General features: G+C 56.0%; 54 protein-coding genes, 1 tRNA gene and 1 pseudogene (1 of these 56 running past the window's edge). 21 read left to right on the top strand and 35 right to left on the bottom strand.

The window, feature by feature from the left end; translation table 11 throughout:
• The 12 genes and pseudogenes from H4684_RS13210 to H4684_RS13155 form a co-directional block, all read left to right on the top strand.
• A pseudogene (locus tag H4684_RS13210) lies at positions 1–699 on the top strand (ABC transporter substrate-binding protein); it begins 466 nt to the left of the window's first position.
• A 118-nt stretch (positions 700–817) separates the two neighbouring features.
• A complete protein-coding gene (locus H4684_RS13205) occupies positions 818–1,732 on the top strand; it encodes a branched-chain amino acid ABC transporter permease (protein ID WP_092193942.1) in 915 nt (304 codons plus the stop codon).
• Positions 1,733–1,793: 61 nt separating this feature from the next.
• Entirely contained in the window at positions 1,794–2,870 is a 1,077-nt protein-coding gene (locus H4684_RS13200; protein WP_192624095.1) for a branched-chain amino acid ABC transporter permease, read from the top strand.
• Between the two features lie 48 nt (positions 2,871–2,918).
• Positions 2,919–3,686: an ABC transporter ATP-binding protein gene (locus H4684_RS13195; protein WP_192624094.1), complete on the top strand. Its 768-nt coding sequence runs from the start codon at positions 2,919–2,921 to the stop codon at positions 3,684–3,686.
• Positions 3,686–4,411 (top strand): ABC transporter ATP-binding protein, encoded by a 726-nt coding sequence (locus tag H4684_RS13190; RefSeq protein ID WP_092193939.1) that lies wholly within the window; start codon positions 3,686–3,688, stop codon positions 4,409–4,411. The genes H4684_RS13195 and H4684_RS13190 overlap by 1 nt, the downstream gene beginning before the upstream one ends.
• 76 nt (positions 4,412–4,487) lie before the next feature.
• Positions 4,488–5,009, top strand: coding sequence for a homoserine kinase (gene thrB, locus H4684_RS13185; RefSeq protein ID WP_192624093.1), 522 nt, complete (start codon positions 4,488–4,490; stop codon positions 5,007–5,009).
• A complete protein-coding gene (locus tag H4684_RS13180) occupies positions 5,006–5,602 on the top strand; it encodes a hypothetical protein (RefSeq protein ID WP_192624092.1) in 597 nt (198 codons plus the stop codon). Before thrB ends, H4684_RS13180 begins: the two co-directional genes overlap by 4 nt.
• Positions 5,603–5,631: 29 nt before the next feature.
• A complete protein-coding gene (locus H4684_RS13175) occupies positions 5,632–6,129 on the top strand; it encodes a hypothetical protein (protein WP_092193936.1) in 498 nt (165 codons plus the stop codon).
• Positions 6,130–6,368: 239 nt separating this feature from the next.
• On the top strand, positions 6,369–8,399 hold the full coding sequence (locus H4684_RS13170; protein ID WP_192624091.1) for a type VI secretion system Vgr family protein: 2,031 nt from the start codon (positions 6,369–6,371) through the stop codon (positions 8,397–8,399).
• The gene (locus H4684_RS13165) at positions 8,396–9,295 is read left to right on the top strand and encodes a DUF4123 domain-containing protein (RefSeq protein ID WP_192624090.1); all 900 of its coding nucleotides are present in this window, start codon (positions 8,396–8,398) and stop codon (positions 9,293–9,295) included. Before H4684_RS13170 ends, H4684_RS13165 begins: the two co-directional genes overlap by 4 nt.
• On the top strand, positions 9,286–12,792 hold the full coding sequence (locus tag H4684_RS13160; protein WP_192624089.1) for a hypothetical protein: 3,507 nt from the start codon (positions 9,286–9,288) through the stop codon (positions 12,790–12,792). The genes H4684_RS13165 and H4684_RS13160 overlap by 10 nt, the downstream gene beginning before the upstream one ends.
• On the top strand, positions 12,789–14,009 hold the full coding sequence (locus H4684_RS13155) for a sel1 repeat family protein (RefSeq protein ID WP_192624088.1): 1,221 nt from the start codon (positions 12,789–12,791) through the stop codon (positions 14,007–14,009). Before H4684_RS13160 ends, H4684_RS13155 begins: the two co-directional genes overlap by 4 nt.
• A gap of 66 nt (positions 14,010–14,075) precedes the next feature.
• Here the strand turns inward: H4684_RS13155 and H4684_RS13150 are convergent, their stop codons facing one another.
• Entirely contained in the window at positions 14,076–14,558 is a 483-nt protein-coding gene (locus H4684_RS13150) for a hypothetical protein (RefSeq protein WP_192624087.1), read from the bottom strand.
• A 163-nt stretch (positions 14,559–14,721) separates the two neighbouring features.
• Here H4684_RS13150 and H4684_RS13145 point away from each other — a divergent pair, with 163 nt between their 5' ends.
• Positions 14,722–15,114, top strand: coding sequence for a MucR family transcriptional regulator (locus tag H4684_RS13145; protein ID WP_092193926.1), 393 nt, complete (start codon positions 14,722–14,724; stop codon positions 15,112–15,114).
• A 60-nt stretch (positions 15,115–15,174) separates the two neighbouring features.
• Here H4684_RS13145 and H4684_RS13140 read toward each other — a convergent pair whose 3' ends face one another.
• Together H4684_RS13140 and H4684_RS13135 are read right to left on the bottom strand one after the other, a co-directional pair.
• Positions 15,175–17,721: a TIGR03960 family B12-binding radical SAM protein gene (locus H4684_RS13140; protein WP_192624086.1), complete on the bottom strand. Its 2,547-nt coding sequence runs from the start codon at positions 17,719–17,721 to the stop codon at positions 15,175–15,177.
• 77 nt (positions 17,722–17,798) lie between these two features.
• Positions 17,799–18,146 carry a hypothetical protein gene (locus tag H4684_RS13135; protein ID WP_092193924.1) on the bottom strand — a complete coding sequence of 116 codons (348 nt, stop codon included), beginning with the start codon at positions 18,144–18,146 and terminating at the stop codon, positions 17,799–17,801.
• A gap of 169 nt (positions 18,147–18,315) precedes the next feature.
• On the opposite strand from H4684_RS13135, the gene H4684_RS13130 reads away from it, so the two are divergent.
• Positions 18,316–18,888, top strand: a complete 573-nt coding sequence (locus H4684_RS13130; protein ID WP_192624085.1) for a CvpA family protein — start codon at positions 18,316–18,318, stop codon at positions 18,886–18,888.
• Positions 18,875–19,657 carry a nucleoside triphosphate pyrophosphohydrolase gene (gene mazG, locus H4684_RS13125; RefSeq protein ID WP_192624084.1) on the top strand — a complete coding sequence of 261 codons (783 nt, stop codon included), beginning with the start codon at positions 18,875–18,877 and terminating at the stop codon, positions 19,655–19,657. The genes H4684_RS13130 and mazG overlap by 14 nt, the downstream gene beginning before the upstream one ends.
• A 363-nt stretch (positions 19,658–20,020) precedes the next feature.
• On the opposite strand, the gene cmk is transcribed toward mazG, so the two are convergent.
• From cmk to H4684_RS13105, 4 genes are all read right to left on the bottom strand, one after another.
• Positions 20,021–20,686 (bottom strand): (d)CMP kinase, encoded by a 666-nt coding sequence (gene cmk, locus H4684_RS13120; RefSeq protein WP_192624083.1) that lies wholly within the window; start codon positions 20,684–20,686, stop codon positions 20,021–20,023.
• The gene (gene hisC / locus H4684_RS13115) at positions 20,664–21,779 is read right to left on the bottom strand and encodes a histidinol-phosphate transaminase (protein ID WP_407644771.1); all 1,116 of its coding nucleotides are present in this window, start codon (positions 21,777–21,779) and stop codon (positions 20,664–20,666) included. The genes cmk and hisC overlap by 23 nt, the downstream gene beginning before the upstream one ends.
• Before the next feature lie 123 nt (positions 21,780–21,902).
• On the bottom strand, positions 21,903–23,300 hold the full coding sequence (selA, locus tag H4684_RS13110) for an L-seryl-tRNA(Sec) selenium transferase (protein ID WP_192624081.1): 1,398 nt from the start codon (positions 23,298–23,300) through the stop codon (positions 21,903–21,905).
• Positions 23,301–23,309: 9 nt separating this feature from the next.
• Positions 23,310–24,533: a bifunctional folylpolyglutamate synthase/dihydrofolate synthase gene (locus H4684_RS13105; RefSeq protein WP_192624080.1), complete on the bottom strand. Its 1,224-nt coding sequence runs from the start codon at positions 24,531–24,533 to the stop codon at positions 23,310–23,312.
• Between the two features lie 202 nt (positions 24,534–24,735).
• Between H4684_RS13105 and H4684_RS13100 the strand changes: the two genes are divergently transcribed.
• A tRNA-Arg gene (locus H4684_RS13100) sits at positions 24,736–24,812 on the top strand.
• 46 nt (positions 24,813–24,858) lie between these two features.
• Here H4684_RS13100 and H4684_RS13095 read toward each other — a convergent pair.
• The 15 genes from H4684_RS13095 to H4684_RS13020 all read right to left on the bottom strand — a co-directional run bounded on the left by H4684_RS13095 (position 24,859) and on the right by H4684_RS13020 (position 39,230).
• Positions 24,859–25,161 (bottom strand): helix-turn-helix domain-containing protein, encoded by a 303-nt coding sequence (locus tag H4684_RS13095; protein ID WP_192624079.1) that lies wholly within the window; start codon positions 25,159–25,161, stop codon positions 24,859–24,861.
• Positions 25,158–25,484: a type II toxin-antitoxin system RelE/ParE family toxin gene (locus H4684_RS13090; protein ID WP_092378018.1), complete on the bottom strand. Its 327-nt coding sequence runs from the start codon at positions 25,482–25,484 to the stop codon at positions 25,158–25,160. Before H4684_RS13090 ends, H4684_RS13095 begins: the two co-directional genes overlap by 4 nt.
• 322 nt (positions 25,485–25,806) lie before the next feature.
• Positions 25,807–26,199 carry a type II toxin-antitoxin system VapC family toxin gene (locus H4684_RS13085; RefSeq protein ID WP_192624078.1) on the bottom strand — a complete coding sequence of 131 codons (393 nt, stop codon included), beginning with the start codon at positions 26,197–26,199 and terminating at the stop codon, positions 25,807–25,809.
• Positions 26,196–26,438, bottom strand: coding sequence for a type II toxin-antitoxin system Phd/YefM family antitoxin (locus H4684_RS13080; protein ID WP_092194568.1), 243 nt, complete (start codon positions 26,436–26,438; stop codon positions 26,196–26,198). Before H4684_RS13080 ends, H4684_RS13085 begins: the two co-directional genes overlap by 4 nt.
• A gap of 251 nt (positions 26,439–26,689) precedes the next feature.
• Positions 26,690–27,013, bottom strand: coding sequence for a PilZ domain-containing protein (locus H4684_RS13075; RefSeq protein WP_318779644.1), 324 nt, complete (start codon positions 27,011–27,013; stop codon positions 26,690–26,692).
• Positions 27,014–27,535: 522 nt separating this feature from the next.
• A complete protein-coding gene (locus H4684_RS13070; RefSeq protein ID WP_192624076.1) occupies positions 27,536–28,090 on the bottom strand; it encodes a hypothetical protein in 555 nt (184 codons plus the stop codon).
• A 375-nt stretch (positions 28,091–28,465) separates the two neighbouring features.
• Positions 28,466–30,826, bottom strand: a complete 2,361-nt coding sequence (locus tag H4684_RS13065) for a tetratricopeptide repeat protein (protein ID WP_192624075.1) — start codon at positions 30,824–30,826, stop codon at positions 28,466–28,468.
• A gap of 401 nt (positions 30,827–31,227) precedes the next feature.
• Entirely contained in the window at positions 31,228–32,895 is a 1,668-nt protein-coding gene (locus H4684_RS13060; RefSeq protein WP_192624074.1) for a glycosyltransferase family 4 protein, read from the bottom strand.
• Positions 32,892–34,442: a VPLPA-CTERM-specific exosortase XrtD gene (xrtD, locus tag H4684_RS13055; RefSeq protein ID WP_192624073.1), complete on the bottom strand. Its 1,551-nt coding sequence runs from the start codon at positions 34,440–34,442 to the stop codon at positions 32,892–32,894. The genes H4684_RS13060 and xrtD overlap by 4 nt, the downstream gene beginning before the upstream one ends.
• A gap of 377 nt (positions 34,443–34,819) precedes the next feature.
• Complete coding sequence (locus H4684_RS13050) at positions 34,820–35,536, bottom strand: PEP-CTERM sorting domain-containing protein (protein ID WP_225940423.1); 717 nt, start codon at positions 35,534–35,536, stop codon at positions 34,820–34,822.
• A 762-nt stretch (positions 35,537–36,298) separates the two neighbouring features.
• The gene (locus H4684_RS13045; RefSeq protein ID WP_192624072.1) at positions 36,299–36,844 is read right to left on the bottom strand and encodes a VPLPA-CTERM sorting domain-containing protein; all 546 of its coding nucleotides are present in this window, start codon (positions 36,842–36,844) and stop codon (positions 36,299–36,301) included.
• Between the two features lie 423 nt (positions 36,845–37,267).
• A complete protein-coding gene (locus H4684_RS13040; protein WP_192624071.1) occupies positions 37,268–37,912 on the bottom strand; it encodes a hypothetical protein in 645 nt (214 codons plus the stop codon).
• Between the two features lie 370 nt (positions 37,913–38,282).
• Positions 38,283–38,522: an AbrB/MazE/SpoVT family DNA-binding domain-containing protein gene (locus H4684_RS13030; protein ID WP_192624070.1), complete on the bottom strand. Its 240-nt coding sequence runs from the start codon at positions 38,520–38,522 to the stop codon at positions 38,283–38,285.
• 124 nt (positions 38,523–38,646) lie between these two features.
• A complete protein-coding gene (gene vapC, locus H4684_RS13025) occupies positions 38,647–39,039 on the bottom strand; it encodes a type II toxin-antitoxin system VapC family toxin (RefSeq protein ID WP_192624069.1) in 393 nt (130 codons plus the stop codon).
• Positions 39,036–39,230 carry a type II toxin-antitoxin system VapB family antitoxin gene (locus tag H4684_RS13020; protein WP_192624068.1) on the bottom strand — a complete coding sequence of 65 codons (195 nt, stop codon included), beginning with the start codon at positions 39,228–39,230 and terminating at the stop codon, positions 39,036–39,038. Before H4684_RS13020 ends, vapC begins: the two co-directional genes overlap by 4 nt.
• A 510-nt stretch (positions 39,231–39,740) precedes the next feature.
• Between H4684_RS13020 and H4684_RS13015 the strand changes: the two genes are divergently transcribed.
• Together H4684_RS13015 and H4684_RS13010 are read left to right on the top strand one after the other, a co-directional pair.
• Positions 39,741–40,424: a Cys-Gln thioester bond-forming surface protein gene (locus H4684_RS13015; protein ID WP_192624067.1), complete on the top strand. Its 684-nt coding sequence runs from the start codon at positions 39,741–39,743 to the stop codon at positions 40,422–40,424.
• 177 nt (positions 40,425–40,601) lie between these two features.
• On the top strand, positions 40,602–41,144 hold the full coding sequence (locus H4684_RS13010) for a hypothetical protein (RefSeq protein WP_192624066.1): 543 nt from the start codon (positions 40,602–40,604) through the stop codon (positions 41,142–41,144).
• Positions 41,145–41,556: 412 nt separating this feature from the next.
• Here H4684_RS13010 and H4684_RS13005 read toward each other — a convergent pair whose 3' ends face one another.
• Both H4684_RS13005 and H4684_RS13000 read right to left on the bottom strand, forming a co-directional pair.
• Entirely contained in the window at positions 41,557–42,201 is a 645-nt protein-coding gene (locus H4684_RS13005; protein ID WP_192624065.1) for a DUF4124 domain-containing protein, read from the bottom strand.
• 133 nt (positions 42,202–42,334) lie between these two features.
• Positions 42,335–43,006, bottom strand: coding sequence for a hypothetical protein (locus H4684_RS13000; RefSeq protein WP_192624064.1), 672 nt, complete (start codon positions 43,004–43,006; stop codon positions 42,335–42,337).
• Positions 43,007–43,375: 369 nt separating this feature from the next.
• Here H4684_RS13000 and H4684_RS12995 point away from each other — a divergent pair, with 369 nt between their 5' ends.
• The 3 genes from H4684_RS12995 to H4684_RS12985 all read left to right on the top strand — a co-directional run bounded on the left by H4684_RS12995 (position 43,376) and on the right by H4684_RS12985 (position 45,326).
• A complete protein-coding gene (locus H4684_RS12995; RefSeq protein ID WP_192624063.1) occupies positions 43,376–43,819 on the top strand; it encodes a hypothetical protein in 444 nt (147 codons plus the stop codon).
• A 446-nt stretch (positions 43,820–44,265) separates the two neighbouring features.
• Entirely contained in the window at positions 44,266–44,661 is a 396-nt protein-coding gene (locus H4684_RS12990; RefSeq protein WP_192624062.1) for a T6SS effector amidase Tae4 family protein, read from the top strand.
• Positions 44,658–45,326: a hypothetical protein gene (locus tag H4684_RS12985; protein WP_192624061.1), complete on the top strand. Its 669-nt coding sequence runs from the start codon at positions 44,658–44,660 to the stop codon at positions 45,324–45,326. The genes H4684_RS12990 and H4684_RS12985 overlap by 4 nt, the downstream gene beginning before the upstream one ends.
• A gap of 116 nt (positions 45,327–45,442) precedes the next feature.
• Here the strand turns inward: H4684_RS12985 and wecB are convergent, their stop codons facing one another.
• The 11 genes from wecB to H4684_RS12930 form a co-directional block, all read right to left on the bottom strand.
• On the bottom strand, positions 45,443–46,597 hold the full coding sequence (wecB, locus tag H4684_RS12980) for a non-hydrolyzing UDP-N-acetylglucosamine 2-epimerase (protein WP_192624060.1): 1,155 nt from the start codon (positions 46,595–46,597) through the stop codon (positions 45,443–45,445).
• A 101-nt stretch (positions 46,598–46,698) separates the two neighbouring features.
• Complete coding sequence (locus H4684_RS12975; protein ID WP_192624059.1) at positions 46,699–47,958, bottom strand: glycosyltransferase family 4 protein; 1,260 nt, start codon at positions 47,956–47,958, stop codon at positions 46,699–46,701.
• A gap of 3 nt (positions 47,959–47,961) precedes the next feature.
• Positions 47,962–49,632 carry a heparinase II/III family protein gene (locus tag H4684_RS12970; protein ID WP_225940422.1) on the bottom strand — a complete coding sequence of 557 codons (1,671 nt, stop codon included), beginning with the start codon at positions 49,630–49,632 and terminating at the stop codon, positions 47,962–47,964.
• Positions 49,633–49,634: 2 nt separating this feature from the next.
• The gene (mazF, locus tag H4684_RS12965) at positions 49,635–49,970 is read right to left on the bottom strand and encodes an endoribonuclease MazF (RefSeq protein WP_192624058.1); all 336 of its coding nucleotides are present in this window, start codon (positions 49,968–49,970) and stop codon (positions 49,635–49,637) included.
• A complete protein-coding gene (locus H4684_RS12960) occupies positions 49,970–50,209 on the bottom strand; it encodes an AbrB/MazE/SpoVT family DNA-binding domain-containing protein (RefSeq protein WP_192624057.1) in 240 nt (79 codons plus the stop codon). The genes mazF and H4684_RS12960 overlap by 1 nt, the downstream gene beginning before the upstream one ends.
• Before the next feature lie 39 nt (positions 50,210–50,248).
• Positions 50,249–52,378: a bi-domain-containing oxidoreductase gene (locus H4684_RS12955; protein WP_192624056.1), complete on the bottom strand. Its 2,130-nt coding sequence runs from the start codon at positions 52,376–52,378 to the stop codon at positions 50,249–50,251.
• Between the two features lie 81 nt (positions 52,379–52,459).
• The gene (locus H4684_RS12950) at positions 52,460–53,500 is read right to left on the bottom strand and encodes a Gfo/Idh/MocA family protein (protein ID WP_192624055.1); all 1,041 of its coding nucleotides are present in this window, start codon (positions 53,498–53,500) and stop codon (positions 52,460–52,462) included.
• Positions 53,501–53,661: 161 nt separating this feature from the next.
• The gene (locus H4684_RS12945; RefSeq protein ID WP_225940421.1) at positions 53,662–54,813 is read right to left on the bottom strand and encodes a glycosyltransferase family 4 protein; all 1,152 of its coding nucleotides are present in this window, start codon (positions 54,811–54,813) and stop codon (positions 53,662–53,664) included.
• Positions 54,814–54,993: 180 nt separating this feature from the next.
• Positions 54,994–56,085, bottom strand: a complete 1,092-nt coding sequence (locus tag H4684_RS12940) for a glycosyltransferase (RefSeq protein WP_225940420.1) — start codon at positions 56,083–56,085, stop codon at positions 54,994–54,996.
• Positions 56,082–56,606, bottom strand: coding sequence for an acyltransferase (locus tag H4684_RS12935; protein ID WP_192624052.1), 525 nt, complete (start codon positions 56,604–56,606; stop codon positions 56,082–56,084). Before H4684_RS12935 ends, H4684_RS12940 begins: the two co-directional genes overlap by 4 nt.
• Positions 56,603–57,553: an oligosaccharide flippase family protein gene (locus H4684_RS12930; protein WP_318779643.1), complete on the bottom strand. Its 951-nt coding sequence runs from the start codon at positions 57,551–57,553 to the stop codon at positions 56,603–56,605. Before H4684_RS12930 ends, H4684_RS12935 begins: the two co-directional genes overlap by 4 nt.
• Between the last annotated feature and the right edge of the window lie 118 nt (positions 57,554–57,671).

Below are 57,671 nucleotides of genomic sequence, written 5' to 3'. Positions count from 1 at the left end.
GTCGACTTCGCCATGGAGCAATTCGGCGCCAAGAAGGCCGCCGTCCTCTATGCCCTCGACAACGACTACTCCAAGGGCCTGGCCGAAATTTTCCGTGATGACTTCAACGCCAAGAACGGCGCCGGCGCCGTTGTTGGCTTCGAATCCTACTCCTCCAAGGATCAGGACTTCAGCGCCCAGCTGACCACCATCCTGGCCGCCAAGCCCGATTTCATCTTCCTGCCCAACAACTACAACGAAGTTGCGCTGATCATCAAACAGGCTCACGACCTCGGCTGGAAGAACCCCTTCATGGGCGCCGACGCATGGGGCAACTCTGAGCTGATGGCGCTTTGCGGCGACAACTGCAAGGGCCAGTACTTCTCGACCCACTACGCGGCCGCCGGCGCCACCGGCGAAACCAAGGTCTTCATCGACCGCTACAAGGAAAAGTACGGCTATGAGCCCGCCGACGTGGCCGCGCTGACCTGGGATGCGACCAACATCGTGCTCAAGGCCGTCCAGAACACCGGCGGACTGTCCGGCAAGACCCGCGCCGACCGCAAGGCCATCCGCGACGCCATGGCCGCCATCCCCGAATTCCCGGGCATCACCGGCAACATGAAGTTCGACGCCGAAGGCGATCCCATCAAATGCGCGGTGGTCGTCAAGATCAGCGAGCAGGGCGAATTCGTGTTCACCAAATCCGTTTGCCCGTAACAGATTGATCAAGGTGCGCGGGGTTTGAACTCCGCGCACTTTTTTTGTTTCAAAGCCCGGCGGGGCCTTTCATTGTCAACAGAAGTCAACGGGACACTGGACTCATAGGGGAAAACTCGTGCTCGCAAGTATTATCCAGAACCTCTTCAACGCGTTTCAGTGGGGAAGTTTCTACTCCCTGATCGCGCTTGGCTATACGCTGGTGTACGGCGTGTTGCGTTTGATCAATTTCGCGCACGGCGACATTTTCATGGTTGGCGCTTACATCGCGTTCTTCATCGCCACGGCCATCCTGGGCATGGCCGTCTCGCTCCCGGGCTGGGTGGTTTTGGCCATGGTCATACCCTTGACCATGATCCTCACCGCTCTGGTGGGCGTATCGCTGGAACGCATCGCGTACCGGCCGCTGCGCCGCAAGGGCGCACATCGCCTATACGTCGTCATCACCGCGCTCATGTGCGGGCTGGTTCTTGAAAACGGCAACCTCGCGCTGCTCGGAGCCAGCCGCAAGAGCTTTCCCGAACTCGTGGACAAGGTCGTCTACACCGTCGGTGATCTGAGCATGACCAACCTGAAAATCGGAGTCGTGTTTTCAGCAATCCTGGTCTTCATCTTTCTGCATTTCATCGTCACCAAGACCAAGATCGGAATGGCCATGCGCGCCATCTCCTACGACAAGTTCGCGGTACCGCTCATGGGCATCCCCATCGATACGGTCATCGTCTTCACGTTCATTCTCGGTTCCTCTTTCGCCGGACTGGCGGGACTGCTTTTCGCCCTCTCCTATCCCATCCTGGACCCTTACATGGGCGCAATGATCGGCTGGAAGGCGTTCATCGCCGCCGTGGTCGGAGGGATCGGCGACATTCGCGGGGCTTTCCTGGGCGGCTTTCTCCTCGGTTTCGTGGAAATTCTCGTCGTCGCGGTTTTCCCGTCGACCTACAGGGACCTGATCGCTTTCGCCATCCTGATGACCATCCTGTGCATCAAGCCCACGGGCATGTTCGGCGTGGCAGGCACGACCAAGATCTGAAGACGGATACAGAATCGGATCGAGCGTTCTCTTCTTTTTCATTTGGTACTCGAGGAATTCAATGCGAAAACTAACCGTCCCCACGCTCCTGCTGGCGATTACCGGTGTGATAGTGTTCATGTCCCATCAGGAATACATCGACCTGTACATTCAGTCCGTCATCATGTTCATGGGCGTGAACATCATCCTGTCCAGCAGTTTCAACATCGTGAACGGCTACATGGGCGAGTTCGCCTGCGGGCATGCCGGATTCATGGCCGTTGGCGCCTACGTGACCTCCGTCATCAACGTGATGCTCTTCACCGACGACAAGGTCTTCGGCGCGGCGCTGCTGCCCCCGGAAACGGCCGTCTATCTCTTCCCCTTCACCCTGCTGATCGGCGGAGCCGCCGCAGCGGTGGCCGGCGTGCTGGTGGCCATTCCCTCGTTCAAGACCCGCGACGACTACCTGGCGATCATCACCATCGCGGCCAACTTCATCATCATCAGCACCATCATCAACATAGACAAGATCGGCGGCGCCAGAGGCTTCATGGGCATGAAGAAAGTGCTCTTCGCCATGAGCGACAGCTACGACATCCCCTGGATTCTGCTCTGGGTCATCGTCTTCACCTTCGGCACGGTGTTCATCATCCGCCGCTACGTGACCTCGACCTACGGCAAGGGCATCATCGCCATCAAGCAGGACGAGGTGGCCGCGGAGATTATGAGCGTCAACACCAACAGGATGAAGCTGGTGGCCTTCATGCTTTCAAGCGGCCTGGCCGGCATCGCGGGCGGCCTCTTTGCGCACATTCTGGGCTACATCAACCCGAATTCCTTCGGAATCCTGAAGTCGACGGAATGCCTGGTCATGGTCTATCTTGGCGGAATGGGCTCGCTCAGCGGCTCGGTCATCTCCGCGATCCTGTTCACCCTGCTTCTGGAATCGCTGCGCTTCATTATTCCCTGGATGGACACCGCCATGCACTACGTGCACCTGCTCCCCGACAGCTATGAGCTGAGTCAGGTCTGGAAATGGGTCATCATTCCCCTCATCCTCATCCTGCTCATGCAGTTCAGGCCCGAAGGCATCATGGGCAATCGGGAGCTGTCCGACATCTTCCCGAAACTGAAAAAATTCTACTCGTTCAAGTAACGCGCTCACAACAGCGAAAAGCGATAGTATTCATCATCCGGAGCTTCTATGTCCCTTTTGCAGATTCAAAACATGACAAAAACCTTCGGCGGCCTGTGCGCGGTGTCGGACTTCTCCATTGCCATCGAAGGCAACGAGCTCATGGCCCTCATCGGTCCCAACGGAGCGGGCAAGACCACGGTGTTCAATCTGGTGTCCGGATTCTATTCGCCGTCGGAAGGGTCCCTGGTCTTCAAGGGCAAGTCCCTGGCCGGTCTCAAGCCGCATCAGGTCACGGCCATGGGAATAGCGCGGACCTTCCAGAACATCCGCCTCTGGCACGACATGACCGTGCTTGAAAACATCCAGATCTCCCAGCACTACAACCTCGGCTACAACCTTGTGGACGCCTTCCTGCGCACCCGTCGCTACATGGGCAACGAGAAGCGCATCGCCGACCGGGGCTATGAGATCCTCGAAGCCCTCGATCTGCGGCAGTTCGCCGAGGAAAAGCCCAAGAACCTCCCCTACGGCCTGCAAAGACGCGTCGAAATAGCGCGCGCCCTGTCCATCAACCCGTCGCTGCTGCTGCTCGACGAACCTGCGGCCGGGCTCAACTCGTCCGACGTCAACGATCTGATCAAGCTCATCGGATGGATTCACGACGAGTTCAAGATCGCCATCTGGATGATCGAACACCAGATGGACGTGGTCATGTCGCTGTGCTCCTGGATCAAGGTCGTCGATTTCGGCGTGACCATCGCGGAAGGAACTCCGGAACAGATCCAGAACAATCCGGATGTCATCAAAGCTTATCTTGGAGACGAGAATATATAATGCTGCTCGAAGTCAAAAACCTCTATGTGAAGTACGGCAACATCGAAGCCTTGCACGGCATCTCCTTCACCGTGGCCAAGGGTGAAATCGTCACCCTGATCGGCGCCAACGGCGCGGGAAAAACGACCACCCTGCACACCATCACCCGCGTCCCGCCGCCGGAAGGGCCGAAGATCACCCAGGGCGACATCCTCTACGAGGGCAAGAGCATGATCGGCACGGAAGCGCACAAGGTCGTGCAGGACCTCAAGATCGCCCTGTCCCCCGAGGGAAGGCACATCTTCGGCAACCTGACCGTCGAGGAGAACCTGCAGCTCGCCACCTATGCGCGCAAGGACAACGACCAGATCCAGGTGGATTTCAAGCGGGTCTACGACCTCTTCCCCCGGCTCTTCGAGCGCCGCAAACAGCGCAGCGAATCCCTGTCCGGCGGCGAGCAGCAGATGCTCTCCGTGGGCCGCTCGCTGATGACCGGAGCCAACTTCATCATGCTCGACGAACCCTCCATGGGGCTTGCGCCGCTCCTGATGTACGACATGTTCCGGGCCTTGAAGGAACTCAATTCCCAGGGCATGACCCTGCTTTTGATCGAGCAGAACGCGCGTATCGCCCTGCAGTTCGCGCACCGGGGCTATGTGCTCGATACCGGGGCCATCGTCGCCTCGGGCAATGCCCGGGAACTGATGAACAACCCCGACGTGAAAAAAGCGTACCTCGGAGGCTGACGGCCTCGGCGCCTCCCGTGTTCCAACAAGCCCGGGCGTCATGCTTGGGCTTCATTTTTTTTGACGGATCGAAAGCATGAATCACCAGAACATCATCCTCATCGGCATGGCCGCCACAGGCAAATCGACCCTTGGCAGGCGTCTGGCCAGGCGGCTGGACTGGGCCTTCGTGGACACGGACCTGCTCATGGAAGCCTGGTGGGGCGCGCCCCTGCAGCAGATCAGGGATCACCTGGGCCTTGAGGCCTTCGTGCAGGCCGAAGCGCAGCAGATTCAGCGCGTGCACTTGAGCCAATGCGTCATCGCCACTGGCGGCAGCGTGGTCTATTCCGAGGCGGCCATGGCCCATCTGCGTGGCCAGGGGCACATCGTCTACATACAGTCGTCCTTTGAGACCATCTCTCACAGATTGACCAATCCGACCTCCAGAGGACTGGCCATCGGCCCCGGCCAGACCCTCAAAGACCTTTACGACGAACGCGCCCCCCTGTATGCACGCTACGCCCAGCTGACGGTGGACACTGACGGAGCAACTCCCGATCAATCCTGCTCCGCCATCATCCTTGGACTATCCCGAACCACACAGGACGAGCCGTGATCAAGAAAATACTTCCCGCCCAGGCCTTCCGGAAACTGGCCGCTCTCTACGCCGACATGCAGACCAGCTACTCCGCCCACGCGCAGACCCTGGGCCTGAGCTGCGACGGTTGCCCGCAAAACTGCTGCACCAGTTTCTTCCAGCACCACACCCGAATCGAGTGGGCCTATCTGCTGCAAGGCCTTCAGGAGCTGCCTGCCGACCGCCGGGCCGTCTACGAGGAGCGGGCGCGCGCCTATGTGCGCGAGGCCACGGACGCCCTGTCCCGGGGCGAACGCCCGTCGATCATGTGTCCGCTGAACGACGACGGGCGCTGCGGCGTCTACGCCCACCGGCTGATGATCTGCAGGCTGCACGGCGTGCCCAACAGGCTGCGCTACCCCGATGGCCGCGCCATCGATTTCCCAGGCTGTTTCCGCAGCCAAGAGCTGTGCGCCGGGGCGGACTCCTTTCCTGTCCTGGACCGCACTGCGCTCTATACCAGGCTCATGGAGCTCGAAGTGCAGTTCGTCGGCCCCAGGCAAATCCGCGCCCTGCCCCGGGTTGATCTGACCCTGGCCGAGATGATAGTGCAGGGCAGTCCCAAATTGTGATGATCACGATGAAATGCAAGGAGACGAGCATGCGTCCACGTCTGATATTTTCGCTTGTGATTGCGGTTTTGCTGCTTACGGGGTGCGCGCATCTGAGCGTCGTGCATCTGGACAAGAACCCCTGGACCCTCGGTCAGCAGGAGACCCTTGTCATGCGCTACTGGGAATTCAACTACACGAGCCGCCTGGAGGATAACAGGCTGATCGTCTCCGGCACGGCCATTCCCGTGGCCGGCGCCATCCCCGAATGGGCGACCTGGATTCAGGACCTGTGGATGCAGATCTACCTCAGCGACGACCAGAGCCGCGTCCTGGCCAAGGACCTGCGCCTCTACCTGCCCACGAGCCTGGACCACGAAAAGGGCGTACCCTTCGAATTCCACCTCACGCCCGAATCACTGGGCTCGTCCGGCCCGCTGTACATCTCTTTTGGCTACCGCATGGAACTGACGGCGGAAAAAAACACGCTGGGCGCGGCCGGAACCTCGCAGGTGTTCTTCGCCAGCCAGGGGGCGCTCTTCCAGTAAGCCCCCGTCGTTTTTAAGACGCATGAAAGAACCGCGGGCGCGAGCCTGCGGTTCTTTTTTGCACCCTGCGATCTCGGGTTTCATCTCCCGTCTGCGTCTTCGCAAACCCATCGCATACCCCCTCCTGATCCCCAGACAATTACCCTGAAATTACACATCCTCCCCAATGCGCGGTCTGGAACTAGCTGGCAACATGGATAGAAAACGTCCGCCAGCCAAACTGCGGACAGGGAGGTTCCATGCCGCATCCGCCGCCAGCCGACACCCAGTGGTTCACGTTCAGCACACCATCCGAAACAGGCCTTGGAGTCTACGCCTTTTCCGGGGCCGAAGAAGTCCACAAACCCTTCGAATATGAAATCGAGCTCGTTCACGACTCTGCGCGCGTCGATTTCGCAGAGCTTCTGCGCAAGCCGGCCTGTCTGAGTATAGCCGACAAAAGCGGCGGAGTCCGTCATGTGCATGGCATCATCCGCGGACTGTCACAGCTGCATTCAACCAAGTACCACACCCATTACCGCTGCCTGCTTGTCCCGCGCCTTTGGTTCCTGGGCCTGACCACGGACCACCGCATCTTCCAGAACATGAGCGTGCCGCAGATCATCGAGCAGATCCTCAAAGAACAGAACTTCACCGGGGATTCGTACGCCTTCAAATGCTTCTTCGACTACGCACCCCGCGAATACTGCGTACAGTACGGCGAAACCGCGCTGCATTTCATCTCCCGGCTGTGCGAGGAGGAAGGCATCTACTTCTATTTCGAGCACTCCGAGGACCGGCATGTGCTCTGCTTTTCGGATCGCGAGGGCGGGCCTTTGATAGAGGGCGAAAGCACGCTGCGCTTCCATCCCGGCGCGGGCACGGAAACGGACGATGCCACCATAAAATCCATCGAACTCAGCCAGACCATAGGCAGCGACTCCGCCACTTTCAGGGAATGGAACTTCGAGAAGACGCGCCTCGGCCTCACGGCCGCCCAGACCGAGACGGACGCGCGCAAGGCACCGGTTCCGCCGGGCATGATGCTTGAGCAGTACCGTTATCCGCACCTCTACCGGCAGCAGAAGGAAGGCAAACGCTACGCCGACATCGAGATGCTCAGGCACATGAGCCAAAGCCGCCGCATCGACGCCAGAACCGACGTGTCGCGGATGATCCCCGGGTTCACCTTTGAACTCCACGGTCATGCACGCCCGGACATGAATTCACGCTGGTGGCTCGTGCGCGTCGAACACCGGGGCGAGCAGCCGCAGGTGCTGGAGCACGAGGCCCCCGACCGGGGCATGACGTACGCGGCCCATGTTCAGGCGATCCTGAACACGACGCGCTTCGTACCCGCGTCGGAGCATCGCAAGAGGCGCATCGTGAGCAGGCAGACGGCCATCGTGACCGGCCCGGCGGGCGAGGAGATCTTCCCGGACAAATACGGCCGCGTGAAGGTGCAGTTCCACTGGGACAGGAAGGGCGCCCACAACGAAAAAACGACCTGCTGGATCAGGGTTGCCCAAGGCTGGGCCGGAAGTCAGTACGGGACCCTGACCATCCCCAGGATCGGGCACGAAGTGGTCGTCTCCTTCCTGGAGGCGGACCCGGATCGGCCGCTGATCACCGGCCGGGTCTACAACGCCGCAAACCCGGTCCCCTACCAGCTGCCCGAAAACAAGACGCGCACGGTCCTTAAAACCCTGTCCTCGCCGGGCGGCGGAGGCTTCAACGAGCTGCGGGTCGAAGATAAAAAGGGCCAGGAAGAAATCTACGCCCACGCCGAAAAGGACGTGAACGTCCACGTCAAGAATGATTGGAAGGAACACATCCTGCGCGACCAGCACCGCACCATCGACAATTTTTCCTACTCACTGGTGAAAGGCGAGGACCAGCAGACAGTGGAAAAAGACCGCAAAGTCGAGCTGCTTTCGGACGACCACCTGACGGTCAGGGGCAGCAGCCACGGCAGCATCGGCCGGAAATGGCTGCTGCGCACAGGAGGCGAGGTCCACGCCAGAGCTGGCGTCAAGACCGTGCTGGAGGCCGGGAGCGAGCTGACCCTCAAGGTCGGCGGCAACTTCGTCAAACTCAACGCCTCCGGGATCACCATCGTCGGCAAGAACGTGAAGATGAACGCCGGAGGCGGACCGGGTTCGGGGTCTGGAGCGAGGCCGCTTTTGCCGATTGTTTCGGAAATTCCGGATGTCCCGCCGGGTCCGAAGGCCGAATGTCTGTGCAAGGCATGCGAAGACCGCGAGGGTTTCATCCATACGGAGGACTCATGATCAAGGCGACTACGTTGGTCGATGAGTGGTTCCGGCTCCAAGTCGAATCCGGACGCCGCACCTGGCTGCTCCTGGAAGGCGCGGCAAAGAACGACTGCCTGCAAGACATTTTCAGCCTTGAGCAGAATCCTCAATACGCATTCCTGTTTGCGTCGAACCCGTCACTTGGAGCATTGCTCTCCCTGAGCCCCATGCTGGTGAGCGTAACCGCGCAAAGCCCTCTGGTGGAGTGGTTTCTCACGGAAGATCGATGTTCCTGTCTCGGCGTCTTTCTTTCGGGACCGGGCGATCTCGAAACGACCGCCGCCACGCTGACCCAGGCTATTTTTCCGTCCAGGGAAGCAGGGGGCCACACCTTGTGCCGATGGCAGGACCCGCAGGTGCTGTGCGACTGCATGCAGATTCCGGCAGTGTTTCCGCTTGTGGTGCGAGGCCTGTTCTCCATTCTTTTGCGCGCCGACATTGCCGAGAGCATCGGAGCCTGGATCCATTGCGAAATTCCGGAAGACCGAACGCAGGTGCGTGAAGCGTTGCGCATCCCGCTTTCCTTTCTGGACGACTTCCATGAACTCCGGGAAACGCGGCTTCTCGATCGTCATATCGCGACGTTGAAGGGCGACCTCACAGAGCGCGAAAAAACCTTTTCGAGGCGTTTTCACGGCTGCGATGTCCGTATTCTGTCCAGCCGCTCCCACGGACCCGTCAACGAGGCCGAACGGGAAGGGGTCAGGGCCGAATGCCACGAATTGCAGAAGAAATACGGCATCACAGACTTCTCACAACTTTTGGATATCCGAACGCTGCTGCACGGCAACCCGGAGTCGACCGGAGACTTCGATGCGCATCTGCTGAAGACGACCATACCCGCTCACCGGAGGATCGCCTTATGCCGCTAATCAATGAGGTAAAAATCATCCCTTGCAGTTTCAGACACATCATCCCCGTACGCTTCGCTCTCTGCACGCACACGGACTGCACCATTCCGGACAACGTATTGAAGGCCTTCAAGCCGGGCGCGAACCTGCCCGAGGTCAATCACGCCTACACCCTGCGCACCCTGGACAGCGGATATGTCTTAGCCACGTGGAACTCCAACCCCACCGAAGAAAACATTGCCGTCTTCGCTGCCAAGGGCGGCAGACTGACCATGCTTGACGGACCCCGCAGCACGGGGTTTGCGAGCAGGCCGGACACCATTGCGGTGCCACGGGAGGTGAGCCAGCTCTACATGCTCTTCATCCGCATCCCCAAGTCCGAGGAGGAGTTCCCAAGCGAGCGCGACAAGGAAGTCTGGAAAGAGATGCGCAGGAACCTCGCGGCCGATCCCTACGAGCAGATGCAACTCGTGACCCTCGGCAAGGCGGTGAACCCCGGACTGCGCCAGTACTCCTATGAAGCATCCCCAACCTGCTTTCATGCCGACGACCTGCCCAACCATGTGGAGGAATACGCCGAAGAGCCCGGCTGCCTGCTGCGGCTGCGCCAAGAGGGCGCGGGGGTCAACCTTTTCGAGGAACGCAAACCGGCGGAAAGCAAGGAATGGTCGCCGCAGGAACTGTGCGGCAGACTCTCCCCCTGGAAACGCTGGGATGCCTCGGCCTCGCCCTTTAGCGCCAAACCGTTGCCGGAGTCGACACACCACGACACCCACGTGGCCTGTCTGGCCGACCCCGTGGGCATGATCTACGACATGGTCGCGGCGTATAGCGCGGGGCTGGAAGATCTGTCCCTGTATGCGCGTTGGCACGAACCCATGATCGTTTCGGGGGAGCTGACCAGGCTGTATGCGGAGTCGAAGGGGAGAAAGGACAATCGCGTCATCAAGCCGCCCGTCAGGCCCGGCGACTGCCATTACGAACCTGAGCAGCCACGGGCAGCGTTCCTGCCGGACCTCGCTCCCTACAACAATTTCAAACGAAGCCACTCCGAAGCGCTGGAATATCTGGAGGATCGCCTGAATTTCATCACCGGGAGCTGGCAGGCCCTCGTGCAGGACACGAGGCCCATCTACTCCTTCCAGTTCCAGCTCGGGAATTTCTTCCTGAGCGACGACCAGAAAAAGCCTTACCCGGTGGACCCCGCCACGGCCTTCAACAGCGATGAAATCCCGGCCGATCCCCTGACCGTGGCCCGCCTGGCCATCCTGGCCGGAGCGTTTCACAATATCGCCGCCCGGCTCCCGTCCTTCGTCGTTCTGGACGGTCTCTTTTCCCAAGGATCACCCTTTCTCGGGCTTTTCGAGCGGATCGTGGGCGAAGGGTCAGTGCCCGGCAATGAATACGGTCTTCTTCTGACACAGCTGACCTCGTACATGGCGGATCGCTCCAAGAAAGCGGGGACGGCCGCAAGAGTCCAGCCGATCATCACCGCCTTCAACAGGCGTCTGGGTTTCCCACCCGCCGAGCCTTCGAGAACCCTGGCCGACGGGTCCTTCGCGGCTCAGGTCTGGGTCAATTCCGAATTCTACCCCATCCCCGGAGAGGCCGAAACCGCCGATGACTCCGCAGTGAAGAAGACCTTCGACACCCTCCATTCGGTAGTCGGCGCCTTCACCATGCCCTTGGAGATATTCCTCAAAAAGGAATTCGATAAACTCAAGACGGCAAAAAACCAGTGCGAAATTGCGGAGCGGGAATACAGAAGCGCCAGCCTGGGAATTGGGAAACTTCGCAAGGAAGAGGCTTTCTGGGCGGCGAAAGTCAAACGCGCCCAAGCCAATCTTAAAGAAGCTGAGAAAGGGAGCCAGAGGGCGTGGTCCGATTATCTCATCTCAAAGACCAGATACGCTCCGGCTCTCGACGCGGAAAAACTCAGACTCAAACAAGCCGAGCAATCCTTTGCCTCAGCGAAAGCTGGATGGAACAATGCCAAGGACGCCCTGACTCGGGCAACGCTCGATCCGCTGGGGTCAGGCAAGCAAATGCGCCAGATCGAGAGAGAAATCCAGCAAGCCAAAACAGCCCTGATCTCGGCGCGCACGGAACTTATCCACAGCTACGAACGACACACGGGCGCCATGGGCATGCCTCTGCGCTCGTCCGACCTGCGCGTGTCCACCCATGCCAAAATCCAACAAAAGCGGGACAGGATCAAAAGTCTGCGCGAGGAGCAGGCGCAAGCATGGCAAGCTCTGGCCCTCAGCGATAGCATGGAGCAGAAGGCCCTGTCCGATCTGCAAGAGAATATTCTGACGTGGAGGCAGAGCTATGAGTTGCGCACCAGCACAAAAATCGAACGAGCTATTGCCAGGACAGGTTTCGATCAAACCCAGATAAATCACATCCAGACAGAAGCCCGTTTCCATTTCGTGACTTCCCTTGGCCGGGCCGTCAACGCGCTGGATGGATGCATGAGCGGGATCAACCTGATCATGACGGCCTTTCAACTCACGGACGAATTGAAGTCCGCTCGCAAGGACCTTGCGCCCTTCCTGCGCGATGTCGCCTCCGTGACGGCCGACGGCCTTGTAGTGCTGGAAATGGCCTTGGCGAAACGCGTACGCATACACTCGTTCCGCCTGCTCACTGTCCTGTTTCACCAGATCACCGGCCTTGCCCTCGGCCTGGTCATGGACACTCTGGATGTCTTCAAACTGATGCGAAACAAGGACTTTGACGCGGCTGCCGTGACCTTCATGGGTGGCCTGGCCACCTTTGCGCTCGGAGCCGTCGCAGTGACCACATCCTCGCTGCTGTGCGGCGCGGGGGCCTTCATCGCGGGCATGGGGACGCCCCTTGCTGCCGATCTCTTCAAGGACGATACTTTGGAGACCGCCGCCAAGAACAATTACTGGGCGGACGCCTCCACCCGAAAAATTCTGGACAGCAGCCCCATTTTTGATCCGTTCGGAAAAACAATAGTCTTCTCTTCGCCGCAAGAGCAGGAAGCGAAAGCGGCCTGGAAGGATTTCTTCGCACACGTACATAAAGACGTGGGAGCCCTCTACAGCCCCCGCATCGAGATGGGCCTCGCTGCCGGAAACAGGCTGCAGGTGGTCACGAGCTGCATTTCCGGGGCAATCCTCGGCCCTGTCGCAGCCGGTGTCGGCGTCATCGTGCGCAATGCGTCCGGGACTGGCGGCGTGACCGTCGATCTGGACGGCGGGCAACTGGCCCGAGAGCCTCAGGACTACACAGTGGATGGAATCCAGAAGACCGTGCTCGAGTTCGATGTGGCCAAGATCCTGCTTCTCGTGAAGGATCGCCTCGAAAAAACACCAGGACCGGGCGACTACTCCATTGCCCTGCCCTCTGCCGTATTCCACATGTTCAATGATGATATGGAACTCTTCTCTTCAGCACGGAGCTTCCTCGATGTGTCGCTGCAGCGCGACGTCACGGCCGAGGACTTTTCGGAGAACGACATCGCCCAGACCCAGGGGAATTTCTCATGACGGAAACTCTAGCAATGAAGAAAGCGGCGATGAAATATTTCATCATCTCCTTCGCAATGCTTGCCTGCCATCTCTCTCTTATGCTCACGGCGCACGCCACCCCGGCCGAGCAGGCAAAGTTCTTTTACGAGGAAGCTTCGGGACCTGCCGATGAGGAACTGTCCACTGATGTAGAGTTCATTCGGTATGCTTATAAAACAACGCTATCGGCCACCGGAAATGGTTTAAACGCATTCGAAAAACAGAGAGAACTTCGTAACCTCATCGAAAAAGGGCTCGCAGGCGACATCCACGCCCTGGCCATGGCCGCTGTCCTTCCGCACGTGGACCCGGAGTTCTCTGAAGGTATCGATGTTTCATCCATAGAAGCGTGGCTCATCCGACATCTTGGCGAGGGCGAGGGCCACTGGCTTTTAGGCATGTTCTACCTGCACTGGCTCTCCGGCTTTCCTCCCCTGAGTCATGCACCGGTGTACGTGAACGGCCCGAAGCATTTCCGCAAAAGCGCTCTGGCGGGAAACCGCAAGAGCATGATGTTCATCAGCGACTACTCTTTCAAGGGAGACGACTTCACACCCCTGCCAGGGCAAGAAATCAAAAACCCCATGCCTGATTACATCGCCAAGGGTGAAAGGGAGAAATGGTACTGGGTGGTCCGTGCAGCGGAACTCGGAGATGCGTGGGCGAATTATTTCGCAGGGGCTGCGTATGCAAGAGACCGCGCTGAGCGCCCTTTGGATGAATCATGTCAAATGACTGTGCATTATTGGGATCAATCCATAAGGAATGGCGACGCTGATACTGGAGCAATGTTGGTATTCCTTTATGAGGACGGCCAAGAGCGTAGAGATGATATGTACTTAGCCATCAAACAAGACTGTAAAAAAGCTTTTTTTTATTCTGCGTTGATGGCCAGACTTGAAAATAATGGCGAGTTTTCAACAAACCGAAATATTTCTTCGACAGGAGCAAATGCCGAAATCTATGCCCAAAAATTCCTCAAAGGCATCCCCAAAATCAACTTCGTCCCCTGCATGACCCAGTCCGAATACGAAGCCGCCCTCAAGGAAAGCAAGATCGCCTACGACGAGTTCAAGGCCCGGCAGGCCGAGGAAAAAGCGGCCCAGCAGGCCCTCTACGACAAGGCCCGGGAAGCCCTGCCTGAGCTTAGGGCTGAACTTCCGGCCGTGGGCGTGAAAATGGGTGACGGGCAGTAGCCATACTGCTGCCCGTCACCCATTTTGTCCGAGAATTATGTCCGAAACCCGACGCTCAAGCGTTTTTCAGTTCATGGCTCCGTGCTCGCCCTGCATCTGCAGCTTGAGGGACTGAAGCAATTGCTGCGCCTTCTCCGTCGTCTTCCATTCACCGTAAATCTGCATCCAGTAGTCGAACCCGAAGATCTTCTGCATGAGCTGATCTTCATGCAGATCCACCCAGGTGTCGAACAGATACATCTCAACTGAAAAATCCTTGCTGTCCAGAACCTTCAAAACGGTGTTGGCCGGGTATTTCTTGCCTTCGAAGTTGACCTGGAGAAACTCGACCACGGCCTGCTGGGACAGCTCGGGGGACAGGGGACGGCCTTGCACGCTCTCCGCCAACTCCCAGTATTCGGGGAATTTGGCCTGCATCTGTTTTTCCTGCTCTTCAGTCAATTTAATAAAAAGGCTGCCATCCTGCTCTTCGATAAAATAATAGCGAAGCCAAAATTCAAAATGAAAAACCTGGGCCATGTCGTTCATCGCATTGTGCGGAATTGCCATTTTTTTCTCCCTGTAGCGTTATTATCGATTAGTTTTCCTGAATGAAAAAATATCGTGCACTCAATTTTGGATGTATCACCGTAAACATTTATAGCGTGTTGACAAATTTACAGAACGAAACTAACCCTACTAATTACAAATACGCGATAGTTGGAGGTTACACATGGAAGATTATGTAAAACAAGCGCTCGAAATCGTCAAAGCACAAGCCAGTGTGCGCAACATGACCGAGGAAGAGCTGACGTCCATGATTCGTTCGTTGACCGAAGGAATCAAGAACGTCGCCGAAGGAAACCAGCCCGAACCCGAAGCAACCCTGTCTCTTGATGATGCCAAAAAAGCCATCCGCGAAAAAAGCATCATCTGCATGGAATGCTCGAAGTCGTTCAAGGTGCTGACCAAACGCCACCTGGCAACCCACGGCCTCACCCCCGAAGAATACCGGGAAAAATGGGGCTACAAGAAGGGCACGTCCCTGGTGGCCAAATCCCTGGCTCGTGACCGCCGCAAGAAGATGCAGGACATGAAGCTCTGGGAAAAACGGGTCAAGAAGTAATCTTGCCTCTGTACCAACCGGAAAGGCGAAGCACTTGCTTCGCCTTTTTCATTTTGCGCCTCAGAAAAACTGGGCCGTCTTGATCAGCCGTCCCTGCAGCATCGTGAACTCCGGATCCACGGCCTGCAGCACGAAGATGGGGCTGACATAGAGGGTCTGCCAGTCGAAATCGATGACAAAGCCCTTTTCGTCTTCCGTGATGGACTTGACCATGGGCCGTACGTCCACTTCTCCGGGTTCACCCTTCTTGGTCCGCTTGAACACCTTCCACTCCGCCGCCTCCAGAAAGGCCGGAAGCCGGGCCGCGAAGCGCTGGCTGTCTTCCGCGCTCACGAACCCAAGGGAAAAACGCTCATGGTTCGAGATGGGCGCCTTGCCCTGACAGGGCAGCTCGTCCACCTTGACCACGCGCATGCCCTGGGGCAGCTCGGCTTCAAGCAGGACGGGCAGATCCTTGACGACCATGTGCTCGCGCACGAAGAAATCCATCCACTCGCAGATGCTGCCGACGCCGACCGGCAGTGCCCGGGCAAAGGACAGGAGCGGCGCGGGGTGGAAGCCGCTGCTGAAAGCCAGGGGCATGCGCGCGCGGCGGAACGCACGCTCGAAAATCCGTTGCAGTTCAAGCTGGCTGAGGTACATGGCTGGGCCGGTCTTGGAGTACCACAGGCGAAAGCGCTGCTCCTTGTTGTGCAGGTCGATGAAGGGAGCCGCGTTTTGAGTTGGCGGCTCGTCCACCAACCCGGCGTCTTCCTGATCTCGGGTGGCGCGGTTGATGACCGGGACGATGTCATGGCCTGCCGCCTGGCGCGTCAGTTCGGATTCGCGACCGTCCAGGTTGCAGACCCCGCAGGACCGGCAGGCCTCGTAGCGGCAGTCGGGAGTGGCGGCCTCTTCCAAGGCGCGGCGGCGCTCGGTGAGCAGATATTTGCGGCTCACCCCGGAGGCGAGGTGATCCCAGGGCAGTGGCTGCTCTGGATCGCGTTCGCGCAGATAGGACTCCGCATCGATGCCGGTTTCGGCAAAGGCCTCAAGCCACGGCTCTAGGCGCAGATGATCGGACCAGCTGGTGAAGAGCGCGCCCTTGGCGTAGGCGGCCTCCAGGGCGGGAGCCAGGTGCCGGTCGCCGCGCGAGAAGACCCCTTCGAGCCAGGTCATGTGCGAATGGTGCCACTTGAGCTTGAGCTTCTTGTAGGGACGGAAGATGTTGCGCAGATAGGCCAGCCGTTCCTCGATCTCGGCCATGGAGATCTGCCGCTCCCACTGAAACGGGGTGTGCGGCTTGGGCACGAACGGCGAGACCGCCGCCGTGACCTGAAGGCGCCTGACGTTCTTTCCGGCGCTGGCCGCGACCTTCAGGCACAGATCGAGAATGCCGTGCAGATCCTCGCGGGTCTCCGTGGGCAAGCCCATCATGAAATACAGTTTGACCTGCTGCCAACCCAGGCGAAAGGCCTTCTCCGTGTGATCGAGCAGCTCGTCCTCGGTCACGCCCTTGTTGATGACGTTGCGCAGCCGCTGGGTGCCTGCCTCGGGGGCCAGGGTCATGCCCGTGTGCCGGATCTTGCCCATGAGCCGCATGAGATCCTCGGAAACGGAGCCCACGCGCAGGGACGGCAGGGAGATGGAGACCTGCTCCTGCCTGCAATGGCTGTAGGATGACAGGAAAAGAGCTTCCAGCGCGCTGAAGTCGCCGGTGCTGAGCGACAGGAAGGACAATTCCTCGCTGCCCGTCTCGGCCAGGCCGCGATCGATGATGGAGCCGAGCACGTCCACCTCGCGCTCGCGCACGGGGCGGTAGATCATGCCCGCCTGACAGAAGCGGCAGCCACGGGTGCAGCCGCGCGCGATCTCGACCGAATAGCGGTCATGCACGGGCTTGCCGAAGGGCACTATCTGTCGCGTCGGAAAGGAGACCGCATTCATGTCCATGACGATGCGCTTCTCGACCCGGGGCATCTCGCCGTCCAGCGGGCGCATGGCCCCATGGCCGTCGTCCTCGAAAAACGAAGGCACGTACACGCCGGGCACCTCGGCCAGGCGCCTGATAAGTTCGCCTCGGGCCCAGCCTTCGTCCTTGCCGCGCGCGATGAGTCCGAGCATCTCGGGCAGGATTTCCTCCCCGTCGCCAAGCACCATGACATCGACAAAAGCGGCCAGCGGCTCGGCGTTGAAGGTGCAGCCTCCTCCGGCGATGACCAGCGGATGCCCGTCGCCACGCTGCGCCGCACGCAGGGGAATCCCCCCCAGATCGAGCATGTAGAGCACGTTGGTGTAGCACAGCTCATGGGTGATGCTGAAGAGCACGCCGTCCAGATCCCTGAGCGGCGTGTCACTCTCCAGGGTGGCCAGGGGCGTGTCGTGGGCCCGGAGCACCTCGGCCACGTCCTCGGTGGGCGCGAAGACCCGCTCGGCGTAGAAATGTTCCGTGCCGTTGACGATGTCGTACAGAATCTTCTGTCCAAGATAGGACATGGCCACTTCGTAGAGATCCGGAAAGGCCAGGGCCACGTGGGCGCGGACCGTTTTCAGGTCCTTGTGGACGCTGTTGATCTCGGTGCCGAGGTAATGACTGGGGCGGGAAAAGAGGGGGAGCAGAGCCTTCATGGGTCCTTGCCGTGCGCGGGGCCGGGCAGAAAAAAAAAGGGTGGAAAGCCACCCTTTTCCCGGCAGCGCCTGCTGCGTTATTTTTTCAAGAATTTGCTGAAATCGGCCACACCGCCGCCCATGCCGCCCAAATTGCCGAGGCCGCCGGGGGCGGACAGGGTCAGGTTGGTGGTCGCCTCAAGATACTTGGTCTTGAGTTCCTCGGGTACGGTCTTGTACTGGTAGATGACGTGCTTGAGCTCGATCTCTCCGGTCATTTCCTGATCAAAGGGATAGCCGAAAGGAAGCAGCAGCATCTGCATGCCGCCCTGCTGCGTGGGTATGGTCTGCAGGATGGCCGGATCAGCGATGATCCCCTTCTCCTCGTTCCATTTGCCGAGCACCATGTCGCCGTTCACCAACTTCACCAATCTGATATCGTACATTGTCACCTCATCGTGTTTCTTGACTCGTGCGCCCGTCAGAAAAGTCCGGACGAGCCGAGGTTTCGTGTCTACGAGGTGCGCCCTGCACTGTCAAGGTCGTGCCCGGTGCGCCCTTTCCGATCAGCATCCTTTGTGATAGCCGACCCTCACAACGACCGGGAGGTTAAGCATGAACACTCTGGATATCGTCTTCTGCGTGATTCTGGGATTTTTGGGCCTGCGCGGCATTTTTCGCGGACTCGTCAAGGAGATCGCCTCCATTCTGGGGCTGATCCTGGGCTTCGTGCTGGCCAACACCTATCACGCGCAGCTCGCGGCAATGTTCGAAAACTTCCCGGGCGGCCCCGGCATGGCCAAGCTCGCAGCCTATCTGGCCATTTTTCTTGGTGTCGTGGCAGTGGTTTTCCTGCTCGCATCCCTGATCAGAAAGCTTCTACAGATGATCATGCTCGGCTGGGTGGACAGCATCGGCGGCGGAGCGCTCGGCCTCTTCAAGGGCGCACTCCTGTGCAGCATCATCGTCATGGCCCTGACCGCCTTTCTGCCGTCAAAGTCACCGATGCTGACCGAGTCGAAGATCATGCCCTACGTCAACACCTTCAACACCATGCTCTCGAACGCCCTGCCCAAGGAAATGCGCGACCAGTTCCTGATCCGCAGCCAGGAGCTGCAGCAGGAGTGGGAAAAGAGGGTCGTGGAAAAACTCAAGGAAATGAAAGGAACCCCTGGTGGAAAAGAATAATTTCGAACGCATCATTGAAGTCATCGACACCCTGACCGGACCGGACGGCTGCCCCTGGGACAAGGAGCAGACCCCGCAGTCCATGTGCGATTATCTGGTGGAGGAATGTTTCGAACTGGTGGAGGCCATCCGTCAGGACGACAAGTCCGAGATCGCCGAAGAACTGGGCGACGTGCTTTTCCTGCTGCTCTTCATCGGCCGCTGCCACGACCGGGAGATCCCGGATTTCCTGCAGACCGCGCTGGCCGGCAACGTGGCCAAGATGATCCGCCGCCATCCTCACGTCTACGGCGAAAAAGCCGCCGACGTGGCCGAAGTGGTCAAAAACTGGGAACAGATCAAGAAGCAGGAGAAGGCCGAAAAGGACAAGGATCCCGGCGTGTTCGCCTCCCTGCCCGCAAGCCTGCCGCCGCTGCTGCGCGCCTACCGCATCAACTCCAAGGCGGCCCGCACGGGCTTCACCTGGGCCACGGACGCGGACCAGGAGAAAAAGCTGGCCGAGGAATGGAACGAACTGCAGGCCGCCCTGGCCACGGACGACGCGGCGGCACGGGAAGAGGAATTCGGGGACTATCTGTTTTCGCTGGTGGAATACGGCAGACGGCGTGGAATCAAGGCCAACTCGGCCCTGGCCGTGGCCAACTCCAAGTTCCTGGGACGCTTCGAGGCCATGGAGAAATTGGCCAGGGAGCGCGGCCTGGAACTGGACAGGCTCTCCCTGGAAGAAATGGACACCCTCTGGGACGAAATCAAGGCCACCCGCCGATAATCCGTACGGGCGGCCCCACGTGAACGATATCCCATCCCAACAAAACCGTACGGGCGGCCCAACGTGACCGCCCTCCCATCCCGAAAAAAACCGTAGGGGCGGCCCTGCGTGAACGATATCCCATCCCGAAAAAAACCGTAGGGGCGGCCCTGCGTGAACGATATCCCATCCCGAAAAAACCGTAGGGGCGGCCCTGCGTGGCCGCCCTCCTCTGCGTGGCCGCCCTCCCCCAATAAATCGGCAAGACCGCTGAAAATCGATTCTGGCAAGGCGCAAACCGTTTTTGGAGGGTGACGTGTAGCCGACTACATGAACCCTTCAAAAACGGTGAGCAACGCAGTCCAGAATTGATTTTCAGCGGTCTTAGAGGCCTTTTTCCCGGATGTGGTCGACAATCTTCTCCAGAACCCGATCCGCATCCAGGGCGCTGGTGTCGATGATCACCGCATCCAGGGCGGGTTTCAGGGGAGCCACCACGCGATTGCGGTCCTGATCGTCGCGGATGCGGATCTGGCCGCGGATGCGCTCCAGGTCCTCGTCCATGCCCATGGCCTTGAGCTGCGCATGACGGCGCTTGGCGCGCACGTCGATGGATGCGTCCATGAAGAACTTGTGCCGGGCGCCCGGAAACACCACGCTGCCCATGTCCCGGCCCTCGGCCACAAGCGAGGTGCTCCGGCCGATGGCCTGCTGGTTGCGGCGCAGAAAATCGCGCACCACCGGGATGCGGGCCAGATGCGAGGCCCACAGGCCGACCTCCTCCTTGCGGATCTCCGGGGCCAGGGGCAGCCCGTTCAGGAGCAGCTCGGAATATTTTCCCGTACCTTCCAAGTCGAAGTCGAGACGATTGAGTTCGGGCACCAGCTGATCAACGGGCCGTTCCCAGCCACCGTCCCCGAAAAAAAGCGCCACGGAGCGGAACATGGCTCCAGTGTCCAGATAGGCGATGCCCAGACGGTCCGCCAGCTCGCGGGCGATGGTCGTCTTGCCTACCCCGGCCGGTCCATCAAGAGTAACGATCGTGATCACGCAACACCTCCGCTGTTTTGGCCAGAAATTCCAGATTCTCTTCCTCGTTGCCGATGCTGACACGCAGTTTCTCAGGCATGCCATAGCTGCCAAGGGGCCGAATGATAACCCCTTTGGCAAGTAATGCCTCAAAAAGGGTGCGCGCGTCCATGGGTGGCTCGAACATCAGAAAATTCGCCTGCGAGGGCCAGACCTTGCAGCCCATGGCCGAAAGCTCGCGCTCCAGCAGGCGACGGCCTTCGCTCACGACAAGCAGGGTCTGGGACACGAAGATGTCGTCGTCCAGGGCGGCCAGCCCGGCCTGCTCGGCCAGAATGTTCACGCTGAAGGGCAGTTTGACCCGCAGCAGCAGGTCCGCCAGCCACTCGGGCATGACCCCGTAGCCCAGACGCAGGCCCGCCAGTCCGTACATCTTGGAAAAGGTGCGCAGGACGACCAGATTGGGGATCTCGCCCAAGTGCGGGAGCATGCTGTACGCCTCCAGCGGCTCGGCGAAATCGACATAGGCCTCGTCCACCACCAGGAGCGCGCGCTTCGGCAACAGGGCCGCAAGCGCGACCAGATCCGAGGCCGGACAGGCATGGCCCGAGGGGTTGTCCGGATTGGTAACGAAGACAAGGGCGGTGTTCTCGTCGGTCAGGGACAGAAGTTTGTCGAAAGGAAAGGAGAAGTCGGCGTTCAGCCTGGCCTGCCGAAACTCCACCCCGCACAGCCGGGACTGCACGTCGTAGATGCTGAAGCACGGATTGAAGGCCACCACGTTGTCCACGCCGGGCCGGGCCACCACGCGCAGCAAAAGATCGATGATCTCGTCGGAACCATTGCCCGCCACCACGCAGGACGCGGGCACGCCCAGATGCACGGCCAGGGCCTCGGTCAGGGCCGGAGAGCCTGCCTGGGCATAGCGGAAAGCCAGGGAACTGACATTTCTGAGCCGCTCCTGAACCACGGGGGACGTGCCCAGCGGGTTCTCGTTGCTGGCCATCTTGACGACCCGGGGCAGGCCGTAACGTTTCTTTATCTCATCGATGGACAGGCCGGGCGAATAGGGTTTGAAACCCTCCATCTCCGGCCGCACCAGAACCTTGGTCATTGACATTCTCCTTTGCCGCGCTCCCTGTGCCGGGACGCGCGTCCTTTCGATTGTCCGCATGCGCGGCGTACAAAAATCGTTCGGCAGGCATGCGACGGGCGCACTGCCGGGCCACTCAAAAAATCACTGCGTGAGGACCGCCCTTATGGCACCGGCCACCAGTGCGAACTCCGCATCCATGAGCGTGCGTGGATCGAGGCAGAACGCGCCGTCCTCCACCCGCCCGACGACCGGGATGTCCTCGGCCAACAGGCCCTGACGCAGGGAGTCAACGTCCATGCCCGTGGGCGCGACGCTGACCAGCGTGGTCGGCAGGTCCTGTTCCGGGAAGGAGCCGCCGCCCACGCGCGAAAATCCGGGCTTGACCGTCACCAAGGCCAACCCGGCGAGATCCCGGGACAGCCTGCGCCGCAGACGCCCGGCCCGGGCATGCAGCTCCTTCGGCGCGGCCGTGATCATGGCCAGGGTCGGCACGCTGCGCCGGGCCTGTTCCGGATCGAGATACAGGCGCAGGGTCGCCTCCAGGGCGGCCAGGGTCATCTTGTCGATGCGCAGGGCGCGGTTGAGCTGGTTTTTCTTGATGCGCTCGATGAATTCCCGGCGCCCGACGATCACTCCGGCCTGAGGGCCGCCCAGCAGCTTGTCGCCGCTGAAGGTGACCACATCCACTCCGCTCCTCAGCACTTGCTGCACCGTGGGTTCGGGCATGAACCCATAAGGTGAAAAATCGAAAAGATTGCCACTGCCCAGATCCTCGAAGGTGGACAGGCCGCGCTCACGGCCCAGCGTCACCAGATCGGACAGGTCCACTTCCTTGTGAAACCCTATGATGCGGTAGTTGGAAGTGTGCACCTTCATGAGCATGGCGGTGTCCGGGCCGATAGCCTCCGCGTAGTCGCGCAGGTGAGTGCGGTTGGTGGCCCCGACCTCGCGCAGCACGGCCCCGCTCTTCTTCATGACCTCGGGGATGCGGAACGACCCGCCGATCTCGACCAACTGCCCGCGCGAGACCACGACCTCGCGGCCCTTGGCCAGGGTGTCGAGGACCAGCAGCACGGCGGCGGCGTTGTTGTTGACCACCAGGCCCGCCTCGGCCCCGGTCAGGCGGCAGAGCAGCTTTTCGACGTGGGAATAACGGCTCCCGCGCTGGCCCGTGTCCAGGTCCATCTCCAGGTTGGAATAATGGCGGCAGCCCTCGGCCACGGCCAGGACGGCCTCTTCAGCCAGGATGGAACGGCCGAGGTTGGTGTGGATGACCACGCCCGTGGCGTTGACGACCCGCCTGAAATGAGGCCGGGAACGCGTCCGCACGTAGGCCCCGGCTCGTGCGGCCAGGGTAGTGAAGGCCAGGGCGCTCTCGTCCGTGACCACTCCGGCGCGGATCTCCTCGCGGCAGAGATCCAGGAACTCACCCACCAGATCCTTGAGCATCTGGCGCGGAAGATCTGCCAGAGAGCGCTCCTGTTCCAGGTCCTGCAGAAAACGGTCGACGGACGGAATATGTCTGAAAAGAGAAGACACCGGACCTCCCTACAAAAGCTGTTCCGGAAAAAGTTCGTAATAGGCCCCCACCAGATACAGGGAGCCGCAAAGCAGCACCGATCCTTCCTGACGCAGGGCCTCTTGCAAATCCTGCGTCGCCAGGGTCCCGGAGCCAAAAAGCGCCGCCAGTTCACGGGCGGCGAAGGCGCGCTCCACCTGCAGGCCCGGAATCACGACGGTATCCGCCAGAGCCCGCAGGCGTTCCAGCACGGCAGGTTCCAGCGTCTTGTCGCGCATGGCCTGAAAGACGAGCACGTCGAAATGCTCCCCGGCCGCCTCCAGCGCCTCGCACAGGGCGGTCAGCCCCATGGGATTGTGGGCGCCGTCCACCAGAATCCGCCCATGACTGCAAAAACGCCCGAAAAATCGCGTTGTGCCAAGGACTTGTGTACACAGTGCCGCGTCAAATTGCCAGCCCCGGGCCTGGGCCAGACGGCTCCAGGCCAGAGCGGCCAAGGCGGCGTTGCGCAGCTGATACGGAGGATGGCCGGGCAGGGACGCGGGGGGCAGCAGCAGGGATGCCGGGCCCGCCGGGATGAGAAATCCGGAGGAGGTGCGGCAGTCCTCAAGGCTGACGAGCGGATGCCCTGCCCCGGCCTGCCGGAAAATTTCCATCACGGCTTCTTCCTGCGCGCCCGTCACGGCCGGACAACGACCCAGGGCCCCGCTCTTGTCGCGGGCTATGTCCGCCAGGTTCGGGCCCAGGATCTGCTCATGGTCCAGGCCCACCGGGGTCATGACCGCAAGATCGGCCGGGATGGCGCAGGTGGCGTCATGCGTTCCGCCGAGCCCCGCCTCAAGGATGATCAGATCAAGGCCCTCCCGCTCAAAAATGTAGAGCGCCATGACCGTCAGCAGCTCGAAATAGGTCAGCCCCACGCCCGCGCACCTGTCCATGACCGCATTGGCGCCGGCCAGCCAGCCTTCTTCGGGAACCATGACCCCGCGCACGCGGATGCGCTCGCGCACGCTGGCCAGATGCGGCGAGTTGTACACACCCGTGGCCAGGCCATGAGCCCGCGCCAGCGCCTCCAAAAATCCGGACGTGGAGCCCTTGCCGTTGGTCCCGACCACATGCACGACCGAGGCGGAGGGGCGCTCAAGGCCCATGAGGCCAAGGGCCTCGTGCATGCGCGACAGGCCGAGCTGCATGGAAAAAAGTCCCAGACTGTCCAGATACGATTCGAATTCGGCAAAGGAGGCAAAGGTCATGTGCATTTGGGGGAAAAGATTGAAAAAAAGCCGCCCCGAAAAAATGGGAGTCAAAACGCGGGTGCGGCGACAGACTGAAGCCGCAAGGGCCGACAATCCGGAGAGAATTCATAGAAGTTTCCCGGGCCGGGAGCAACAGAAAAAGCCCGGACCTGCACTTGACTTTCAGCCCCGGAAAAAATAGGGAATGCTTCCATTTTGCGCGCCAGTAGCTCAGGCGGATAGAGCAATTGCCTTCTAAGCAATCGGTCGGGGGTTCGAGTCCTCCCTGGCGCGCCATCATAAAAACAAGGGGTTAGATATAAAAAATCTAACCCCTTCTTCTTTATCGAAGTGTCCGCCGCTCATTCACCGGCACAGCAAAATCAATCACCAGATCGGAGCCCGTGGCCTTGGCGTAGCGCCTGAGAATATCCAGACTGATGTTGGAGCCGCTTTCGATCTTGGCCACTCGCGGCTGACTGATGCCCATTCGCCGGGCAACGTCGGCCTGGCTCATGCCCGCCCGCTTCCTGGCCAGGATCATTTTCTTGATGAACGCGAATTCCTGTTCCAGAGCATCATATTCCCGCGCATATTCCGGGTCGTCCTGCAACATCTGATTATGTACGGCTTTTGCGTCGATCATATTTCATTTTCTCCACATCTTTTCAAAGCCAAGTGTATTTCGTTGAGCGGCGTCTTCTGTGTTTTCTTAACGAAGAATCGAACAACGACCACCCGCCGCCCGGTCACCATCACATAAAGTCCCCTGGCTATTCCGTCCCGGCCCTGGGCCCTCATCTCCCATATCCGGCCTTGGATACGCCGTGCATGAGGCATGCACAACGCGTCTTGCCCCATGTCCGCCACCAACCCAAAAATTCTCTGAAAACGGGCGCGAATCTCAGCGGGAAGCTCTTTGAACTCCCCTAGGGCTTCTTCCAGCAATTCAACCTTCCAGATTTTCATTTATAACTCTACGGTTATTGTTTGTCCATGGCCCCTGTGACTGTCTTCCCCTGTGGGCAAGCCTGATTTCATGGCTTAACCACTGAGGAACCCCACAATAAAAAGCAATTCCGGGTGCACGGCATCATATGCCGAAAATTCTACTTGTCAGTGCTTAGAAACTATCGTCCAAGGGGTCGAATTCTCCCTGGCGCGCCACCATAAAAAAAGGGGCGGATGTAAAAATCCAGCCCCTTACGCATTTCCGAGAGATCTCTCCCGTCATTATTCCCGGCATACGACCATATGTTGCGTCGCTATCCGGACGACAAGTCCCCTTGCTTCACGGTGTCTTCGGCACAAACAGCACCGGGCCGGGGTAGTCGCGCATGATGGCGTCCGATGTGAGCAGGGTTATTCCCTCGCTCTTGGCCTGCGCCAGCAGCATCCTGTCGAAAGGGTCCTTATGGAACATTGGCAGGTCGATGACCGCCAAGGCATGCAGGCTTGTGATGCACAGCTCGTTGTACTGGTTGTCCAGCAGGCCTCGCCGCAACACTTCCGGATCGACTCTGAAGTCGCTTCTTCCAAGGCTTTTCTTGATGCCGATCTCCCAGATGCTCGCGGAACTGAAGTACAGCGTGTTGCTTGTGTCGACTATCATGCTCTCGGCCTTGCCGGGCAAGGTACCAGCCGCCGCCCACAGCAGCATGTGCGTATCGAGGAGCAGTTTCATCTGGCACCTTCAAACAGGCGCTGTATTTCTTCCTTGCCCATGGAATCAAAATCGTCCGGGACTTCGATCATGCCCTGCAAAAAACCGATCCTTTTTGCGGGATCCGGCGGTGCCTTGAACGCGGAGACGGTAACCATGGGCTTACCGGCCTTGGCGATGACAAAGGGTTCTCCGTTGACTGCCTGCTCGATCAGGCGGGACAAATTCGTCTTGGCATCGTGAATGTTCACCTGGTGCATAGGCCCTCCAATATTAGCTAAGTTCAAGACTAAGTCTATAAGCTCCGAAGGCAAAGTCAACCAGCAAAACATATGCTCCACGTGGGTGCGCAGTCTTTTGCGCCTTAAAGTGCGTGCATTCACAAGTAGCCGGGTCATGCACCAAAAGGCTTAAATCAACGATTTCGGGCTAACCGCGTCACACCTCCCCCCAAAAAAAACGCCCATCCCCAAAGGGACAGGCGCAACCAAAACAGAACCGCATGGAAAAGCTAGTAATTGTACCGCCGTGGAGCCTGGTTCGCGAGCTCGACGCCCACTCCGTAGAACCCGCCGCAGCTGCCGTCCTGGGCGGCGCACCAGCGGACCATGCCCAGGCACACGCTCTTGCCGTACAAACGCGTCTCGTCGGAATCGGGAGCGAACTGGATCTTGATGGTCTCGCCGGGAGACAGGGGGTAGTCCATTTCGAGCATGAATCCGGTGGCGCTGAAATTCACGGCCCGGGAAGGAATCTGCCCGTTCCTTGAAAAGCATTTCTCAACCGTACAGCGCGTCAAGGACGCTCTGCGCTGCGATTTTCTCTTATCCTGCACTGTCCAGCTCCGCTTTTGGATGGTGAATACCGCCTGATGAGTGGGCAAAGGAAAAAAGCCTCTGTCCCCGCCTCCCCCCTACCCTTTACGCATACAATAAACCCCGCCGCTATAAAGCATGAGCACTCCACCAAGAGCCAGACTGGCGGGACTCCCGACCATGCACCCGGCCAGTCCAACTGTTCCGACAAAAAGATGAAATGATTTGTAGACGCAATCGGGTAACCAGACTCGCATTGTGATCCTCTCTTTTTTTGAGTATGCTCTTTATTCAGTGCTCTTAAACTAGTCAAGACAGCATTCTATACACGATACTCTTTTTTTGCAAATATTTATATCATAATGTTTAAAATTAATTCTCTATATTTTCACATAATGAGAGCGATAATCAATAAAAGAGCGATATCTTGTTTCAAATTTGGCGCGATGCACGCTTCTAAACAAAAAAAAAGCAACAAAAAACCCGGCATGAAAGAAAGAATACTGTCTTTCAAGCCGGGATAAAGTCAGAAAAGATGCAGCTCAGATGATCTCGCGGCGGCGCAGACCCACAAGACCGAGAAGACCGGAACCGAGGAGGATGGCGGCACCGGGGAGGGGGGTGGGGGTTACCGTGACATCGTCAATATAAAAAGTTGTAGATGCCGGCACAGTAAAAACAATAGAGCTAACAAAAGCTCCTGCCCAGCTCAAAACATCCCCACCACTTAAAGTTCCTACACTACTTGTACCGCTCAACAAATTAAGAACATAATCAACTGGTGATCCAGTAACGTAGTAGGCAAGTGATTTAAACTGAGGTGGATTTGAACTTGTCGAACTAAAATCAATAGAAGCTATCGATTCTTGAGTTCTTGGACTTATCTTCAATCCTTCAATATCACTAATTGGATAACCAACATCAACCGTTAACCAACCTGTAAATTCGACACCCACGCTATTTCCATATGCAACGATAGACGTGTTATCAACATTCGTAAAATTCAAGACGATATCATCGGAAATAGCCGCCTGAGCCTGCCCCGCCAGTACCACAAGGCACAGCATCATCCCAAAAAACATTTTCACCGATTTCATATATTCCTCCGAATAGATTTTTGGGGTCCTGCGCCCCGGGACTGCGCTCTTTATGAAACTTTCGTACCAAGTATTATTTCATATTTAATTTCAGGCATATAAAATACCAGAAGCCATGCCATCCAACCCTTCCGGACCGCCTGTCCGATGCCGCGGGATAGCCTCTGACCTTGCGGACCCCACTCGCGGCCTGCGCCCTTGCCAAGGCAAGTCACGCAACCCATCGGGATGTCAGGGCCGCGTTTGCTGTATCGAGTCTTCGGACACGGCAGCCGGCTTTTACGGCATATGCTCCAGCCCAAGACTGCTGGACAGCCGCGTTCTTTACTTGTCCGGCCCGGCAGGACTGAGCCTGGCGCTCCTTGTCCGAAATAATCAGATTCCGTCCAGCAACGACCTGGCCTGGGGCAGATCCGGGAAATCCTGGGCGCGGGCCAGCAGGGCCCTGAGCAGGGTGCGCGCTTCCGCGGTCTGCCCCAGATCAGCCAGCACCTGAGCCAGATGAAAGGTCACGGCCGAATCCTCGGGCAGGGACTCGTGGGCCTTGCGCAGAAACTGCAAGGCCGCGTCCTTGTCGCCCAGGCGATAATGCACCCAGCCCACCGTATCGAGCGCCGACGGGTCGCCGCCCGCGCTGGCCTTGGTGGCCAGGGTCAGGGCTTCGGTCAGCTGCTCCGTTGTGGGCGCGTCATGAGAGGCCAGCAGATAGCCCAGATTGTTGGCCGCGGGCAGCAGTTCGGGGTGACGGGCCAGAAGCTTGCGATAGATGGTCTCGGCCTCGGCCGCATCTCCGCCCAGTTGCAGCAACTGGCCGAGCAGCAGGGCTTCGGGCACGGAGTCCGGATTTTTGTCCAGAGCGGCGCGGCACTCGGCCATGGCTGTGTCCTTGCGGCCTGTGGACGCATACAGTCCCGCCAGCCTGGCCGAGGGCACGGACCACTCCGGGGCGCGCCGCTGGGCCTCGCGAAATGCCTTCTCGGCACCACCGGCGTCGCCCAGGCGCAGGGCCGTACGGCCGAGCAGGTCCGCGGCCAGCGGGTCCTCGGACCGGGACGTCGCCCGCTCTTCGGCCCAGGCCAGGGCCGCCTCGCCGCGCCCCGCCGCCAGTTCCACGGCCACCACGCCCTCGGCGCCGCCGTGGGCGTCCGGATTGGCCAGCAGCAGTTCGTCGAAGGTGCGCCGCGCCCCTTCCCAGTCCTTGCGGCTGCCCTGCATGCTCCCAAGCCGCAGCAGGGCGGGCACCAGCGCCTCCTGTTCTTGCGCGGCCCGCCGGTAATGAACCTCGGCCGCATCGAAATGTTCGCGCCGGGCCTCGATATCGCCCATGGCCAGCAGCAGCCGCGCAGGCATGACCCCGTCAATCCCGCCGTCCTGCAGCACGCTGAGCGCGGCGTCGGGCTCGCCCGCACGCTGATGGTGCGCGGCCAGTTCCAGGCGCACGGGCAGGGCGTCCGGATTCTTCAGAAGAAAATTGCGCAGCGACTCCACCCCGGACAGCGTGTTGCCCAGCGCGAACTGGGCGCGGGCCATGAGCACGGCTACGGCCATGTCCCCGGGAGCGTCGTGCAGAGCTATTCGCAGCTCGGTCAGGGCTTCCTCGAAGCGCCCCTGGAGCATGAATATCCGGCCGCGCGCGGCATGGGCCCGGGCATCGGCGGGATTGAGGCGCAGCACCTCGTCCACCTCGACCAGGGCTCCGCTCCGGTCGCCACGACGCAACTTGAGCTCGGACAACCGGAGCCGGGCCTCGATACCGGACGGTCCCGCCTCGGCGTCCTGGGTCAGCGCGACCAGCGCGGCCTCGCCTTCCCCGGCCCGCCCCATGGCCATGAGCACCCCGGCGGACGCCAGACGCAGCCTTGGCGCAGGCTGCCCTTCCCCGGCCACGGCCAGGGCGTCTTGGGCCTTGTCGTGGCGCATCAGATACTCGACCAGACGCAGCCGCGCCTCTTCCGATTCGGGCTCGGCCGCCAGCAGCTCACGCAGGATGCCCTCCACCCGCGCGGTCAGCCCCATGCGTTCGTAAAGCGCGGCCAACAGGACCTGCACGCCCCGGTTGCCCGGATCGAGCTCCTTGAGCTTCAGGAGATGCTCTTCGGCCACGGCATAATCGCCCATGTCCGCCGCCAGGTTCGCGGCCCTGAAATGCAGCGGCCGGCTGTCCGGCCTTGCGACCAGCCCCGCGCCAATCACGGCCAGGGCTTCGGCGCCCTGACCCTGCTCGGCGTGGATGACCGACAGCGCCAGCAGCGCGTCCTCATTGGCCGGATCCCCCGCAAAGACCACGTCGAGCTGCTTTCGGGCCTCGTCGAAACGCTTGCCGCGCAGCATGGCACCGGCCCGCAGCAGCAGTCCGTCAACAGACGCCGGGTCCTTGGCCAGGATCCTTTCCGCATGCGCTTCGGCCTCGCCTGTATCGCCGGAGAGCAGGTACAACCGCCCCACCCCGAGCAGGGCCTCGGCATTGTCCGGCTCAAGCTCCGCCGCGCGCTGAAAATTCCCGAAGGCTTCACGCCAGTTCTGATCCTTCAGGGCGCAACGGGCCAGGAGCAGATACGCGCCGACATGGTTGGGGTCGAGCTTGATGACGTTCTTGGCCTCGACCCGGGCCTCGGAATACCGCCCGCTCTCCTCGAACCCCAGGCCGTTGGCGTAAAAATCGTCCCTGCGGTTCTCCTTGGATCCGCAGGCAAAAAGCATCATGGCCATGAGCAAACAACATAGAACCCGCTGCATGCAGCTCTCCTTCGAATGTGTATCGATCAAAGTCTCCGCAAGTGCGGTCTTTCAAGCGCCGGAGCCGCTTGGCACCCGCACCGGCCAGCAATTAAAAGCGTTCAAAGTCCGATCCGGCCGGACATTCAGACGGCGCCAGGAGCGCCCGCGACAGGGCGCAAACGCCAGTCCGACCAGCTCGGACAAACTCTCGCGGCCGCAATCAACAAATCGGAATATTTCATGAAAACGGCAAACACGTGGTTGTCGTGCAGCGACAGACACCCCAAATTCGCCCGCAAGGCCAGCCCCAGGCGCGAACCAAAGCGAACAAGTTGCCTGAAATTGCAATATCAAAGCCAAGAAACCCAAGCTCTTGAGTGTCGCCACGGCATGCCATGCCCTGCGCCTGGCATGGATTCTCATCGCAAGAGCGCGCCGGAGGTCACGGCCAGAACCAGCGCCTCCAGGCAGAGCAGGGCCAGCAGGAAGAGCACATAGTCCCTGTTTCTGCTGATGCGCGAATAGATCAGGTTCAGCCCCAGCCCCAGCAGCACGGCCTTCATGGCAATCTGCCTGAGCTCGAAAAGCTCCGCGTGACCTTCGGACATCAACGCGAGGGAACTGATGAAGGCAATGAGGATGTAGTCGAGCGCATTGAGCGGCACCTTCTCCGGAGTCAGGATGATGCAGGCGAAATACAGCGCGCTCAGGGCATAAAAAATGCCGGTCACCCCGTCCGGCCCCATGACCAGAAAGACGCTGTCCGCCTTTATCACTTCTCCGAAGACGACCACGTACAAAATGACGGCCAGCATCGCGTAGTACATGAACGGCACCAGCACTGCGGTTTTTTTCCAGTACAGGAGGGCCAATATCCCAAGCACGGCCAGGGCGACCAGCGCCGTCGGCAGCGGAGCATGACGGATGAAATAGACGTTCGTGAAAAAGAAGAAGGTGAAGAGCAGGAAAAAACTTTTCCAGCACAGCCAGGACAGGCAATGGCGCACATTGACGCTTTTCGTGTTCCAGACAAAGACCGCCTGGACCACGCTCTTTATGGACGCATACAGTTTCCCGGCGCTGACATCCTTGCCCTGCACCGCAGACCTGAACGCGAACCCCGCTCCCAGAATGAGCGCGTAGAGCAGCAGGCCCACATAGTCGGCCACAAAGCGCAGGGCAAAGCCGGTCAGGATGAGTGTGAAATGGAAAAAATAGATGCTGACCACGGCCTGCTCCTGGGTCAGACCGGCGCGCAGCAGCTTGTGGTGCAGATGGTTCTTGTCCGGCTTGAACGGACTCTGCCCGGCCTGGATGCGCTCGTACATGACCATGGCCGTGTCGAGGATGGGCGTGCCCAGAAGAAACAGGGGCAGGATGGGCGTGTAGATGGAGTGGTTCTGGGTCAGCATGATCAGGCACGCGCCGATGGTGAAGCCCAGGAACTGGCTGCCCGTGTCGCCCATGAACACTTCCGCCGGATGCACGTTGTAGCGCATGAATCCGACCAGCCCCCCGCACACGGCCAGGGTGATGGCGATGGGCAGCACCGCCTCCTGGATATAGCCCAGAAAGGCGCAGGCCAGCAGGATGAGCAGGGACAGCCCACCCGCCAGGCCGTCCAGGCCGTCGCTCAGGTTGATGATGTTGATGACCGCGAGCATGAAGATGATGGTCAGCACGATGGACGCCGGCCCCAGATGCACGACGAGTCCCGGCAGGAGTTCGCCGAGGCAGGTGACCTGAATGCCCGAGACCAGGGTGAAGAACAGGATGGCCAGGATCTGCCCGAAGAACTTGATGCGGTAGCCAAGCTCGCGCATGTCGTCCCACATGCCGAAGACGAGGATCACGAGCCCCCCGCCCAGGTATCCGGACAGCTCCCGGGACATGTTCAGGGGCACGAGCAGGGAGACCACCGTGGCCAGTGCGATGGCCATGCCGCCTGTGCGCGGGATGAGGCCTGTGTGCACCTTGCGCGGGTCCGGCTTGTCCACGATGCCCCAGCGTCGCCCGAGACGGATGCCGACAGGGACCAGCAGCGTCGAGAGCAGAAAGGCGATGTAGAAGCTGACCAGAAAATTCATGGCGCCTGCCTGTTCATGGCTTCGGGCACGGGGTCCCTGCCCGGCAGCATCCTTTCGAGGGGCGGCAGGGCCACGGCCAGAAAATCGACCAGCCGCCGTTCCGCGTCCGCCTCCCCTTCGCCGGGATACAGGGGCGTGATGAGCCGGACCAGCGCGCCGTCGGTGCGCCGCAGCGTCAGCGAATCCCACATGGTGTAGAGCTTCAGCTCCACCCCGTTGGTCAGGTAGCGGCCACGGGCCGGGAACCAGAAATAGGAGAGCATGCGCCGGCCGTTCTGCTCCAGCATGGTGCGATTGACGCGCACCGTCCTGTAGCCCGGCACGGCAACCTCCACCGCCCCGTCGCGCTCGAAGCGCCAGCCGCCGCCGCGCAGGCAGGTCTCGGGGGAATGGATGGACTCGCCCTTGCTCTGCCGGTCGTACCAGGCCACGTAGAAATCCACGGCCCGCTGCCCGCCATTGCGAAAATCGACCTGCACGTAATCCGTGAAATCGAGTTCATCGATGAACTTTCGCTCCATGGGCACGCGCACCCCCTCCCACTCTCCCAGACGCACGGGGAAGGCCGACAGGGGACGGGCCGTGGGCAGCACGTCCGGGGTCATGGCCCGATATTGCAGATACCCGTTCGTGGCCGCCAGAAGCGCCAGACCGGCCAAAAGCGGCATGAGCGAAACCCGCGCGATGGCGGGACTGCCGGACACCGGCGCAAAGACGACCAGCATGGGCTTTCCCCTGGCGGTCATGAGCTTCATGCACCCCAGCAGGATCACGGCCGAGACCAGGAACATGACCCAGCCCATGGTGTCGTGCGCCGCCCCCTCCAGGATGCCGGGCCCGTAACTGCGCGCCAGCACGCCGCTGACCCCGATGCGCAGCCCGTTCATGACGATGGCCAGGGGCAGGGTGAAGAGCATGAGCAGGGTCCGCTTCCACCACGTTTCCCGGAAATAGTAGGTCAGCAGCATGCCCACGATGGCCAGGGGGATGAGAAAGCGCAGCCCCGAACAGGCGGCCACGACCTCAAGCTGGGTAAAGCCCATGTCGATGACGTTGCCCTCGCGAAAGGCGGGCAGGCCAAGCAGGTGCAAAAATTCCACCCCGATGCGCGTGGAAAGGAGCTGCATGCCCAGGGTCAGGCGGCCGTAAAGGTAATTAGGTGGCGGGAAGGCCATGAGCAGCAGGGCAAGGGGGAAGAGGATGACCTTGAGCTTGCGCCCGCCGAGCAGGGTCCAGCACACGCCGAGGATGGCGAACCACAGCGAAATGTACAGGGACAGAAACTCCCCGCCAAGCTCGCCCAGCAGCAGGAAGAACACGGCCGCGCCAAAGGCCCACAGCCCGGCCCAGGAAGCCCTGGAGGGGATGGCAGCAAGCTCGCCGCGTCGCTCCCAGACAAGGTAGGCCATGACGAGGGGTATCAGGTAGCAGTAGTCAAAATCCGCCCTGCCCCACTCGTTGCCCACCAACCGGATGATGACCGCATGATGGACAAAAGCCACGAGGGCCAAACCGGCACCCCATCCCGGCCAATTGATTCGAGGCATGCATGCTCCAGACTCTGTATTGAAAATTGCGAATCAGCAGGAAGATTCAGATGGTACCCGGCCGCGACGGAAGGCCTTCGAGCCACAGGACAAAACCGCGATGTTTTTACAAGTCCCGTGCCAAGCAAATGATTTGAATAAAAGCCATGAAATCCTTGCAGGCCGCTGGTTCTGGAGGTTCAGGGGCCGCCAGGCAACGGTGAGATGAGTCTGATTTGGCTGGACGAACGTAAAGGGCGGGCTGAGCCAAAGTCAGGAATGAAGGCAGGCGAGTTTGACCATTCACTATGCACCACATGAATCCAGCAGATTTACAGCAAAAAAACCGCCCCACTTTTAGGCGGGGCGGCCGAATTCCTTTGCCTTGAGGAGATTTTTCAGCTTGTCATTTTCCGCCGGATGCCCGCCAGGCCCAGGAGTCCGGCGCCGAGCAGGATGATGGTGGCTGGTTCGGGGACCGTGCTTGGGCCGCCGCCGCCGTTCTGGGTGCCCACAGTCAGGCCGTACAGAAATGTCCTTTGGAAACCGGTCGCGCCGTTATCCACCAAGGTCATGGCGATTTGGTCCTCGAAGAGGAAGGCGTCCGGCAGGTCGATGGTCTGCATATCAAGCCTGACTCCACTCTCTGTCCACACATTGGCGGCATCAGGAGAGGTCAACGAATTCGTATACGTCCCACCGAAATAATCCCTGATGTTGAAGTTTCCATCGAGAAGATACTGATAGTAAGCTCCTCCGGCCCCTTCAAATTCAATATACGCAAACGAACCCGGGCTGCTCTCCCCCCAATAGGTGTTGATGATGGTATATACCTTGTCAACACCAGACAGACCGATATCCACGGACAAGGATTTGGAACCAGAAGTTGAACCGATTTCACTATGCCAAATATTCAAATCCGTTCCGGATGGAACGGAAAACGGAACTCCGCCCAGATTAAGGTCTCCTTCAGGAAACAGACTGCCTGAAATAAACCCATAGGTCTGAATATCTGCATTGTAATCGAATCCCAAGGAAGTATACGACAAGGCATTCGCATTCACGCAATAGACAGACATCGACAGAAAAACGATCGCAATGAATAAATTTTTCATGAAAAAACCTCCTTCATTTGGAAAGTGCTCCCTTCTTCACAACGGAATCCTGATATAAAAATATGCAATCATCATATCTTGCATTTGAAATTTTGCAGGCAATTCCACGATCGCTTCTTCTCCAAAGCGCCCTTGTCCCATCCTCGCCTTCACCTCTCCCACCCCTTCAAAGCCCATCATCCCCCACAAACAAGCAAAAACCGTACTTCCAATAAAATAGTCCGCATTCTTAAAGCATTACCAGACAAAATGAACTATATTTCAATACTGAACACTACGCACATCACCCCTTCGAAAGCGGCGACGTATCAGCACAATCCCAGAATTATCAGCAAAAATAATCTTGAATGCGAACACGTTGAAGAAGTTCGACGCAAACAGGACAGATCTCCTGCAGCATGAAATTCCCAGTCAGACGCGCTATTAAGCGCAGCGTAGTCTGTAAGATTATCCGACAGTGAAGAAGCAAGTTTTTACAAGCAGATGGATATATTGGAAGGACAGAAGACTGGGATGAAGCGAGGATAAAGGCGGGGACAAAACATTAAAATCCGCGCACCGTTTGAACGTGACGCCGACTGCCCAGAATTGGACGCTAAAAATGGTAAATAGAGAATAAAAGCCTCCACCCCTGCCTTTCCCAATCACCAATCACTACCTCCATCCCCACCCTCACCCACGGCGCAACAAAAAAAGCCGGAAAGGACTGATCCATTCCGGCCGTGAGGACGATGAGGTAAGATTTGGGATGAAGAAGGTGTGCTAGGAAATCTGTCTGCGACGAATACCCACGATGCCGAGCAGGCCAGCGCCGAGGAGGAGGGCGGCGGCGGGGACGGGGACGGGGTTGGAGGCAGCAAAACTGACATTATAGGAACCACCATCCGTTCCACTAGTTGTTCCAATTAATTTTAAATAATAACTGCCTGCATCCAAAAAATCTTTTGCAAAAGTTTTCCCTCCAATGATAGAATCACCACCATTACTACTATATAAATTAGCATTGTAAGAATCTTCCAAATCCAAAAAATCAAAAGTTGTATTTATAAAAGGAACAGTTTGAATATTTGGACTATTATTCATACCAAAACCGAAAGAAAAATCAGTACTTACACTAAAATTATATATATGGGTAAATTCAGTACCATGATCACCGATAATATCACCTTTACCATAATAAATATCTGAAATTACTAATTCACCAACATCAAAATTCGAACCAGTAGTTGTATCAATAGGATGAATAGCCGCAAATGCAAAATTACAAACCATCAACAAACCAATCGTCAGCAAAGCAACCTTTTTCATCTTCTACCTCATTGTGAATATTTTGGTGACTCGTCTTCGGGCCTTTCAAAGTTGACCTGCCTTAGGAACAATCATGCCAATCCATAAAAAACATTAATATTCAGAATGTTGCGACAAATTCTTGTGACAAGACAGCAAGCATTCCTCGCACCGTCCAGCCGCATGAGACATCCCTTTCAGCAGCCCATTTTCGTCCAACCCGCCGAACTTCATAGCATAACCGCCAGGTCGGTCTTGCGAGCCCGTAAAAAGGCCTTCGGAGAGTCCGAAACGTTCGGACCTACCGAGTCCATGGCTCTTGCATTAAAAAAGGCTGGATAAACCCGCCTTCGCAGATGCACGGAAACAAAAAAATCCAGGACGTGCATACTCGGCCTGGATTTTTTTTGTTGGCGAAGCAGATCGCCGTTTTGGAGCGGCCTGTCAGGCCATGAACTTCTTCCGCACTCCGACCATGCCGATCAGGGCGCTGCCCAGAAGCAGAGCTGCGCCGGGGATTGGGACTGGTGAAGAGTGATATTTGACGATGAGAGCCTGCTTGTTAAGCACCTTACCTGAGGCGGTAGTCAGGAACGGGAGTAAAATTTTGTATTCAGACTGCAGATTCGCCAAAGTTTGGTCATCCAAAGAATCCAAAATGCTTCCAAACCAACTTTCATAAGTGGATCTTTGACCTCTAGTATTAAATACTGGCTTATAATTTAAATTCGTGACAGCAGACCAAATGGATGCTTGGAGCCCTACTGTTTCACTCCGAGTATTAATTGCACCTTCGAATCGTGCATAATTATCCATAAGCCACGCAGCTTGTAGAAACTCAGGAGTCCATGATAAAAAGCTATAAGAATAATTACCTTTTCCAATAGAGCTAATTGGGTCCACACAGAATCCATATGTACTGAAACCATCAATATCTAATGAAAATTGGGTTGTCGGCAGATACTGACCATTACTTGCCCAGTAAGAATACGTGGTTCCATAGTCCACATTAACCACCGAAGCCCAAGCGCTGCCAATGCCCAAGAGCATCGCTGCAATCATCATAAAACAGATCAATTTTAATCTCATACTACCCTCTTTTTAACCTTTTTTGGGCGGATTCTTATTCCTTGTATCGACCGCGTTCCAGAACTCGGCATTCCCGACTGTCCGATCTGACAAGACAAGCAGAGTATAGCGCGTCATGCAAACGCAAGAAGCGAGCCATGCGCGTAGCGCTCGAATAGAAATCCCCAATCTATCCAACAGGTCAGGAGCAGCAACGCCGGACAAAAAAAAGGCGGTCAAACCGCCCTCCCCTGAAAATCCAAACAGTCTCACAAAATCAGACAAACCCATATCTTCCCGCTGCCGCCATCCTCGCCTCTATCCCTACACGCCCGTTGACGCCGCCGTGCCCCCGATTCGTCATTACCGTCGTTAACGACTTGCCATAAAATTACAAAAACTCCTGTCCCACGGGCTCATCCATACCGACTTCGCCATGGACATTCTCCAAAGATATCCCGGCCAGCAGTTCACCGAGCACGTACCTCTCACGCATAGGCTCGATAACGACCTCGTCCTTCCTGAATGAAGTGTCGACGAGCGAATTCTCTAAAATACCAAAGTCCGTGACGATGGAACCGGATATTCCAAGATCCAGCCCGCTACCCCGTTTGGCGACTCTGCCTCCCATGCCACCCTCCTGCTTTTAAAGTGCATGCCCCGTCCCCACAATCCCAGCCCTTATCCTATATCCATCGTTCTCCAATCGCTGCCTTTCCCAATCACCATTCACTACCACCATCCCCGCCTCTCACCTACCGAAGCACCCTCAATCCTAACACTTGTTCCATCGGATCAAAGTCCCTGTCGTTGTGGATAAGTTCAACGCCGTTCTCGATGCAGAAAGTCGCGATGAGAACATCGATGGTTTTGCGGACCGTGATCCCTTTTCTGCGCAGGATGCGATAGTTCTGAGCCGCTGCAATCGCCATGTCTTTGCCGACAAAATCCCTGTATTCCAGACTCTCCATGAGTTGCCTGGCAACCTGGAACTCTCTTTCCCCGCTGAAACCCTGAAGAAGTTCGGTCATGATCAGGTCGCCGATAATAATGCGCGATTTTGAAAGCTCACGGTCCAGCAAATCCGTGTGCGGAGCCACGGTTCCACGAAAGTAATCGATCCAGGCAGAGGTATCCGCGACAATCATGAGTCTTTTCTCATGGCATCAAGATCACCGACCCAAGCCAGCTTGCCCCGAAACTGCCGGATGGACTCCTGCTTTTTCATGGCGATCAGCAGCCGCAGGCCCTCCTCCACCGCCTCTTTCTTTGTCTTGAGCCCGGAAAGTTCCAATGCCTGCCCCATCAACTGATCATCAATGACAATGTTGGTACGCATGACGCCTCCTATGTGTATGTTCGCACAATAATATACACATAGACTTCCTCCGTCTACCGGAATTCATAGGAGGGGCAGATCGCGCCAAGGATAGGGCTGGGACAAAAATCCAGAATTCAAAAGCTGAAAAGCATGCCATTCCTGTCGCGATACCCCGAATTTTTTTGGTCCGATCCGACAAGACAAAAGAATGCATGATAACTGGCCAGAACAAATGTAATTCACGTCCCGAAAATTCAGTGAGGCAAACTCACAGTCCAGCGCGGTCAGACTCGAAGTCCCATGCCATCCCGTTCCAAGTTCGCGCACCTGTATCTGTGTAAAGCTGTGCAACACAAAAAATGATAAAAATCGGAATGATGGAATTTCTAGTCTTCCCTGTTGATCAATTCGAATATCGGCACGTTCTATGCTTTTACATTGCTCATTACTTTCAGCGCAACATGTACAAATCCAAGGCTGCGCTATGTGCTTGCAGCGATTCAATAAATTCTAAAGGGAGGATTTTTTATGTACCGAAAAATGACTGTCCTTTTTATTGGAATGACGCTGCTCTTGTTTTCAGCAAGTGCACATGCCGCAGTGTATTTCGATTTTACAATTGACGAGGGGACACCCGCAAATACTGGATCTAATTGGGAACCGTATGCGGAGTTTAACATAAATTTTAGCGCTAGTTTTCAAGGAGTGACGGACACTTTTGGATATTGTGCAAAATTTGACGAAACTATTTATCTTAACAATAAATACGAATTTACAAGCAAAGCGATTTCAACACTTGGAGAATACAGAGCGGCTTGGCTCATGGAAGAGTACGCTTTTAATACAGGTGGTTATAACGGGTTAAGCGGCGACGATAATCGCGACACGATCACGGCGTTGCAGGCTTCGATATGGAGACTGCTGGGCACAGAAAATCAGTGGACCCCAATCACCCAACCTGAAAGCGTCCAAACTCTTTATGATGAGATGATATCCTTAGCCGCATCCAAATCACTCGCCGAACTAACAAGCCTAGGCCTTGGCCTGAACTATCAGATTCTCATGCCAAATATTCAGTTGCACGATGGGATTGAGGGTAACTTCCAAGACCTGATCGTCCGCACCAATGCCGTTCCCATCCCCGGCGCAGCCATGCTGCTCGCTCCGGCGCTCCTCGGCCTGGTCGGCATCCGCAGAAAATTCGCGGCATAGACGGCACCACTGCGCAAAAGGCGGGGCCACGCTCCGCCTTTTCACTGCCTTTCCCAATCACCATTCACCATTCACCACCTCCATCCCCACCTTTCCCACCATCTTGACTCCCCCCACACCCAGGCTGCATGCATGATGACAACCATTTTCACGTGAACCGAAACGAGGAAGCTGCGCATGAAAGAAACGACAATCCTTCTGGCGGTTTTGATGCTGCTTGCGATCAGCCCAATCGAGGCCGGGAGCGCGTCGCAAAAGGCGATGGAGGCGTTTGAGGACGTCTGCCTGCGTACGGATGAATACGGCTGCTACGTCAATCACAAATATGGATACGCCCTGGCCTGGCCGAAGCGGTTGCTCGGGCCCTTGGGCGAGTCGGATGCGGGGGACGGTCAGATTTTCGCATCACCGGACGGCCTGGCCGAGCTGCGCTGCTGGGGGAGCATGAACGATGCGCCGCAACAGACAGTCTCTGCGGCCATGGCCCAAGCCCTGGCCGCGCCGGAGCAGCAGGTGACCTACAAACATTTGGGCAAGGATTTTTTTGTGCTTTCCGGCTACGCGGACGGCAGAATTTTCTATCGCAGATCAATCATGGCCCATGGAACGCAGGCCACCTTCGAACTCACCTACGAAACATCGCTCAAGAAAGTCTTCGATCCAGTGATCCGGGACATCTCCACAGGCTTCATCATCGACCCAGCCTTTGCCCTGCGCTAACAATCTGAAATGTAAAGAGGGATGGAGACAGGGCAGAACCCAACGAAACGTCGCGTCCCAGCCCCAACGGGGCGCAAGGTGACAGCCCAGGGCAACGCCCTGGGAACAAGGTTCAAATGGAATCCCGCCCTGAAGGGGCGGAACACCTGGGCCGGGCCGATGATTGTAATCCGGCAAAGAGTTGCGCCCTTTCAGGGCTTGAAAATTTGGCGGCCCTGATACCCAGGGCGTTGCCCCGGGCTATCACATGATGCCCCGTTGGGGCTGTTTCACCCCGATTGCTAGCCGTTACCCAGCACTCAGCCAATAACCATTCACTGCCATACGCACTGCATCTATCCCGCGTCCACCTTTCGCCCTCTCTGACCGCCCACCTATTGCCTGTGGCAACAGGTGTCTCAACGAACGAGCTTCAGTTTCCGGTAACGATCCTGCCGGTCTGCGTATTGAGATAGTTGTTCCCGCCTTGGGGCAACATGACTGCACCGGTCCCGGTATTGATGTAGTTGCCAGCTGCGCCGGGAATATAGACCTGACCTTGAGGACCCGTGAGAACGGGCTTGGAAGCGAAGGACAAGGCTGTACTTATTCTTCTTTCCTTTTCCTGCATCCTTCTGAGCGCGATTTCCGCCTTGGAAACCCCGCTTTCTTCGAGGTAGAGATCCTGTAGCATTTCCTGCTTCCGCCTGATGTCGCTTCGAAGTCCGGCACGCTCCATGGACGGGTCCATGCGTTTTTGGCTTTCCAGATATGCTATTTCGGATTTCACGCGGTTAATCGTATCCTGAAGGGCCTTATCTTCTTCAGGAAGATTTCCTTGCACACGCCCCAACCCCTGCCCCTGGTCCTGAATCTGAACCCGGGAACCTGAGCCCCGTTGACCCATGGGAGCTTTGTTGATGCGCGTCTCGGAATCCACTTCGGACTCGACAGCTTCGTCGGGCGGATGGTCGGTGATATGCAGCACCCCGTCGGCATCCCTCCATTTGTAAAACCCGCCGGCATGGACGGGGCATGCAAGCATCACAAACAGAACCAGTCCAAGGATCTTTTTCATGGCCGCCGCCTTACTTTTTAAAATTGAGTTCCTGGCCGTTGGTCGCAACCCAGCGGATCGCGCTTAAAAAAGCAAAAAAGGGCAGAGAGAATGTCCCTGCCCCCGATTACGTTCTTCAACGCGTCCGATGAAATCAGACCAGTTCTCTTCGCCGCAACGCGACCAAGCCGAGGAGGGCCGGACCAAGGAGCAGGGCCGCGCCGGGGATTGGAACGGCTCTCAACTCTCCAACTTCTGCAGGGAAGGATTGTTTATTCCCGTTAAATGTTCCGTACAGATAGGTGAGTATTCCATCCGGATTTGCATAGGTGACTGCGATTTTGGCATAGTTCATATCAGCACCGCCCACACTGTCACCGTCAATGTCTGTCAATCCAAATGTAACACCCCAGGATTCACCGCTCTCAAAATCCGTTTCTGATGCAATAAAATTTGTAAACGAGAATGTCGCTGTCTTCATATCGGAAGAAAGTACAGCAGAATTATAACCGACTGAAGTCAGGCCAGTTGTAAATGCGTTTTCCCATGATGGGTACAGAGACTCATCGGCAAAGTGTGTAACCGTCAATCCTGCTACCGAAAAGGAATCTGAAGCAAACAAAGCTCCTGTACCCAACGTCAGCTGAACCTCTGTAATGGTGGCGGTGTCAGAGATGTTCCTGATCGCAAATTGCTCGCCGTTTGTATGTATTTCGGCCTGAAAACCGACAAAGGTTGTTGAAACATTCGCGCTTGCCAAGGCAGGAACAAGAAGCGCAAACACGGCCACCGCTGCCAACATTTTAATATACCGAATCCGGCTCATTGGAACCTCGCCCATCTTAAGGATTGATCGCCGCATAGTTTCAATTCATCATCAGTCAGTATACAAAATTTATACCGACATTCGCCAACAACAGCGCACTGGCAACAACTTCCGGCGCCTCCGAGAAGACAAAACCAGAAGCTTGAGATGACGCACTTGATGAATTCACAGACAACACACCGGTATCTTGAGGATAGTCAAATCTGATAAGCAACGAAAAAATCTGCGCGACTCGGCCAGGACCAAGTCCAGGGGTATTTACGGACGCACTGCCCGAGGCCTGCACAGGAGATTGGCGAAGTCCGATCAGACAAGACAAGCGCCATCCCTCACATCCGAAAAAACCTCACTCCGCCCAAGCATAAAACGATGCATGTCTGCCTGCGTACGGATGAATACGGCTGCTACGTCAATCACAAATATGGATACGCCCTGGCCTGGCCGAAGCGGTTGCTCGGGCCCTTGGGCGAGTCGGATGCGGGGGACGGTCAGATATTCGCATCACCGGACGGCCTGGCCGAGCTGCGCTGCTGGGGGAGCATGAACGATACGCAGCAGACAGTCTCTGCGGCCATGGCCCAAGCCTTGGCCGCGCCGGGGCGGCAGGTGACCTACAAACATTTGGGCAAGGATTTTTTTGTGCTTTCCGGCTACGCGGACGGCAGAATCTTCTATCGCAGATCAATCATGGCCCATGGAACGCAGGCCACCTTTGAACTCACCTACGAAACATCGCTCAAGAAAGTCTTCGATCCAGTGATCCGGGACATCTCCAAAGGCTTCATCATCGACCCAGCCTTTGGCCTGCGCTAAAAATCCGAAATGTGAGACAGGGATGGAGGCAGGGCAGAACCCAACGAAATGTCGCGTCCCAGCCCCAACGGGGCGAACGGTGACAGCCCAGGGCAACGCCCTGGGAACAAGGTTCAAATGGAATCCAGCCCTGAAGGGGCGGAACACCTGGCTAGGCCGATGATTGTAATCTGGCAAAGAGTTGCGCCCTTTCAGGGCTTGGAAATTTGGAGGACCTAATACCCAGGGCGTTGCCCCGGGCTATCACATGATGCCCCGTTGGGGCTGAGCGTTTCATCCCGATTCCCCGCCCCCATCCCCACCTGTAAGGAACTTTCCGCACTCATTGCCGCCAAACTCATTACCTGTTCCAATATTTTTCAGCCGAGCTTGAAGTATGCTTTGCGGGATTTCATCCGTGTTTGCGCTCTTACGCAACCAACGAACAAAACCCGGAGGCAGAAACGATGGCGCGACCAAGTTTTGCATCAGTGAAGAGGCATTACAGACAATCCATTTCGTCGATCTATCAAAACACATGCGCAATCCGCATGAGTCTGGCCTTGATCGAAGCGGACCCTGGCATGGAGAGTGTCTTCAAAATCCATGGAAAAAAGGCACTTGGCAAATATCTCGTAACCGGAGCGCAGGATCTGGCGGCAGTGTTGAGAAATTCGTGGGGCGTGCCGGACCAAAGCTGGGCGGGTTCCGTGGGAAACCCATGCGGGGATGGCGTGATCTGCTACATGAATATCCCGACATTCTCAGGCCAGGGACACATCGGCCTTTGGGAAAATGGCGCTCCATATGATGAAGATGCTTATTGGACGGCAAATCCCGTCTGGTTCTGGAGGCTCAATTGAAAAATAAAGCTCTGTTCATCACAATACTGACATGTTTTATAATGACATACTGTCACACATATCTTCATGCAATAAATCTTAAACTATCCAGCAATGATTATGAACAGATAGCAAGGCACCATAAAGAATTATTAAATTTGCAATTCTTAATATGTGGTGATTCCAAAATTGGATCCTCAGATAATTACCTGCAAAATTTTTTTCAAGGACACCCGCAGCGAGGCTTCCTGCTTACACCGCCACTCATCAATACAGATATAAAAAAATTAATCCGAATCGAATCCGACAATTCAAAATTAATAAATATACTGAATGAAAAATTTTCACATCTTATGCTTGTTTCAGTTGATAAAAATTTTGAAAACATAATGATGATGAAAAATCCAGAAGTTGAAATCTATATTCCAAAACCATTACATGAATGTCTTATTGATAAGAAAAAAATGTGGGGATGCGGCGTATCGATGAACAAAAGTGATGAGTGCTGCGAGAAAAAACTAGGCTCGCCATCTATCAAAGCAAAGTGGACCGACAAAAAAAATGGCGAGACATACACGTTGATTTATAGACTAGAAAGTGGAAACTCAATACTACAACAGACTCAAGAAAATCAAAAAAACATATACTTTTGCATTAATTCTGAATCGTTCATCATAACAAAATAATTTTCATTATTTAAAATTCAAGAAGCGGGATAGTGAATAGTGATTGGCAAGGCACGTTACCTCTGTCGCTGCAGCTATCCCCACCTCCATCCCTGCCTCCCCCCATTCACCATTCACTACTCACTATCCACCAACCAAGAAACGCACCGCGCCGCCGTCAACCCGTCCCACAACTCCGGCCGCTGTGGCATCCTGTCGCTCTCCAATGCCGTGTGAAATTCCTCGCGAATCCGCTCCACATTGTTCCCCACCAGCACACTGGCTCCGCCGTGTTCCTTCAGGGTCACTGGGCGTTCGGTGTTCCAGCGCAACGTCAGGCAGGGCGTTCCCAGGACGCAGCATTCCTCCTGAAGGCCGCCGCTGTCCGTCAGCATGATGCTGGCCTGCATGTTGAGGCGGAGCATTTCGTGGTAGCCGATGGGATGCAACAGGACCAGGTTTGCGCAGGCCACGGCTTTTTCCCACAGTCCGAAGTTTTCCAGCATCTTCCGGGCTCGCGGATGGATCGGCCAGATGATCGGCATTCTGGGGGCGACTTCGCCCGTGAGGAAGTTCAGGATAGGCTCCAGCACCTCTTTTTGATCCACGTTGGAGGGGCGGTGCATGGTCAGGAGCGCGAAGTCTCCGGACAAGTCCACGGCAGGGGTTTCCTTCTCGGGCAGGAGCAGGTTCTCGCGCAGAATGTCTTCCATGGAGAGTTGCGCGGCCTTGTCGCGGTTGGCTTCCAGAGTGTCGATCATGATGTTGCCGACAAAACGGATCTTCTCCTCGGAGACGCCTTCCGCCCGCAAGTTATGACCGGAAATGGCGTCTGGAGTCAGCAGCAGATCGCTCAGGCGATCGGTGACCAGTCGGTTGACCTCCTCGGGCATGGTCATGTCGCCGCTGCGCAGACCGGCCTCGATATGACAGACTTTGACACACAGCTTCTTGGCCGCAACCGAACAGGCCAGTGTGGCGTTGACATCCCCCACCACCACGACCCAGTCGGGCTTTTCCTGAAGGATCACCTTTTCAAAGGCGATCATGGTTTGCCCGACCTGTTCGGCATGGGAACCAGACCCTATCTCCAAATTGATGTCCGGGTCCGGGATGCCGAGGCTGTGGAAGAAGCCTTCGGACATGCGTACGTCGTAGTGCTGGCCGGTGTGGACGAGGATGTGTTCGATGGGCCGGTCTGGATCGGCGGAATTATGCGCGCTTATGGCCTTCGCGAAGGGCGCGATTTTCATGAAATTGGGGCGAGCGCCCACCACGGAGATGATTTTCATCAAATGTCACCTTTGGCGCATTGCGCCGGAAATTTAAAAAATGAGTGCGCGGATAAAATATCTTTCCATTCACCATTCACAATTCACCAGTCCCCCCAGTCTCAACTCACGGCCTCCGCTGAAACCGTCACACCATCACCCCGCGCCACCTCTTCCAGCACCCCCAAATACGCCATCGCCAGCACTTCGCGATCAAACCGCCGCGCCACAAACTCCGCGCCCCGGTCGCCAAGCTGTGCCGCCAACTCTGGTTCCCGCGCCAGTCTCAGCACCGCCTCGGCCAGCTCCTGGTCGTTCTCCGGCTCAATGCACAGGCCGCAGGCCCCCTCGTCCACCAGTTCGCGGCTCTCGCCTTCCACGCCCAGGATGATGGGGCGTTTCATGGCCATGGCTTCAAAAATCTTGGACGGGAGCACTGTCTTGAAGAGCTCCGATTTGATGAGCAGCACCAGGCAGGCATCGCTTGCGGCCAGAAACTCCGGCATACGCTCTTTGGGTTGCTGCCCACGCATGATGACGTTGTGCAGGCCCAGGGCCTCCTTTTCGCTCAGCAGCTTTTCCCGTTCCGCCCCGTCACCCACCAGCAGAAAACGAATGTTCGGCTCGTTCTCAAGGCGCTTGGCCGCGCGCAGGATGGTTCCCAGGCCGTGGGCCATGCCGTGGGTGCCGATATAGGAGGCCAGAAACACGTCCGCGCCCAGCCCCAATTCCTTGCGCGCCTCGTTCATGCGCTCGCCCGGACTGTAGCGTTCCAGATCCGCGCCGTTGGTCACGACGCTGATCTTCTCCGCCGCGATGCCCCGGCCCATGATGTGGCGCTTGAAGGCGTTGGTCAGGGAAATGATATGGTCGGCCTTGCGGTACAGGAAACTCTCAATCCCTTCGAGAGCCTTGATCACGCGACGATTCGTGATGGCGCCCACGGCAATGATGGATTCGGGCCACAGGTCGCGGATCTCCAGCACCCAAGGGCAGCCCTTGAAGCGGGACACAAAATACCCGCCCATGCCGCAGAAGAACTGGGGCGATGTCGAGACAACAAGATCCACGTCCTTCACCCGCCAGCACTGCGCAATGGCCGAGAGCATGAAGGATACATAGTTGGCCGTGCGCTTCACAAAGCCCTTGTTCGCGCTCAAATAGGTGCCCACCCTGAGTACCCGGATGCCGTCCTTCTCTTCCCATGCATGAACCGAGTTTTTAAAACCCGGATAGACCACGCCGCCCGGATGGCTCGGGTGGCAGGTCAGGACCGTGACCTTGTGCCCGGCCCGCACCCAGCGCTTGGCGTTCTCATAGGTGCGCGAGGCTGGGGCGTTCACCTCGGGCGGAAAATAGTGGCACAGGAAAAGAATATGCACGCGTCAGCTCTCCTTGGTCATGACAAAACCGCCAGTCCAGGGCAGAACCGCCCGCTGGCGCACGCAAAGCACGGCACACGGCAATGGCTGCCCGAATCGCGGACAATACCAGCCCCGCTCAAGTTCCAGATCGCCCAGCGTCGATACAACGCAGAGGCGCTCCTTCCCCAGCTTCAGGATCACGAGTCCTGATTGGCTGGACTCCACAGTCCAGTCCGGGTGGACGTGCAAGCGCAGTTCCAACATGTGCTCGCCCTGCCCTTCCACCTGATCGCGGATCTCGATGCGTCCGCCGGACCAGACAATGCGCCGCTTGTGTATCGGCTTGCCCGGAAGGCGCTTGTAGCCATCGTGAGCCCCTTCGAAAATCAGCGTGTCGCCGTCATCCCTTGCCTCTGCAAAGAGCGGCCTTGCGCGGCGGGCCACCCGGTGCGCCCCCCACACTTCGGACTGATTCACGCCGTCGATGCTCAGCGTATTGTGGCCCAAGCTACCCCGGTTGTACTGGCGGATTTCGCCGTCCACATACTGGCTGCACCCGGAATCCACGATGACCCGCCGCCCGTTCAAGGACAGTTCAAAGCTCAAGATGTCGCAGTGCGCGTGCCCCGGCTGATAGTCCGGGCCGATTGGGCCGCAGTCCACGACCAGCATGTCACCGGGCATCGGTTCAAGCCGGAAATATCCGCTTGCGGGAAAGGGCAGAACACGCGCCATCGGCTGCGCTATTGGATCCCCTCCAAGCCGCTCATGATAATCCCGAAGCTGCGCGAAATCAGGCTCGATGCCGAGCGCCGCGTCATTGAACAGGGCAATGCCGCCATCAGGATGGGTCAGGCCCCCGGCAAAGCAAAGCATGGCCGGGATCACGCGTTCCAGTTCCCGCGCAAGCTCAGTCAGCTCCGGCAACCCGCTGCCCCGGCACAGATTCAATAGGTCAAGGCAGTCCTCCAGGATCATGCAGTGGTACATGGGGCTGCGCTCAAAATGCCCGCCGTCGACCAGAACCTGTTCGGCCAGCTCTTCGGACACAATGCGCAGACCAAGGTTCAGCCAGCGCCGCGCATCCACGCCGTCGAAAAAGCCCCCCGCAAAGACAAGAGCCTTGGCGTTCTTGAAATAGTGATTGGCCAGCAGATGGTATTCGATATTTTTGGAGAGCCAGCGGGCCTGCAGAGCCAGGCTGTCCAGCCACGACGCAGGCACCGGGGACGGCGCGGCAGACGACAGGAAAAACTTGATCCAGTTGACGAGCCGCAGCGAGACCGGAAACGGCTCCCAGGCATCCATCCTGCCCTGCGGGTTGGACGCAATCCAGCTCTCGATCAGCTCCGGCCCGTTGCTGCGCTCCGGTTCATGCAGGTAATCGAAATAGTGCAGGTTGTAGCGCCAGAGCTTGTCCTGTTCCAAGCTCGCCCAATCGAAACGGGCGGGGTCGAAGCTCTTGCGTACGCCTATGAAGGTGAAGGCCCAGGGCTCGCCGCCACAGTCGCGCGGCAGTGGCGGCGTCAGGGACAGGCCCGGTCTGGGAGAAATGCCCACGGGAACGGACACCCGCCTCTTCGGCTCCAAGCGGCGCAGAAGCTGGAAAAAGATCTGCCGAAACTTGAGGTGGGATACCGTGCGCAGGAGGCGCATCTGACCAGGCAGGCTGAAGCCTTGCGCGCGACTCATGCTTATTCCAAGCGCAACAGCGCTTCGAACTTGGCCAAAACCTCTTCGAGCACGGAGTCGTCCACCTCGGTCACAAACTTCACGCCCCGCACCCGCCAATCCAGGTTCTTGATCTGATCCGCCAGCACAACCCCCGAGATCGATGGATTGCCCTCGATCTTCACCTCGAAAGGATACCCCTTGATCTGGCTCGTGATCGGGCAGCACAGGAGCAGCCCCGTCCGCCCGTTATACGAAGCGGGCGAGATCACCAGCGCCGGGCGATGGCCAGCCTGTTCATGTCCGGCCTGGGGGTTGAAATTCATCCATACGGCATGACCACGATCGGGAACGTACATCACAACAGCTCCTGACCCACGGGTTCACCCATGCCGACCTCGCCATGAATATTCTCAGGGGTTATTCCGGCCAGCAGCTCGGACAGCGCATATTGCTTGCGCATGGGCCTGATGACGATCTCGCCCTTTCTGAATGAGATATCGACGAGCGTGTTCTCGGCAAGGCCGCAATCCTTGACGATCGCGTTTGGTATTCTGAGCGCCAGACTGTTGCCCCATTTGACGGTTTTTGCTTCCATGCCATCCTCCCGGCTTAAAGTATCTACATAGTATATACTTCAAACCTCTTTGGCAAGCCGTTCCGCCAGTTCCAGCGTCACCCTGCTGACCTCAAAGATCTCATCACGCCCGATGGGCGCTACCGCGCCCTGGGCAACGGCTTGGAAAAAAGCCTTCATCTGCCCGAGCTGTCCCTTGTCCTGCCGCCACAGGCGCACATTCTTGAAGCCCTTCTTGGGAAAGCCGTACCCTTTCAAGGTCTTGAAATTGTCCAGATGCAGGATGCGCCCGCCGCAAAAGACTTCCAGTCGTTCCTTGGGATAGGCTTTGGTGCCGTTTGCCAAGTAATGAACCGTGCCGATGGAGCCGTCTGCAAAGCCGAGGTTCACGCTGAAGCTGTCGCGGGATGCCCCGGCCATAGCCGTGACCTCGAACGAGGCGATGGGTGATCCGGCCACATGACGCAGCAGGTCGATGAAGTGGCAGCCCTCCCCGATCATGCGCCCGCCTCCCACCTTGGGGTCCTGGGTCCAGTGGTCCATGGGGATGGCCCCGGCGTTGACGGTCATGATCATGGCCTTGGGCTCGCTCATGGAAGCAAGGGCCTGGCGCAGAGCCACGATCAGCGGCGAGAAGCGGCGGTTGAAACCGACCATGACCAACTGCTTCGGATGATCTGCTGCAAGGGTCTCGATCTCGGCCAGTTCGTCCAGGGTCAGGCACAGGGGCTTTTCCACAAAGACGTGCTTGCCCGCCGCAAGGCCCTTTTTGACCATGGCTGCGTGGGAGTTATGGCGCGTGGTGATGACCAGGGTGTTGATGGCGGGATCTGCAAAAAGAGTGTCCGTGTCCGTGGTGGACGTGGCAAAGCCGAACTTCTTCCCCAGATGCGTTCCGGATACGCCCGTGCTGGAGGATATGGCCGCAAAGCGCGCGCCCCCGGCCTTCTTCATGGCCGGAAGCAGCACCCCGCCCGCATAGCCACCCGCCCCGATCATGCCGATGACCGGCGCAGACGCGGCCACCGCCTCGTCCTTGCCCGGCAGGGCGATGGTGCGGCGCATGTCCACCTGGTCCGGGGAATAGGTCAGGACAATGCCGATGAACGGTTCCGTATTGTCCGCGATCATCACATAGGCTTTCTTCGCCTCCTCGATGGAAAAGCGGTGCGTGATGAGCGGCGAAACATCAATCTTGCCGGAAGCCATGAGGTCCAGCACGGCCTCGAAGTTGCGCTGCTCGGTCCAGCGCACATAGGCGAAAGGATAGTCCTGGGCCTTGTCCTCGTACTCGGGATCATAGCGGCCCGGTCCATAGGAGCAGGACACCTGAAAGGAAAGTTCCTTCTCGTAGAATATGGTCCGCGACAGCTCCAGCCCCGTCACCCCTACCAGCACGATGCGGCCGCGCTTGCGGCACATGGCCGCCGCCTGCATGACCGGCTCCGAGGACTTGGTGGATGCGGTGATGAGCACGCCGTCCACGCCCCGATCGTGGCTGAAAACCTGGGCTGCCTTGAGAGGGTCTTCGCCCTTGGAAAGATCAACGGTCTGCGCCCCGAAGGATTGGGCCAAAGCGCACTTTGAGGAATCAAAGTCGATGCCGAGCACCTGACAGCCGTTGGCGACCAGGATCTGAACGGCCAGCAGCCCGATGAGTCCCAGGCCCGTGACAACGAAATACTCGCCCAGGTTCGGCTGGGCCAGACGGATGCCCTGCAGGGCAATGGCCCCGACAACGGTGAAGGTTGCGGCCTCGTCGGACACAGGATGAGGAACGCGAGCGCACAGGTTGGGTGAAACAGACACCACTTCCGCATGGTTCCCATTGCTGACCACCCGCTCCCCTACCTTGAAACCCGTATCAAGGGCAGACCCGATCTCCGCGATGCGGCCCACGTTGCAATAGCCAAGGGGCAAGGGTGTATCGAGCTTGGCAAAGACGGAATCAATGGTCGGCATGAGGCCGTCGGTCTTGATCTTGTCGATGACCATCTTGACCTTGTCGGGCTGCTGCCTGGCCTTTTGCAAGTAATTGCCCTTGCCGAAGTCGATGAGCATGCGCTCGGTTCCGGCGGAGACAAGGGAGGCGGAGGTTTTTATGAAGAGCTGATGACGGGAAGGCAGGGGGCAGGGTTTGTCGATCAGTTCGGTAGCGCCGTTTTTGAGATTTTGGAGGATTTGTTTCAATTTAAATTCTCGATTGTGGCTGGAATATTATGTTTGGTTACGCACATTGAATCAGCAAGTAATCTCTACCAACGTTATTATTTACGAGCCATTCCAACCAGAATGAATCACAATTTTTTGATTAGTCTCCAGGGATTCCCTTGTTTTCAAGAATAAATTTCCAGTCTCCCATACATACTCAAGTGAACAGTTGTCGGGTGCTACTCCGGAACGTGGTCGAACCATCTCGTAACTACGTATAATATTCCGCTCATGGCCATGATCGCGAAAAAAAGGTGAAAGCTTGTGTTTCTTCTCAATGACTTCGACAGTTAAATCTTTGAAGTCATCCATCGAAATCAAAACATTACCTCGATGCGCGGCAAAACGTTCACGAACCCCCTCGAAAGTATGGCCCTTCGCTGAAAAAGTGATGGCCGCAATGCTCTCGTCCCCAAACATGTATGTAACCGCGATGTCGCAATCTGATTTCTTGCCACGCGTAGGTGTGATAGTTAACGGATATCGATCTTTTGGTGCGATAAGTTGCAGAACAAAATCAGTCCAGTGACACAAGTTCCCCAAAACCCGTCCGCCTTCCTCGTCTTTAAAATACCAATGTTCAGGTGAAATTTCGTGACCGGCGATAAACCAATTGAACATCGTAGGCCCTGCTTCTGCATCAAGATATTTTTTTATAGCCAGGCCAATTCTGCTATGTGGGCGGTTGAAGCCAAGGTTCACCCGGCCCTTATTTTCTGCCATTGCTGCGCACAGTCGTTGCAATTGATCTTCTCGAACAACGTGTGGTTTTTCAATATGTACACTCTTACCTGCTTGGAGCGCTTGGATCGCGTATTCAGCGTGTGATGCATGGTTTGATGCGACATAAATCAAATCGATACCAGGATCGTGGATTATTTTATCTGCACTTTCAGTATAATAACTTAAACCATAATTTTCATATAACGAAGCTGCCTTATTTATATCAACGTCCATTGCTCCTCGAATGACGCTACCATAATTTTTATAAATATAGTAAGCAATATTGCTAAAAGCATAATTTCCACAGCCAATCACTCCTAAATGACCAGAATCACTATTTATCAAAATTGTTGGCAAATTTGAATACAGTTTCTTCATATGATATTGGCCTTTAATTTTGACCAATGTACGCTTAATTCCATAGAGTCGAATGTAGCGAACAGTTTTTTTAAATTTAAAAGCGAAATTTTGTTTCGTATAATCCAAAATATAAGCCTCTCAGATTAAATATATATTTTTTAAAAATAATAAAGTAAAAACTAAAATTTTGTACGTTTTTTATTTGCGATACTTGAAAAAAAAGCAAATGTCTGATCTGCACAACGAGACCATGAATACTGTTGAGAGCGCGCAAAACTAGAGTAAGCTTTTTCATTTCGAAGTAATGGAGAGTTAATAAAATCTAAAATAGTCTTTGATAACGTTGCTGGATTTTCAGGATCAAAATAAAGCCCTGCATTACCAAGCACTTCAGGCATTGGACCACGATTTGAACAAGCGACTGGTAATCCAGCAGCCATAGTTTCAAGAAGTATAATTGGCATGTTCTCGCAACTAGAAGCAAATATACCAAGATCTGCCTGAGCATAAATATCATGTAAAAATTCATAGGGGACAGAACCATAATACTTTACCCAACATTTCTCGGGATCATATTGATTAATTGCAGATTGTAATCGATTCAAAGAAGGGGGATATGCAGGCCCCACAAAATTGAGAATAATTGGCAAGCCAGATTGTCTTAGTTTATGAACAGCCTCAACAACGTGCCACTGATGTTTGTACTGATCAATAATTGAGACATAAAGCAAAGAAAAAGGATTTGAATCTGAATAATTTGCAATCGGATGCTGAACTTTAGGATTTATTTGAAATCGAAAATTAAGACCATGAGGAATAACAACTGTTTCAGAAGAAAGATAACCGGTTACATCCTGAACACTATGTTTCGCATATTCTGTGAGAAAAATCACTCCATCTGAATTCTGAAAACTACTAGACTGGGTATAGCGTAATAAGAAATATTTCAGAGTATTAAAAGAACAACCGTAACGACGGAGTTCTGCCCATTCAAAAGGCAGTAAATTTTGACTCATTGTGACAATGGGCCAAAAGTTCCCCGCATAACTCCCTCCCGGCACAAACAGGACATCACAACTTGCATCACGAGCAAGACGTGACAGGCTAAACCGTTGCCATAAGATGCGATGCAGTAATCCTCGATTCAAAACGTCTGGATTAATTTTATTAAGCCAAGATCGTTCTGGTAATTTTGCAAGGGTGTTTTTTCCGCCCCATACAATAACATTATTAATTCCGTGTTTATTAGGATCTGCAGCATTAAGCAACTCAACAAGATGCGTAACACCACCGCCTAAACGAATATTAGAAGCATCAATACATAAATTCATGTTTATATCCAAATAAAATAGACTCAACCTCATCAATAGAAATTAGCATCGTGTCCACCAGAATTTTGAGTATAAAGAATTCATGCTCAAGTCAGTTCTAAGAGTAAAAAGTTCAATGATAACAGCATAGCAAATTTGCAAAATTCAGTATTTTTTAAGATTTAATGTTAATAAAAATTTTCAGTTTAAAAGATGATTGATATTCAGTTTTTCATATTCATCGTAATATTTAATCGACATAGTGCGTGCATCATACCTTTTTGCGACTAAAAACCCTTTTTCTGCGTTTTTTAAATACACGCCGTGATTATCCATAAACATCCGTATTCCATCAGCAATATTTCTTGGATCGCTTGGATCTATCAATATAGAGGATTCAGAATCGCCGACTACGTCAAGAATAGCTGGTATAGACGAAGCCACAACGGGTATTTTTATGGATAAGGCTTCGATTAAAACGTTAGGCATCCCTTCGCTAACAGAGGGAATAACGAGCAAATCACTTTCCGCAATTTTTGAAAAAATGTCAGGTTCAAACCCATGAAATACAATGTTTTGGATAATGCCGTGTTCAGATGCAATTTTTATCGCATCTGATTTTTGACTACCCTCACCATAGACGTTAAGTTGCCAATTGTATTTACGCGGCAATAAAGCCAACGCGCGAATCAGATAAAGAATATTTTTTTGTTCAACCAAGCGACCAACGAATATTAAACGAAAAAGATCGCCACTTTTAACAGATGGTCCAATTTGATTACCCAGAGCGGAAAAGTCAAAACCATTTGGAATCGTACACCCATTCTTCAAATGATATAGCAACCGATAAGCCCAAGACGATTGGCAAATTAGGTTATTGGAAATAACTTTCGTTGAACACAACAATGCGGCACAGTATTCAACGACATCCAAAGCACGGCGGAATCGCATTAAATTACGGTACGAAAATACCACTGGCTTACCTTGTATGGCGGCCATAACCAATGCGGGTATCGAAATCACTGGGGGCAACCAAACATGAATAACGTCCGGATTAAACTGTGAAATACAATTACGACACGTACGGAAGAAGCCCCAATCAAATTTGCCTCGCCGTTGGTGTACAAATAATTCAACGGGCCATTCATTTATATCTGCGTTACGCTGGTCGACACACAATATGGCATGAGTGCTTTCAGGCGGCGCATGCTTAATCAAGAGATGCAATTGCCTCTCTGCGCCACCACCTGACAAAGCATATATAACGTGTAAAATTCGTAAAGTAGACTTCATAATTTTTTAAATTTTTCTATTAAAAATTTTTTCTTTTCATTAGCAGACAAATGATTAATCCTGAAACAGTTTTTTAGAACTGACTTTTTATATTCATCTAAAGTGCAAATTATTTTAGCAGGAACTCCAGCTACAACAACATTATCAGGAACATTTTTTGTAACAATTGTTCCAGCTCCAACTACAACATTATTACCAATTTGCACATTCGGCATAATAATAGCGCCATACCCGATAAATACATTACTACCTATAAGTATTTCACCAAATACGTCTAATGCAGGATCCTTCAACCGTAGCACCCATACACCTCCATCATGAGTTACAAACTGAACATTTGCAGTTATAGTTACATGATTGCCAATTGTTATTAAATACGGCTCTGATCCAAAAGTTCCAAAACCTGGTTTTATATTAATTAATCGACATTCTTGTCCTATATTAACACCCAAACTTCGAGCATACTTTACCGGATTAGTTTTACACTTATACCAATTGAGCGCAGCATTTAGTATGTTCATACATAATCCAATTTCCAATATTTATAAACATATCGCATACGGAGCCACGCTATGAATAATTTGATCAAGTGTGTTACTCCAATTGCTACAGCCGCCCCAGACAAACCGTAATAACTAACTAGAAAAAAAGAAGTGACCAGCATAATTACAATATTAATAATTGAAAAATACCCTTGTAACCTAAAATCTCTTAAAGCTGTAAGACTACACCCAATTGCAACTGAAGAGTAAACAGCGACCCCGGACCACATTATTTGCATAAACAACAAATGATAATTGGAAATAACGTCATTATAAACTAAATGCAGAATCCAATCGCCAAAATAATGAGCAATCAAAACGCCAATCAAACCTATTAAAACAATAACAGCGAAAATTTTTTGAGATAACGCCTTGAAAGCCAGCATGTTTGCGATACCTAAATTAGCTAATCGCGGTATAGCCGATTGACCTATTGCGTTGACAAGAGTCGCACCAGCAACAAGAAAGTAACTAATCGAGGCAAATATGCCGACAAAAGATTCACCGTAATAGTGCGCAATAAAATAACGTGGGATATTTAGGTTCAAGGTGTTGGCAAACACGACAATACCTAGTGGCCACGCGATCTGAAATAAATCTAACACTGTTTTATGAACAAAATTCTGATCTTTATATAGGCGAAGATAATTTCTGTTATCGATATAATAATAAACTGCCCAACTTTTGACGACAGAAATTGCAAGAGCCAATGTTAATTCTTGAGTGAAAAAGTATGCTGTTGTCATGACCAAGACATTACCGACACCACGGATCATAATGGAGAGAGCAATCAGATCCATCCGCTCTTGTCTTTGCAGAAAACCATGAACAAGATCGGATTTTGATTCAAAATATTTGTAAAAAGCAAGGCAAATAATTGCCAGACAGATATCCAGTTTATCGTTGTAAGCTATCATGGCAATCACGGAGCAGATCAGTATGGCACTAACAGCCCGTTGATTTATTCATGATTAACACCGCTCTACGGTAATCTGCGCTCCGACGAATTCTTCGCCGGTCTCGCTCCTCATCTCGACAAAAATC

The organism is Desulfomicrobium macestii (assembly GCF_014873765.1).
Lineage (GTDB): Bacteria > Desulfobacterota > Desulfovibrionia > Desulfovibrionales > Desulfomicrobiaceae > Desulfomicrobium > Desulfomicrobium macestii.
This window is presented reverse-complemented; position numbering and strand designations above follow the sequence as displayed.

Coding starts and splice junctions, on each gene's coding strand:
- H4684_RS13030 (WP_192624070.1), bottom strand. CDS start 38,522: ATGGGAGGCAGAGTCGCCAAACGGGGTAGCGGGCTGGATCTTGGAATA.
- xrtD (WP_192624073.1), bottom strand. CDS start 34,442: ATGCCTCGAATCAATTGGCCGGGATGGGGTGCCGGTTTGGCCCTCGTG.
- H4684_RS13090 (WP_092378018.1), bottom strand. CDS start 25,484: ATGAAAATCTGGAAGGTTGAATTGCTGGAAGAAGCCCTAGGGGAGTTC.
- H4684_RS13170 (WP_192624091.1), top strand. CDS start 6,369: ATGCCGCATCCGCCGCCAGCCGACACCCAGTGGTTCACGTTCAGCACA.
- H4684_RS13045 (WP_192624072.1), bottom strand. CDS start 36,844: ATGAAAAAGGTTGCTTTGCTGACGATTGGTTTGTTGATGGTTTGTAAT.
- H4684_RS13010 (WP_192624066.1), top strand. CDS start 40,602: ATGAAAGAAACGACAATCCTTCTGGCGGTTTTGATGCTGCTTGCGATC.
- H4684_RS13105 (WP_192624080.1), bottom strand. CDS start 24,533: ATGACCTTTGCCTCCTTTGCCGAATTCGAATCGTATCTGGACAGTCTG.
- H4684_RS13085 (WP_192624078.1), bottom strand. CDS start 26,199: ATGAAACTGCTCCTCGATACGCACATGCTGCTGTGGGCGGCGGCTGGT.
- H4684_RS13005 (WP_192624065.1), bottom strand. CDS start 42,201: ATGAAAAAGATCCTTGGACTGGTTCTGTTTGTGATGCTTGCATGCCCC.
- H4684_RS13145 (WP_092193926.1), top strand. CDS start 14,722: ATGGAAGATTATGTAAAACAAGCGCTCGAAATCGTCAAAGCACAAGCC.
- H4684_RS13175 (WP_092193936.1), top strand. CDS start 5,632: ATGCGTCCACGTCTGATATTTTCGCTTGTGATTGCGGTTTTGCTGCTT.
- H4684_RS13135 (WP_092193924.1), bottom strand. CDS start 18,146: ATGTACGATATCAGATTGGTGAAGTTGGTGAACGGCGACATGGTGCTC.
- H4684_RS13150 (WP_192624087.1), bottom strand. CDS start 14,558: ATGGCAATTCCGCACAATGCGATGAACGACATGGCCCAGGTTTTTCAT.
- H4684_RS13070 (WP_192624076.1), bottom strand. CDS start 28,090: ATGAAATCGGTGAAAATGTTTTTTGGGATGATGCTGTGCCTTGTGGTA.
- H4684_RS12945 (WP_225940421.1), bottom strand. CDS start 54,813: ATGAATTTATGTATTGATGCTTCTAATATTCGTTTAGGCGGTGGTGTT.
- H4684_RS13000 (WP_192624064.1), bottom strand. CDS start 43,006: ATGAGCCGGATTCGGTATATTAAAATGTTGGCAGCGGTGGCCGTGTTT.
- H4684_RS13015 (WP_192624067.1), top strand. CDS start 39,741: ATGTACCGAAAAATGACTGTCCTTTTTATTGGAATGACGCTGCTCTTG.
- H4684_RS13165 (WP_192624090.1), top strand. CDS start 8,396: ATGATCAAGGCGACTACGTTGGTCGATGAGTGGTTCCGGCTCCAAGTC.
- H4684_RS12960 (WP_192624057.1), bottom strand. CDS start 50,209: ATGGAAGCAAAAACCGTCAAATGGGGCAACAGTCTGGCGCTCAGAATA.
- H4684_RS13060 (WP_192624074.1), bottom strand. CDS start 32,895: ATGAATTTTCTGGTCAGCTTCTACATCGCCTTTCTGCTCTCGACGCTG.
- H4684_RS13160 (WP_192624089.1), top strand. CDS start 9,286: ATGCCGCTAATCAATGAGGTAAAAATCATCCCTTGCAGTTTCAGACAC.
- H4684_RS12970 (WP_225940422.1), bottom strand. CDS start 49,632: ATGAGTCGCGCGCAAGGCTTCAGCCTGCCTGGTCAGATGCGCCTCCTG.
- thrB (WP_192624093.1), top strand. CDS start 4,488: ATGAATCACCAGAACATCATCCTCATCGGCATGGCCGCCACAGGCAAA.
- H4684_RS13080 (WP_092194568.1), bottom strand. CDS start 26,438: ATGCACCAGGTGAACATTCACGATGCCAAGACGAATTTGTCCCGCCTG.
- H4684_RS13200 (WP_192624095.1), top strand. CDS start 1,794: ATGCGAAAACTAACCGTCCCCACGCTCCTGCTGGCGATTACCGGTGTG.
- H4684_RS13020 (WP_192624068.1), bottom strand. CDS start 39,230: ATGCGTACCAACATTGTCATTGATGATCAGTTGATGGGGCAGGCATTG.
- H4684_RS12990 (WP_192624062.1), top strand. CDS start 44,266: ATGGCGCGACCAAGTTTTGCATCAGTGAAGAGGCATTACAGACAATCC.
- H4684_RS12940 (WP_225940420.1), bottom strand. CDS start 56,085: ATGAAGTCTACTTTACGAATTTTACACGTTATATATGCTTTGTCAGGT.
- hisC (WP_407644771.1), bottom strand. CDS start 21,779: ATGACCAAGGTTCTGGTGCGGCCGGAGATGGAGGGTTTCAAACCCTAT.
- H4684_RS12950 (WP_192624055.1), bottom strand. CDS start 53,500: ATGAAGAAACTGTATTCAAATTTGCCAACAATTTTGATAAATAGTGAT.
- vapC (WP_192624069.1), bottom strand. CDS start 39,039: ATGATTGTCGCGGATACCTCTGCCTGGATCGATTACTTTCGTGGAACC.
- H4684_RS13140 (WP_192624086.1), bottom strand. CDS start 17,721: ATGAAGGCTCTGCTCCCCCTCTTTTCCCGCCCCAGTCATTACCTCGGC.
- H4684_RS13065 (WP_192624075.1), bottom strand. CDS start 30,826: ATGCAGCGGGTTCTATGTTGTTTGCTCATGGCCATGATGCTTTTTGCC.
- H4684_RS13050 (WP_225940423.1), bottom strand. CDS start 35,536: ATGAAAAATTTATTCATTGCGATCGTTTTTCTGTCGATGTCTGTCTAT.
- H4684_RS12935 (WP_192624052.1), bottom strand. CDS start 56,606: ATGAACATACTAAATGCTGCGCTCAATTGGTATAAGTGTAAAACTAAT.
- H4684_RS13130 (WP_192624085.1), top strand. CDS start 18,316: ATGAACACTCTGGATATCGTCTTCTGCGTGATTCTGGGATTTTTGGGC.
- H4684_RS12995 (WP_192624063.1), top strand. CDS start 43,376: ATGCATGTCTGCCTGCGTACGGATGAATACGGCTGCTACGTCAATCAC.
- H4684_RS13040 (WP_192624071.1), bottom strand. CDS start 37,912: ATGAGATTAAAATTGATCTGTTTTATGATGATTGCAGCGATGCTCTTG.
- H4684_RS13155 (WP_192624088.1), top strand. CDS start 12,789: ATGACGGAAACTCTAGCAATGAAGAAAGCGGCGATGAAATATTTCATC.
- H4684_RS13190 (WP_092193939.1), top strand. CDS start 3,686: ATGCTGCTCGAAGTCAAAAACCTCTATGTGAAGTACGGCAACATCGAA.
- mazF (WP_192624058.1), bottom strand. CDS start 49,970: ATGTACGTTCCCGATCGTGGTCATGCCGTATGGATGAATTTCAACCCC.
- wecB (WP_192624060.1), bottom strand. CDS start 46,597: ATGAAAATCATCTCCGTGGTGGGCGCTCGCCCCAATTTCATGAAAATC.
- H4684_RS13195 (WP_192624094.1), top strand. CDS start 2,919: ATGTCCCTTTTGCAGATTCAAAACATGACAAAAACCTTCGGCGGCCTG.
- H4684_RS13095 (WP_192624079.1), bottom strand. CDS start 25,161: ATGATCGACGCAAAAGCCGTACATAATCAGATGTTGCAGGACGACCCG.